Source organism: Acinetobacter sp. YH12027, assembly GCF_013420085.1.
Classification (GTDB): domain Bacteria; phylum Pseudomonadota; class Gammaproteobacteria; order Pseudomonadales; family Moraxellaceae; genus Acinetobacter; species Acinetobacter amyesii.
Genome location: NZ_VOYW01000015.1, coordinates 57,672 through 99,539, shown reverse-complemented (window position 1 = coordinate 99,539; position 41,868 = coordinate 57,672). Strand labels below are relative to the sequence as shown.

At 41.1% G+C, this 41,868-nt stretch carries 36 protein-coding genes, 1 other RNA gene and 1 pseudogene (1 of these 38 cut by a window edge); 14 read left to right on the top strand and 24 right to left on the bottom strand.

Going from position 1 to position 41,868, the window contains the following annotated elements; translation table 11 throughout:
* Together tnpB and FTT94_RS07505 are read left to right on the top strand one after the other, a co-directional pair.
* Nucleotides 1-219, top strand: a 219-nt coding sequence (tnpB, locus tag FTT94_RS07510; protein ID WP_180107447.1) for an IS66 family insertion sequence element accessory protein TnpB, incomplete at its 5' end; no start/stop codon positions are given.
* Nucleotides 220-293: 74 nt separating this feature from the next.
* On the top strand, nucleotides 294-1,898 hold the full coding sequence (locus FTT94_RS07505) for an IS66 family transposase (protein WP_180170517.1): 1,605 nt from the start codon (nucleotides 294-296) through the stop codon (nucleotides 1,896-1,898).
* Between the two features lie 237 nt (nucleotides 1,899-2,135).
* Here FTT94_RS07505 and FTT94_RS07500 read toward each other — a convergent pair whose 3' ends face one another.
* The 6 genes from FTT94_RS07500 to FTT94_RS07475 form a co-directional block, all read right to left on the bottom strand.
* Entirely contained in the window at nucleotides 2,136-2,309 is a 174-nt protein-coding gene (locus FTT94_RS07500) for a PA1571 family protein (RefSeq protein WP_168379036.1), read from the bottom strand.
* A gap of 142 nt (nucleotides 2,310-2,451) precedes the next feature.
* Nucleotides 2,452-3,906: a ribonuclease G gene (gene rng, locus FTT94_RS07495; RefSeq protein ID WP_111885603.1), complete on the bottom strand. Its 1,455-nt coding sequence runs from the start codon at nucleotides 3,904-3,906 to the stop codon at nucleotides 2,452-2,454.
* Nucleotides 3,907-3,948: 42 nt separating this feature from the next.
* The gene (locus FTT94_RS07490) at nucleotides 3,949-4,515 is read right to left on the bottom strand and encodes a Maf-like protein (protein WP_180040412.1); all 567 of its coding nucleotides are present in this window, start codon (nucleotides 4,513-4,515) and stop codon (nucleotides 3,949-3,951) included.
* Nucleotides 4,503-4,994, bottom strand: a complete 492-nt coding sequence (gene mreD, locus FTT94_RS07485; RefSeq protein ID WP_180040414.1) for a rod shape-determining protein MreD — start codon at nucleotides 4,992-4,994, stop codon at nucleotides 4,503-4,505. The genes FTT94_RS07490 and mreD overlap by 13 nt, the downstream gene beginning before the upstream one ends.
* A complete protein-coding gene (mreC, locus tag FTT94_RS07480) occupies nucleotides 4,981-5,838 on the bottom strand; it encodes a rod shape-determining protein MreC (protein WP_180022294.1) in 858 nt (285 codons plus the stop codon). The genes mreD and mreC overlap by 14 nt, the downstream gene beginning before the upstream one ends.
* A 16-nt stretch (nucleotides 5,839-5,854) precedes the next feature.
* The gene (locus tag FTT94_RS07475) at nucleotides 5,855-6,901 is read right to left on the bottom strand and encodes a rod shape-determining protein (RefSeq protein ID WP_180004320.1); all 1,047 of its coding nucleotides are present in this window, start codon (nucleotides 6,899-6,901) and stop codon (nucleotides 5,855-5,857) included.
* A gap of 133 nt (nucleotides 6,902-7,034) precedes the next feature.
* Here FTT94_RS07475 and gatC point away from each other — a divergent pair, with 133 nt between their 5' ends.
* Genes gatC through gatB form a run of 3 tightly spaced genes read left to right on the top strand, consistent with a single transcriptional unit; the run spans nucleotide 7,035 to nucleotide 10,354 of the window.
* On the top strand, nucleotides 7,035-7,349 hold the full coding sequence (gene gatC, locus FTT94_RS07470; protein ID WP_078189985.1) for an Asp-tRNA(Asn)/Glu-tRNA(Gln) amidotransferase subunit GatC: 315 nt from the start codon (nucleotides 7,035-7,037) through the stop codon (nucleotides 7,347-7,349).
* A gap of 51 nt (nucleotides 7,350-7,400) precedes the next feature.
* The gene (gatA, locus tag FTT94_RS07465) at nucleotides 7,401-8,879 is read left to right on the top strand and encodes an Asp-tRNA(Asn)/Glu-tRNA(Gln) amidotransferase subunit GatA (RefSeq protein ID WP_180170516.1); all 1,479 of its coding nucleotides are present in this window, start codon (nucleotides 7,401-7,403) and stop codon (nucleotides 8,877-8,879) included.
* Nucleotides 8,879-10,354 carry an Asp-tRNA(Asn)/Glu-tRNA(Gln) amidotransferase subunit GatB gene (gatB, locus tag FTT94_RS07460; protein WP_180170515.1) on the top strand — a complete coding sequence of 492 codons (1,476 nt, stop codon included), beginning with the start codon at nucleotides 8,879-8,881 and terminating at the stop codon, nucleotides 10,352-10,354. Before gatA ends, gatB begins: the two co-directional genes overlap by 1 nt.
* Nucleotides 10,355-10,538: 184 nt before the next feature.
* On the opposite strand, the pseudogene FTT94_RS07455 reads toward gatB, so the two are convergent.
* A pseudogene (locus FTT94_RS07455) lies at nucleotides 10,539-11,368 on the bottom strand (IS5 family transposase).
* 397 nt (nucleotides 11,369-11,765) lie between these two features.
* Between FTT94_RS07455 and FTT94_RS07450 the strand changes: the two are divergent.
* On the top strand, nucleotides 11,766-11,987 hold the full coding sequence (locus tag FTT94_RS07450; protein WP_180010076.1) for a hypothetical protein: 222 nt from the start codon (nucleotides 11,766-11,768) through the stop codon (nucleotides 11,985-11,987).
* Between the two features lie 14 nt (nucleotides 11,988-12,001).
* On the opposite strand, the gene FTT94_RS07445 is transcribed toward FTT94_RS07450, so the two are convergent.
* Nucleotides 12,002-12,523: a hypothetical protein gene (locus FTT94_RS07445; RefSeq protein ID WP_180010075.1), complete on the bottom strand. Its 522-nt coding sequence runs from the start codon at nucleotides 12,521-12,523 to the stop codon at nucleotides 12,002-12,004.
* Between the two features lie 230 nt (nucleotides 12,524-12,753).
* Here FTT94_RS07445 and FTT94_RS07440 point away from each other — a divergent pair, with 230 nt between their 5' ends.
* The gene (locus FTT94_RS07440) at nucleotides 12,754-13,332 is read left to right on the top strand and encodes a DJ-1/PfpI family protein (RefSeq protein WP_180065307.1); all 579 of its coding nucleotides are present in this window, start codon (nucleotides 12,754-12,756) and stop codon (nucleotides 13,330-13,332) included.
* A gap of 108 nt (nucleotides 13,333-13,440) precedes the next feature.
* Here the strand turns inward: FTT94_RS07440 and FTT94_RS07435 are convergent, their stop codons facing one another.
* The 4 genes from FTT94_RS07435 to sbmA form a co-directional block, all read right to left on the bottom strand.
* Nucleotides 13,441-13,887: a hypothetical protein gene (locus FTT94_RS07435; RefSeq protein ID WP_257222277.1), complete on the bottom strand. Its 447-nt coding sequence runs from the start codon at nucleotides 13,885-13,887 to the stop codon at nucleotides 13,441-13,443.
* Between the two features lie 147 nt (nucleotides 13,888-14,034).
* Entirely contained in the window at nucleotides 14,035-14,880 is an 846-nt protein-coding gene (locus FTT94_RS07430) for a hypothetical protein (protein ID WP_180170514.1), read from the bottom strand.
* 95 nt (nucleotides 14,881-14,975) lie between these two features.
* Nucleotides 14,976-15,953, bottom strand: a complete 978-nt coding sequence (locus FTT94_RS07425; protein ID WP_233944460.1) for a hypothetical protein — start codon at nucleotides 15,951-15,953, stop codon at nucleotides 14,976-14,978.
* 465 nt (nucleotides 15,954-16,418) lie between these two features.
* Nucleotides 16,419-17,615: a peptide antibiotic transporter SbmA gene (sbmA, locus tag FTT94_RS07420; protein WP_180170513.1), complete on the bottom strand. Its 1,197-nt coding sequence runs from the start codon at nucleotides 17,613-17,615 to the stop codon at nucleotides 16,419-16,421.
* Between the two features lie 459 nt (nucleotides 17,616-18,074).
* On the opposite strand from sbmA, the gene FTT94_RS07415 reads away from it, so the two are divergent.
* A complete protein-coding gene (locus tag FTT94_RS07415) occupies nucleotides 18,075-18,269 on the top strand; it encodes a hypothetical protein (RefSeq protein WP_180004283.1) in 195 nt (64 codons plus the stop codon).
* 151 nt (nucleotides 18,270-18,420) lie between these two features.
* Here the strand turns inward: FTT94_RS07415 and FTT94_RS07410 are convergent, their stop codons facing one another.
* The 4 genes from FTT94_RS07410 to ssrA form a co-directional block, all read right to left on the bottom strand.
* On the bottom strand, nucleotides 18,421-21,384 hold the full coding sequence (locus FTT94_RS07410) for a type I restriction endonuclease subunit R (protein ID WP_180170512.1): 2,964 nt from the start codon (nucleotides 21,382-21,384) through the stop codon (nucleotides 18,421-18,423).
* Between the two features lie 214 nt (nucleotides 21,385-21,598).
* Entirely contained in the window at nucleotides 21,599-22,750 is a 1,152-nt protein-coding gene (locus FTT94_RS07405; RefSeq protein WP_180170511.1) for a restriction endonuclease subunit S, read from the bottom strand.
* Nucleotides 22,750-24,318 (bottom strand): type I restriction-modification system subunit M, encoded by a 1,569-nt coding sequence (locus FTT94_RS07400; protein ID WP_180170510.1) that lies wholly within the window; start codon nucleotides 24,316-24,318, stop codon nucleotides 22,750-22,752. The genes FTT94_RS07405 and FTT94_RS07400 overlap by 1 nt, the downstream gene beginning before the upstream one ends.
* 71 nt (nucleotides 24,319-24,389) lie before the next feature.
* Nucleotides 24,390-24,749, bottom strand: a transfer-messenger RNA (tmRNA) gene (gene ssrA, locus FTT94_RS07395).
* Between the two features lie 128 nt (nucleotides 24,750-24,877).
* On the opposite strand from ssrA, the gene glpK reads away from it, so the two are divergent.
* Nucleotides 24,878-26,362 (top strand): glycerol kinase GlpK, encoded by a 1,485-nt coding sequence (gene glpK / locus FTT94_RS07390; protein WP_180170509.1) that lies wholly within the window; start codon nucleotides 24,878-24,880, stop codon nucleotides 26,360-26,362.
* Nucleotides 26,363-26,434: 72 nt separating this feature from the next.
* Here the strand turns inward: glpK and FTT94_RS07385 are convergent, their stop codons facing one another.
* The 3 genes from FTT94_RS07385 to FTT94_RS07375 all read right to left on the bottom strand — a co-directional run bounded on the left by FTT94_RS07385 (nucleotide 26,435) and on the right by FTT94_RS07375 (nucleotide 29,879).
* Complete coding sequence (locus FTT94_RS07385) at nucleotides 26,435-27,961, bottom strand: DHA2 family efflux MFS transporter permease subunit (RefSeq protein ID WP_180026568.1); 1,527 nt, start codon at nucleotides 27,959-27,961, stop codon at nucleotides 26,435-26,437.
* A 6-nt stretch (nucleotides 27,962-27,967) separates the two neighbouring features.
* Entirely contained in the window at nucleotides 27,968-29,119 is a 1,152-nt protein-coding gene (locus tag FTT94_RS07380) for an efflux RND transporter periplasmic adaptor subunit (RefSeq protein ID WP_180170508.1), read from the bottom strand.
* 262 nt (nucleotides 29,120-29,381) lie between these two features.
* Complete coding sequence (locus FTT94_RS07375; RefSeq protein WP_180004269.1) at nucleotides 29,382-29,879, bottom strand: thioesterase family protein; 498 nt, start codon at nucleotides 29,877-29,879, stop codon at nucleotides 29,382-29,384.
* A gap of 107 nt (nucleotides 29,880-29,986) precedes the next feature.
* Between FTT94_RS07375 and hemB the strand changes: the two genes are divergently transcribed.
* A complete protein-coding gene (hemB, locus tag FTT94_RS07370; RefSeq protein ID WP_180170507.1) occupies nucleotides 29,987-31,000 on the top strand; it encodes a porphobilinogen synthase in 1,014 nt (337 codons plus the stop codon).
* A gap of 137 nt (nucleotides 31,001-31,137) precedes the next feature.
* A complete protein-coding gene (thiO, locus tag FTT94_RS07365; RefSeq protein ID WP_180170506.1) occupies nucleotides 31,138-32,262 on the top strand; it encodes a glycine oxidase ThiO in 1,125 nt (374 codons plus the stop codon).
* Between the two features lie 21 nt (nucleotides 32,263-32,283).
* On the opposite strand, the gene FTT94_RS07360 is transcribed toward thiO, so the two are convergent.
* From FTT94_RS07360 to FTT94_RS07350, 3 genes are all read right to left on the bottom strand, one after another.
* Nucleotides 32,284-33,219, bottom strand: a complete 936-nt coding sequence (locus FTT94_RS07360; protein WP_168379055.1) for a TIGR01777 family oxidoreductase — start codon at nucleotides 33,217-33,219, stop codon at nucleotides 32,284-32,286.
* A gap of 66 nt (nucleotides 33,220-33,285) precedes the next feature.
* Nucleotides 33,286-33,735 carry an ABZJ_00895 family protein gene (locus FTT94_RS07355; RefSeq protein WP_168379056.1) on the bottom strand — a complete coding sequence of 150 codons (450 nt, stop codon included), beginning with the start codon at nucleotides 33,733-33,735 and terminating at the stop codon, nucleotides 33,286-33,288.
* A 394-nt stretch (nucleotides 33,736-34,129) separates the two neighbouring features.
* Nucleotides 34,130-35,074, bottom strand: a complete 945-nt coding sequence (locus FTT94_RS07350; RefSeq protein ID WP_180170505.1) for a GGDEF domain-containing protein — start codon at nucleotides 35,072-35,074, stop codon at nucleotides 34,130-34,132.
* A gap of 169 nt (nucleotides 35,075-35,243) precedes the next feature.
* Here FTT94_RS07350 and FTT94_RS07345 point away from each other — a divergent pair, with 169 nt between their 5' ends.
* The 3 genes from FTT94_RS07345 to FTT94_RS07335 all read left to right on the top strand — a co-directional run bounded on the left by FTT94_RS07345 (nucleotide 35,244) and on the right by FTT94_RS07335 (nucleotide 40,611).
* The gene (locus FTT94_RS07345) at nucleotides 35,244-35,621 is read left to right on the top strand and encodes a VOC family protein (protein WP_180008234.1); all 378 of its coding nucleotides are present in this window, start codon (nucleotides 35,244-35,246) and stop codon (nucleotides 35,619-35,621) included.
* Nucleotides 35,622-35,754: 133 nt separating this feature from the next.
* Nucleotides 35,755-37,008: an exonuclease SbcCD subunit D C-terminal domain-containing protein gene (locus tag FTT94_RS07340; RefSeq protein ID WP_373686021.1), complete on the top strand. Its 1,254-nt coding sequence runs from the start codon at nucleotides 35,755-35,757 to the stop codon at nucleotides 37,006-37,008.
* A 9-nt stretch (nucleotides 37,009-37,017) separates the two neighbouring features.
* A complete protein-coding gene (locus tag FTT94_RS07335) occupies nucleotides 37,018-40,611 on the top strand; it encodes an AAA family ATPase (RefSeq protein ID WP_180026561.1) in 3,594 nt (1,197 codons plus the stop codon).
* A gap of 48 nt (nucleotides 40,612-40,659) precedes the next feature.
* On the opposite strand, the gene FTT94_RS07330 is transcribed toward FTT94_RS07335, so the two are convergent.
* Nucleotides 40,660-41,460, bottom strand: a complete 801-nt coding sequence (locus FTT94_RS07330; RefSeq protein ID WP_078193098.1) for a thioesterase family protein — start codon at nucleotides 41,458-41,460, stop codon at nucleotides 40,660-40,662.
* Nucleotides 41,461-41,653: 193 nt separating this feature from the next.
* Nucleotides 41,654-41,868: the 3' portion of a YggS family pyridoxal phosphate-dependent enzyme gene (locus FTT94_RS07325; RefSeq protein WP_180026560.1), read on the bottom strand. It continues 472 nt past the right edge of the window; the window shows 215 of its 687 coding nt (coding positions 473-687); its start codon lies beyond the right edge, outside the window; the stop codon is at nucleotides 41,654-41,656.

The window sequence follows — 41,868 nt, the reverse complement described above, 5'->3', positions numbered from 1 at the left end:
TACCTGTTCTGTAATAAACGTGGCCATCGCATGAAAGTGCTGGTACATGATGGACTGGGCATCTGGCTGTGTGCCCGGCGGCTGGAACAGGGAAAATTCCACTGGGCTAAAGTTCACCAGGGTGAAAATGTAGCTCTCAGTCCAGAACAGTTACAGGCACTCATTCAGGGTTTACCTTGGCAACGCATTGGACGACAGCAGGTGGTGACGATGCTCTAAACTAGGCTGGTCCATTCTGCTATTCTCCAAACGTTCTATTTCCTCTGCGTCATGACCTCAGGCATACTGCGGTCATGAAAATGATGCCTGATTTAAGCCAACTGACCCATGAACAACTGCTGGAATTTACCCAGCAGTTGGCAATGCAGCATCAGTCTCTGGCACAATCAAATCAAGAATTAGAAAAATCAAACCAGCAATTGGATGCCAAAGTTCAACATCTTTCCATTCTCACGCAAAAATACGAGCATGAGCTCGCACTATTTAAACAGCACAAATTTGGCAGTAAAAACGAACATCTCACCGCAAAACAAATCCATCTATGGGACGAAGCGGTCGAAGAAGATATCGCAGCCGTTGATCTGGAATTAGAACGATTAAATGCAGATAAAACCGATGCAGCGACACAGAAAGCCACAGTCAACAAACCTAAACGTCGACTGCTGCCAGATCATCTACACACCATCCGTATTGAGCATGAACCTGCATCAACCCAATGCGCTTGTGGCTGCCAACTCCGTCGTATCGGCGAAGATATCAGTGAAAAACTGCATTTCAGACCGGCACAGTTCTATAAGGAACAGCATGTGCGTGGTAAATGGGTCTGTGATCAGTGTGACACCCTGACTCAGCAAGCGATGCCCGCCTATGTGATTGATAAAGGCATTGCTTCACCTGAACTGCTCAGCCATGTTTTGGTATCGAAATATGCCGATCATTTGCCGCTGTACCGTCAACGTCTGATCTATCAGCGGGCTGGCATTGATCTGTCCAGATCCACTTTATCTGACTGGATAGGTCGCTGCGGTGTAGAACTCGAACCTCTGGCCAATGCCTTAAAACAGGTGGTACTACAACAGCAGGTGCTGCATGCAGATGAAACACCGGTCACCATCATGCGGATGGGTGATGATGAGAAAAAACCGAAAAAAGGTTATGTCTGGGCCTATGCCACCACACAATACAATCCAGTTCAGGCAGTGATCTATGACTTTCAAGATAGTCGTTCAGGCGAGCATGCTGCAGAGTTCTTGAAAGGCTGGCAGGGCTATCTAGTCTGTGATGATTACAGTGGTTATAAAGCACGCTTTAAATCAGGCCAGGTCATAGAGGTGGGCTGCATGGCCCATGCACGTCGTAAATTCCATGAACTGCATGTGACCGGGAAAAGTCAGGTCGCTGAACAGGCATTGGTGCTGATTCAGAAACTGTATGCGATAGAAGCAGAACTCAGGAAAAAGACCGATAGTACAGCAGAACACCGCCGCGAATACCGACAACAGCACAGCCAACCGGTGATGCAACAACTGTATGAATGGCTCAACCAACATTATCTGACGGTGCCATCGAGTTCTCCAACCGCCAAGGCCATCAATTACAGTCTGAAGCGTTGGCCAGCCTTAAGCCGCTATCTGGATGATGGCAATCTACCGATTTGCAATAACTGGGTGGAAAACCAGATGCGCCCCTGGGCGTTGGGACGTAAGAACTGGTTATTTGCAGGTTCGCTGCGCAGCGGTCAGCGAGCAGCCAATATTATGACATTAATCCAGTCAGCAAAGCTGAATGGGCTGGATCCCTATGCCTATTTAAGTGATGTGCTGAAAAGGTTGCCGACACATAAAGTGACTCAGATTGAAGAATTGCTACCACACCGCTGGAAACCTAAATCGAATTAAAAAATAGGCATGGGGTTCAGCGGACGCTTACCTTTGATTGATTTTTTGGAGCAATTTATGTGTATAAGCTAAAATTTAGGTGAACAAATCCGTTGCTATTGTTTAATTATGACTTGTAGATACGAACTGATAATTAAGTTTATTTTCCATTCTTTATAAAATTTTAGCGCATTAAATATTTTAGAATTGCGCGTTAGCACTTTAACCCTCTGGATTACATTATTTATATTTCAATATTTAAGCTTTAATTGCTCGGCACTGTTTAAGTAACTGATGACAAGCAGAACGAATCATAGACGCTGTAATTTGAACCTCATTACCACGCTCATCCACGATATAACCTGAATGGATCGCTTTTGCTTCAACAACAGTTTTAAGACCACTTTTCATTACTGTTTTACTAACACCCATAGTACACCTCTTTTTGCTAAGCCATTTTCAAGTCCAATGCAGGAAAATGGCTTTGGCTATTTGATGTGTCTAGTATTCAAAATAACAGTTCAAAAGTAAAATCTCAGTTGTAACAAGTGTTTAACGATATTCTGTTACAATTTCAGCTCAGAATGATATCGTATTGCTCTTGCGTATATAAATTTTCCACTTGGAACTTGATCACACGGCTAATAAAGTGCTCTAAATCAGCTACCGCAGGTGCTTCAGCAGTTAACAATCGGTCAATCACCGACGGATGTGCCACCACGGTAAAACCACTTTGTGACTCATAAGCACGTGCATATCTCAAGATTTCACGGAAAATTTCATAGCAAACTGTTTCAGCCGTTTTCACATAACCACGCCCCTGACAGGTCGGGCAAGAATCACAAAGGAGATGCTCTAAAGATTCACGGGTGCGTTTCCGAGTCATTTCCACCAAACCCAGCTCAGACACTTGAGTGATCTTGGTTTTAGCATGATCGCGCTCAAGCATTTTCTCAAACTGGCTCATCACTTCTTCACGATGATGTGCTTCTTGCATATCAATGAAGTCAATAATGATAATCCCGCCCAAGTTACGTAGTCGGAGCTGACGTGCAATGACCTGTGTGGCTTCCATATTGGTTTTAAACACAGTGTCTTCAAGCGAACGACCACCAACGTAGGAGCCAGTATTGACATCAATCGTGGTCATCGCTTCAGTTTGATCGATCATCAGGTAGCCGCCAGACTTAAGTGCTACACGTGTCTGTAAGGCTTTCTGAATATCCTCTTCGACATTGTACAAGTCAAAAATTGGACGCTCACCTGGATAATGCAGTAAGCGATTTTGCATACTCGGTACAAATTCTTGGACAAACTCTTGCAATTTGCCATGTACTTCGCGTGAGTCGACCTGAATTTTAGACGTTTCTTCGTTGGCTAAATCACGGATGACGCGTTGTGGTAAAGGTAGCTCTTCAAAAATCAAAGATGGTACGACAATACTGCGTTGTTTACGTTGTATGTATTCCCACAGTTTTGCTAAATAGGCCATGTCCTGCGCAATTTCACATTCAGGAATACCTTCGGCAGCAGTACGAACGATGACTGAACCCGGTAAGTTGTGTTCCTTTTGAATGCGTTCAATCATGCTACGCAAGCGATCACGTTCTTCTTCAGACTCAATGCGCTGTGAAACACCGGTATGACTGCCATATGGCATTAAAACAAGGTAACGAGAAGGAATAGAAAGATCAGTTGATAGTCGTGCACCTTTGGTACCCAACATATCTTTCATGACTTGTACGGTGAGTACTTGCCCTGGTTGTAACAGCTCAAAAACATTCGGGGTTGGTTGATTGCGCTGCCAGACCATATCATTGATATGTAAAAAAGCCGTTCTCGACAATCCAATATCAATAAAAGCAGCCTGCATACCCGGAAGCACGCGAACAACTTTCCCTTTATAAATATTGCCCACTAACCCACGCTTCACGGTGCGTTCAACAAATAATTCATTGACCGTACCGTTTTGAATCAACGCCACACGACATTCCATCGGTGTGACGTTAATCAACAACTCGTCAGACATATCAAAACTCAAAACATTATAAAAATTCTTGTGTTGCAGCAGTTAATTTAATGCCTTAACTGTCTGTAATAACTGTACGGTTTCATGCAAAGGCAGCCCAACAACATTGCTGTAGCTCCCTTCAATACAAGGAATATAGCGCGCAGCAATTCCTTGAATAGCATAGGCTCCCGCCTTGCCGATTGGTTCACCTGTTGCCCAATAGCTTTCCATGTCAGCTAGACTTAGCGTTTGAAATTCAACCTGTGTACGCACTACTATACTGTATATTTGATCTTTTGTACTGACACAAACACCTGAAAACACATCATGTTTTCGTCCAGAGATCATTTCCCACATAGAAAAAGCATGTGCTTTCGACGCTGGTTTTCCTAAAATGTGCTCATCAACGCCTAAACTGGTATCGGCGGCAATAACGATAGCATCAGGGAATTGTTGTTGTACTGCGCAAGCTTTGGCACGTGCTAAACGCTCTACATAATCCGCTACAGGTTCTCCTTCCAACACGGACTCATCAATATCTGGACTGAAAATGTCAAATTCCAGACCCAATTGTTGCAAAAGTTCGCGTCGTCGAGGAGAACTCGAAGCTAAAATTATATGCGCCATTTTCTCAGGAAGTAATAAATGATTGGCCAAATGAGTAAGCTAGTAACAATTGGCTGCCAATGGCGAGCAAATGAAAACTGTGCCCCACCCATCACTTGAACAATCCACACAAACAGTAAATGCGCGAAAATTGCCATTGCAGCAATAATCCATAAATTACCAAATGTGAGGATACGACGTTCACGGGTTAAAAAGCGTGTCACAAATGCAATGACCACAAAACTCAGTGCGTTCATGCCAAAAGGCGCATCAGTTAATAAGTCGGTAAATAGACCTGTGGCAAATGCAAACCAAACACCGCACCATGTCGGCTGACAGAGTACCCAAAATAGCATGATCATCATCATGAATAATGGGCGCCAACCCGATAGGTCATAAGAAAGCGGATACACCATCAGCACGGATGCCAAAATGATGGAAAAGATAATCGGAAATAATGGGTCGCGCTCTGTATGACGACTAAGCTTAGCGAGTGACATGCGGTTGCTCCATCGCTAAAGAATCGGAAAATAGCACAACCACATGATGACCACCTGCCAATTGGGCAGCAGGATTGATATCAATTTGGGCAAATTCACCGCTATTGTGACGACTGACTTTCGACACTGTACCCACCAAATAACCCGCTGGGAAATGTGCCCCTAGACCTGAGCTATAGACTTTTTCACCGACTTTGATATTCGCACTGGTTGGCACGTATTCCATCTTAAGTCGACCTAAGTCACCTGTACCCGTAACGATTGCGCGCATACCAGTATGTTCCAGACGCACAGATAAAGAGTGCTCTTTGTCTGAGAGCAACATGACACGGCTACTATGCGGGTAAACATTGATAATTTGCCCCATAATGCCCTTGTCATCGAGTACAGTTTGTCCCACTTTAAGCTGACTGCTGGCTCCACGGTTAATCACAATAATATGACGTAAGGGATCAGCATCAGTACCAATGACTTCGGCAATCTCCATACGACCATCAATGATGAGTGGTGTATCGAGTAGTCCACGTAGTCGAGTATTTTCAGCAGAAAGTTCAGAAAGTTTCTGTAAACGGACTTGAGCCTGAATTAACTCTGCTTGCATCGCGGTATTTTCACGACGTAATTGAGCTTCAGACTTGGTTTGTTGATTCAGCCATTCTCGCGATAACACTGGATAGCTTGCAAGGGCATAAATTGGATTATATGCCGCATACAAGACGTCTCTGGCCGGTTGAATTACATGTGGCATGCGCCAATCAAAGAAAAGCACCACCAAGCATGTAATCACCGCAATGATAAATGAGCGAAAAGATGGCGGTTGTCTTGAAAACAGTTGCGTTTGCACCCGCCGAGTCCTTTTCTTAGCCTACAAATAACATGTCATGATTAGGGTTATCGAAGAATTCGAGAACCTTACCGCCACCACGTGTAACACATGATAGTGGATCTTCTGCAACCACCACAGGAAGACCTGTCTCTTTTGCAAGAAGCTTATCAAGATTGCGAAGTAATGCACCACCACCAGTCAACACAATACCGCGTTCTGCGATGTCTGAAGACAACTCAGGTGGAGTTTGCTCTAGTGCAGATTTAACCGCAGCCACAATGTTTTGCAGTGGATCAGAAATCGCTTGAGTCACTTCATCAGAAGTTACGGTAATCGCACGAGGTACACCTTCAGCCAAGTTACGACCACGGACTTCGATTTCCAAAGGTTTTGCACCTTCTTCTGGAAGCGCCATACCAACTTCTTTTTTGATGTTTTCTGCAGTGGTTTCACCAATCACACAACCATGTGCTTTACGCACGTAGTTAATGATTTGTTCATCAAATACATCACCACCGATACGTAGTGAGTCTGCATAGACACAACCTTGAAGTGAAATGATCGCGATTTCAGTTGTACCACCACCAACATCGACAACCATCGAACCACAAGCTTGCTCAACAGGCATACCTGCACCAATTGCAGCAGCCATTGGCTCTTCAATTAAGCGAACTTCACGTGCACCTGCATTGTATACAGCTTCACGGATTGCACGGCGTTCCACCAACGTCGATTTACATGGCACACACACCACGACACGTGGTGCAGGTTGGAATAAACGCTTTTCATACCCTTTGGTAATAAAACGATTCAACATGGTTTCAGTGACTTCAAAGTCTGCAATCACCCCATCTTTCATCGGACGGATGGCAGAAATATTGGCTGGTGTACGGCCCAACATTTGTTTTGCATCAAGACCGACCGCAGCAACGATTTTTTCTGAGCCACTATGACGGATCGCCACAACCGTCGGCTCATTTAAAATGATGCCTCGTCCTGGCGCATAAATAAGTGTATTTGCAGTGCCTAAATCAATGGCAAGATCCGGCGAAAACAAGCCAATTAGTCGTTTTAGAATCACGGGGACGTTCTCAGTTAAACTTTTATATGGACGCAAGGTGGCAACTTTAACTAAATGTGATGATTTGAACAAGTCAATCGCTTATTATAAGCCACGATATTTTGAATTTTTTTAATACTGATTAGGTAATGTTATGTCTACATCGGATGCACAGCATTCTGCAGATCTAAATGCACAAACAGTTTCAGCGATTGCCCATCTGGCTCGATTGTCGCTAGATGAAGCGCAATCTGCTGACTATGCTCAAAGTTTAAATAAAATTTTAGGCATGATGGAAACCCTGAAAGGCATCGATACTGACGGTGTTGAACCACTAAAAAGTCCATTCGACAATCCACAGCCGTTACGTGAAGACGTGGTATCTGAGACCAATCATCGCGAAGCATATCAAGCAGTTGCTCCTGCCGTACAGGATGGCTTGTACCTTGTTCCGCGTGTGATTGAATAATTTTTATTCAGATCAACATTTTTTCAAATTAAACGTAAAGAAATATTTCTCATGACAGATTTACATCACTTATCAATTCGTGAATTGTCTGAAGGTTTGGCTGGCGCTAAATTTTCTTCACGCGAATTGACTGAACACTATTTAAAACGCATTGAAAAAATCGATGCTCAAGTCAAGTCATACGTGACCGTGACAGCTGAACAAGCACTTGCGCAAGCAGATGCGGCTGATGCTGCAATTAAAGCGGGCAATGCAACTGCGTTGACTGGTGTACCAATTGCACATAAAGATATTTTCTGTACCCAAGGCATTAAAACCACTGCTGGTTCTAAAATGCTGGACAATTTTATCTCTCCTTACGACGCGACCGTTGTAGCGAAAGGTAAAGCTGCGGGCCTTGTCACTTTAGGTAAAGTGAACATGGATGAATTCGCCATGGGTTCAACCTCTGAAAATTCATTTTATGGCGCAACGGCTAACCCTTGGAACTTAAATCATGTTCCAGGTGGTTCTTCAGGCGGTTCTGCTGCTGCGGTAGCGGCTGATCTTGCGCCGTTCGCAACAGGTACAGATACAGGCGGTTCAATCCGTCAACCTGCATCTTTCTGTGGTTTGACTGGCCTTAAACCGACTTACGGTCGTGTTTCACGTTTCGGTATGATCGCGTATGCATCATCTTTAGACCAAGGCGGCCCAATGGCACGTTCGGCTGAAGACTGTGCTTACCTCATGAACGTGATGGCAGGTCATGATGCGAAAGATTCAACTTCTGTTGAAAAAGACGTAGATAACTACGTAGCAAACTTAAACGGCACTTCTGTAAAAGGTTTACGCATTGGTATTCCTAAGCAGTACTTTAATGTTGCTGGTTTAGATGCAAACGTCAAAGCACGCGTTGAAGAATCACTGAAAAAGTTAGAAGAAATGGGCGCAACATTGGTTGAGATTGATCTCACCATGACGGATGCTTATGTTCCAACTTACTACCTGATTGCTCCTGCTGAAGCATCTTCAAACTTACAGCGTTTTGATGGTGTACGTTATGGTTACCGCTGTGAAAATCCTGTGGACTTAATGGACTTGTACAAACGTTCACGTTCTGAAGGTTTTGGTAAAGAAGTTCAGCAACGTATCTTGATTGGTACATACGCGCTTTCTGCGGGTTACTACGATGCTTATTATGTGAAAGCACAAAAAGTACGCCGTTTAATCCAACAAGATTTCTTAAAAGCATTTGAATCTGTAGACGTGATTGCTGCTCCTGCTGCACCAACGACTGCGTACAAGATTGGTGCAAACTTATCTCCTGTAGAAATGTACTTGGGTGACATTTACACCATCGCGGTGAACTTGGCAGGTCTTCCTGCGATTAACGCGCCTGTTGGTTTTGACAAAGACAACTTGCCTGTTGGCTTACAGCTGATTGGTAACTACTGGTCAGAATCTCAATTGTTGTCTGTTGTGCATCAGTACCAACAAGCAACCGATTGGCATACACAACGCGCTGCAATTGCTGAGGAGAATGCATAATGTCTAAAAACGCTGCTAAACCAAAATCTAACCTGATTGATGGTTGGGAAGTCGTTATTGGTATTGAGATTCACACTCAGCTTGCGACCAATACCAAAATTTTCTCAGGTTCATCTACCACATTTGGTCAAGACCCAAATACACAAGCGAGCCTTGTAGATTTGGCAATGCCGGGCGTATTGCCAGTATTGAACAAAGAAGTGGTTGATCTTGCGATCCGCTTTGGTTTGGGTATTGATGCTTACATCGACCAAGCATCTGTGTTTGCACGTAAAAACTACTTCTACCCTGACTCTCCAAAAGGCTACCAAATCAGCCAAATGGATAACCCGATTGTGGGCTTGGGTCATATCGACATCCAACTTGAAGATGGCACGGTTAAACGCATTGGAGTAACACGTGCGCACCTTGAGGAAGATGCTGGTAAATCAATCCATGACCAATTTGAAGGCATGTCAGGCATCGACTTAAACCGTGCAGGTACACCTTTACTTGAGATCGTATCTGAACCTGATATGCGTTCTGTAGAAGAAGCTGTTGCCTACATTAAAGCGATTCACACTCTGGTACGTTGGTTAGGCATTTCTGACGGCAACATGGCTGAAGGTTCATTCCGTGCCGACTGTAACGTGTCTTTACGCCGTCCGGGTCAACCATTCGGTACACGTTGTGAATTGAAAAACCTGAACTCATTCCGTTTCATTGAACAAGCGATCAATGTTGAAATTGAACGTCAAATGGAAATTCTAGAATGGGATGGCACCATTGACCAAGAAACGCGTTTGTTCGACCCTGTGAAGATGGAAACCCGGTCAATGCGTTCTAAAGAAGAAGCGAACGATTACCGCTACTTCCCTGATCCAGACTTATTGCCTGTGGTGATTCCAGATGCGCAAATCGAAGCGATTAAAGCGCAAATGCCTGAGCTTCCTGCGGCTCGTCGTGCACGTTTCGTGACTGACTTTGGTGTGACTGAATATGACGCTCACGTGCTTACATTGAGTCGTGAAATGTCAGAATTTTACGAAGAAGTTGTCGCTGCTGCTGGCGGCGCTGCTCAAGGTAAGATTGCGGCAAACTGGGTGATGGGTGAATTCTCAGGTGCTTTAAACAAAGCTGGCCTAGACCTTGCGGATTCCCCTGTTTCTGCGGAAAAACTGGGTGGCATGATCGCGCGTATTGTTGATAACACCATTAGCGGTAAGATCGCGAAACAAGTGTTTGGCTTTATGTGGGAAGAAGGAAAAACTGCAGACGAAATTATTGCGGAAAAAGGCTTGAAACAGGAAACTGATACAGGCGCGATTGAAGCAATTATTAAAGAAGTACTTGCTGCCAATGAGAAGATGGTTGAAGAGTATAAATCTGGTAAAGAGAAAGCCTTTAACGGTCTAGTTGGTCAAGTGATGAAAGCATCACGTGGTAAAGCGAACCCTGCACAAGTGAATGAATTGATGAAGAAATTGATTGGTTGATTTACAGCATAGTTAATTAAATCTGTGTTATAAAAACCTCGCAAATTGCGGGGTTTTTTATTACAAGTAGGCACTTATGAAATCTATTCAACAAATTGAAGTATTAAATTTATATGGTTTTCTAAATCACACGGCTTTGTTGCACAAAGATTTGAAATGCAAAGCGCACCTAATTGAGCTAAATTTAAGGCGTAACTTGGGTAAGTGGTCGACCTAATTCCGTAAATCTGTTAAGGACTGCTACACGTGCATGGATCTCATTCACTTGGCTATCAAAACTCCTTGCACTGAGTTTATCTCCTAATAATTTGATGCAATGCATCTTAGTTTCAACCAAACTTCGCCGATGATAGCCTGACCATTTTTTCCATAGTGTCCTGCCTAAACGTTTAATTGTTCGAAGTAATTCATTTCGCTCTAGCGAGCTACTCTTTGTATCTTTCCATGGTTTCGCATTTTTTCTAGGTGGAATCACCGCATGCGCTTGCCGATCTGCAATGACCTGACGGCATTGCTTGGTGTCATAAGCTCCATCGGTATAAACAGAGTTAATCTGCTCATCTTGTGGAATCTGATTAAGTAAATCACCAAGCACCTGTGAATCACTGACATTATTGGTTGTAAGCTGAACTGCTCGTATTTGTAGGGTTTTAGCATCTATACCAATATGAAGTTTACGCCATTGGCGACGATATGAAACTTCATGCCTGTAGAGTCCATGAGTAGATGCAGCCCATCGCTACTTTTTTGGTAGCTGATTACAATATCAATATGCTTTTGTCTTCTACAAAGCGTGGTGTAATCTGGAGCTATCCAATTTAATCCGCAAAGTTTAATCAGACTTTGCACAAAGCCAGTGACCATACGTAAAGATAGACGGAATAAGGATTTAATCATTAAGCAGCATTGGATAGCTGCGTCGGAGTAGGTTTGATTTCGCCCTTGTTTGCCTTTTGATGGCGCATACCATTGCGTAGCAGGATCAAACCAAAGGGCAATATTTCCGCGACTCATGAGTGCTCGGTTATATGCGGGCCAATTGGTTGTGCGGTAGATTTTGTGTGTAGGCTTCTTCATTTGAAAATTATATCGCTGAAAAAGCCTTTACAGATAGGTTTGTGCAACAAAGCCTGTCATATCTGTTTATCTACTACTTCCAATAACTTTTGGCTTAGATTTATTTAGCTTCCCAAGTAACTGGAAATAAGATCATTTAAACCGTAAAAGTCTCCCTTTAAAAAAGGGAGACTTTGCCATCTGATCAATTTAATATGCGAGGTTCCCTCCCCTGAGCAAGTTTTAAAGCATTGCTTCATAGGGGAGAAGTACCTCTAAAAACAAAGTGCAAGTGATCGTTGAAAAAGGATTATTATTTATGCTATAAAATCAAAAACATCAAAGAAAAACAAAAATGACGCCTGAACTTTTACTCTTTATCATTCAGATCGCCATTGGCATATTTGCGCTGATCATCATCATTTTGCTATTGATTCCAAAATGCCGTAAGTGGCTCTCTGAAATGCAACCAGAACCTCGCAGAAAACAGCGAGGACTAGGATTTGCTAATGGAATAGAAGTTATTTTCTATCCCATTTATTGGCTGATTAAAATCATCGCTGCCATCTTCAGATAAGCCCGACAGATACCTTATTTCCCTCTGATCGAACCCAACTTATTCCAGATATCCGGTGTCAAAAACGTGGTGATTAGCTTATTCAAATCCACATAACGCAGCACACCTTTCAGCTGATTATTCACTTCCGGATTTTTTAAAATTTCCTCACCTGTACTACGACCTAAAGCCTGAAAGCTATTACCCACCGCTTCCAAACCTTCTGCCTGAATCACTGCCTTAGTTTGTGCCGAACATTGCTCAACCAAGATGCGCTGTAATACCGATGCCAGATTCTTATCCAGACTTTCCTTCTGCTGAGCAGACACATTACTAAATGCTTTCAGGTCTGGATGTGCAGCCAAAGCCACAAAGGTCCATTGCATTACAGCAGTTTTATCGGCAATTGTGGTGGACTTCTCCAAACAGTCACTCAACTGATCGACCGTTGGTCCTGCATTTGCCATTTGCACTGTTCCCAACAAGGCAGTTACCATCAGCGTAGAACGAACAATTTTAGAAAATCTGTGGCGTACAGGGGAAACACAGCGTGACATAAGCAAACTCCATTAACAGTCTGTTCTTTGTACCACAAAGCATGACAGTTCATCTGTTATTACATTGCAAAATCAACCTGATTTTTAACCTGTTTCTTGTTGCCTGATCTTGGACCTATCTAGCTACGACTAAAGTGAACAATAAGCGTCTTAAATCCACAATCTGCCTGTGCTATGGTGAATAAAAACAAATTTCTCATATAAATCATAGAGAATTAGAGGGTAACAACATGTCTAAACAAATTCTGATGCTGGTTGGCGACTATGCCGAAGACTATGAAACCATGGTGCCATTCCAGTTTTTAACTGGTCTGGGCTATACCGTACATGCAGTCTGTCCAGACAAAAAAGCTGGTGACACAGTGGCAACTGCTATACACGACTTTGAAGGTGACCAGACCTATAGCGAAAAACGCGGCCATAACTTTGCCATTAACTATGACTTTAGTACGGTAAATACCGAAGACTATGTTGGTCTGGTGATCCCAGGTGGTCGTGCACCGGAATACCTGCGCATGAATAATCGTGTAATCGAAATCGTACGTGAATTTGACAGTGTGAAAAAACCAATTGCAGCCGTGTGTCATGGCGCACAGATCCTTGCAGCAGCAGATGTACTCAAAGGCCGCACCTGTTCCGCTTACCCGGCTTGTGCCGCTGAAGTCAAATTGGCAGGCGGACAGTATGCCGATATTGCAGTCACGGATGCAGTGACCGACGGTCATTTAGTTACTGCTCCTGCTTGGCCTGCTCACCCTGCGTGGATGGCGCAATTTGTTAAAGCATTAGGCGCGACGATTACCATTTAATGCTTGAGTCACGAAACTAAAACGCATTGGATCATCATCCATTTAGGGTGAATCCATAAAAAATGCTCCTTGTATAAAAGGAGCATTTTTTATTTACTCAAAATAAAATTAACGAACCACACCTAACTTATTCCAAATTTCTGGGGTTAAAAATTTAGTCACCAATTTATTCAAATCGACATAACGCAGTACGCCTTGTAATTGTTGTTTAATTTCAGGCGTCTTTAATATTTCATCCCCTGTGATACTACCAAGCTCTTGAAAACTTTCGCCTACAGCCTGTAGACCGTCGGCTTTAATTACGGCCTGCGTTTGCGTAGAACATTGCTCAACCAAGATTCGTTGCATGACCTGCGCCAAATTTTTATCGAGTTGCGTTTTTTGCGCATCACTGACATTACTGTACTGTTTTAAATCTGGATGTGCTGCCAATGCAGAAAAGGTCCATTGTAAAACCGCCTTTTTATCCGCCGCAGTAGTCGATTTCACTAAACATTGACTGAGCTGATCGACCGTCGGACTCGCCAAACTCACCTGAGTCGTTCCGAGCATCATGAGCGTCAATAAAGCCAAACCTGTTGGTCGTGAAAAACGTAGATGTAATTTTTTAGATAAACCGTAAGCCATAGACCAAACTCCCAAAACTTGAGTCACCTTTGTATCATGAAGTGCTGTATTTGCTGTTTGGTCTATGTAACTCAACTATTCATTTTTGCTAGTCGGTGCATAGATGAGAGGATGAATCGTTGGCCTTCTATTCCAATACCAGTAAAAATGTCCATGGGTATCGAGCAAACTATGGGTGGTCAATGTCGATTTATTGCTATCCCCTCGCCAACATGCAAGTGCTGCATTACGGTTATTATGTAGGTCAATAAACTCAGGATTCGAATATTTGGGTTTCGCAGGAATATATAAAGCATCTCCGGGATTAACCCATAAATCTGCCAAGTAAATCTTGCCTAGATTTGGAAAATAGCGCCCTACTGAGATGACCAGTGGCAGTTGATCTTGATCGGTCGAGCAAAAAATATGCGGAAAGTCATGATGTTCTAAATCAGTAGCCACATAAGGAAATAAGGTTTTTCCACTACAGTCAGGCTTACCGCCATCTAGATAGGCAAAACAATGACCTGCCATCATGCCGTATTCATAATGAATCTCTGACAGTCGTTTTTGATTTGAATGAATCTGAATCGCTTCACCTGCCTGAACTAAGGTGATACCAAAAGCTGCCGCGGTTTCTTTGCTTGCCACCAATGGCATAAACTCGAAGTGTTGCCCTTCAAATTCAAGCTCCGTTTGCTCCCCACAATTGGTAATTTTAGTCGAAATTTCAGAAGGAACCGCGTAGGCATTTCCCATCGTCATTTGCGTATTGGTAGTTGACTCGGTAATTAAATGAATCCCTGACCCAAGTGATGCTAAATATGTTGGATGCCCACGATCATTCAAAAAGAAGGGTGTTTGCTCGATATTGACTGTAATCTCTGTTAATTCTCGGTCAAATAATGGTGCATTAAAATAAGTTTCATTTACTGAACTCATGGTTTTTCCTTATTATTTTTTAAAATTTTATCTGAGTACATCATTGGATCAGGATAAAAGCTTATTTCCCCAAATGGCTTTTATCCTGTTGAAGTTTATTTCATACGATTCAACATATTTTTTGCCCCTGCGTGGTTATAGTTGGTCGCTAAGTTTTGTAGGATGCCTTTTGCTCTTGCATTGGCGTTTGGATAACTTTTGCTATATGCAGGCACTGAGGTTAAGCATTTTGCAACGAGCATACCTGATTCAGCATAGGCTCTATTGGCATTTGCACCATTTAATTTGCCATAGCTATAAGCGCGCTGTGCATTATTACAAGCGGTGACTTGGTTTTTTCCGGCATTCAGATCGCGTCGTGCATTCACATATAAGCGCATTTGTATCTGCTGAGATGTTTCAGCAACTGGTTTCACTATAGGTTTGTTTTCAGGCTCTTTGGCTTTGGTTTCTTTTTTAGTCTCTACTTCTTTTTTTGCTTCATCTTTCGCATTGCTTTTTGTTGTCGTTGCTTTTGCTTTTGCTTTGCTTGGTGTGGCTTTTTTAGCTACAGTTTCTTCTTGTTTATTATAGTTTTTGCGACGTTCTTCGGGTCCAATAATTGCTGTATACAAACTCACTAAGCGGGTTTCAGAACGGTCATTTGATTTACGCTCTGAAACGGGTTCAATTGCAACCATCCAGCGTTGTCCATCTGCCTGACTACACTGAAATACGCCTGTGCCCTGTTTTATACTGCTATAGGTCGCTAATAATTTACGACTCCATGCATTTTTGACTTGGTTCAAATTACTTTTATTCAGTTGAATAAATTTGCCATTTTTGGCTTGGCAGTAACTACTCATATTTTGCTTGGGTATCAGTGATTCTGCTTCAACATTTTTCTTTTGTGGTCCCCAATCATAGACGTATTCTTTCGCCTTCCCATTTGAACTATTTAGCCCTTTTTGATTGATCACATCTTGTGGTGTTGCATAATGATTAAATGAATTTGGGTTTAAACTCTGCATGGTTGTACAACCATGTAATGCAAATCCAATACTCCCCACCCATAACATTGCCTTTAAATTCACAGCAAAAATCTCAAAAATTTCACCCTTAAAAAATAGCGTAATTTAGTGCCTTTCACAATTTTATAATCTTGATTTTATTTATTATTTTTATAAATTTAATCACTAAAATCGTACACGTTTGAGATGTGTGCATATGTTGTTAATTTTAATTTGATGAATTTCACATTTTATTTAAGTGTATTTGTTTATCCTTGGTGAACGGTCATCATCGTTCCCTTTTAGGTTATTTCGCAAGCATTTATGTATCGCTATGTGCTTATCAAATCTGCCATCAGAACAAGCCTCTATTATTAATAATAATATAAAGCTGGGCCTATCCATGATTCGAGCGACAATATGGAATCGAGTAAAAAAACAGCTCATCTAAAAATATTAATCTATTGATTTTATTGAAATATATTAACTTAAAATTAAAGTCATAAAAAAACCTGCATTTTATTACAGGTTTTTTTTAAATTTATAAACTCAATTGTTAATTTTTTCTTCAAATACTTTTAAACGTTTGTAAATAGAAATCAGTTCAATAATGGTTGTCCACGAGGAAATCAGGTATTGGAAAGAATCACGTACACGCCCAAAGACATTTAAAATTTGCATTAATATACCGAGCGTAATTGTTCCCGCAGCAATACTTGGAAACAAAATAAAATATCCATAAATATTATCCAGTTGCATGTACCAAATACGAACCAGATTGAAATAAGCGTAGTGGAAATACAGTCTAAAATAATTAAAACGAACTTTAGTAAATAATTCTTTTAATGTGAAAGGGTCTGCTCGATCTGCATAATCTTCACCATAAACTAATTCTTTACGATATGCTGCTTCGACTTTTTGATTATTAAACTCCAAACCCGGTAGTTTATAACCCACTAACATTAAAATAACTGTCCCTAATACTGCCCAAAGGACTGCCGCCCAAACCAATGCATAGGCGATTTCCCCCACGACAGGTAATTTCTTTACATGTGTTGATAAAGTTAACAGCACAGGTAGAAATGCAATTAAGGTCATTACCGATTCAACTAAGCTAACCCCAAGTCCTTCTGTGGTTCTCGCAAAACGCATCGTGTCTTCTTGAATACGCTGTGAGGCACCTTCGATGGTTCTCAGTTTTTTCCAATGCGCAGTATAAAAGTCATTCATCGCGGTACGCCAACGAAAAACATAATGACTGACGAAAAATAAGTTCAATACCGCCAGTGTGACATACACCATGGCCACATAGAGAAAAGTCAGCGTCTCTGAATATAGCGTCGCCACTTCGCCCCCACCACCTGAAAGCATCTTCTGGATCAGATCATAGAATGGGTTATACCAAGCATTGATTACGACATTACATTCCACACTAAACCAAACATTAAACAAGATAAATGCGGTTCCCCACACAGACCATCGTTGCCAAGGATTATCTGATTTAATCTTCCAAAAGGCTGCAAAAAGCGCCGTTGCTACTAAAAACCAAGCATAGAACCATAAAAATTTGGGGCTCCAAAATCGGCTAATACCAATAGGCAGCTCTGCTTGATGATAATTTGCAGGTAAACCGAACATCGTACCCCAACTATTGCCACCGCTATACCACAAGGCAATATTGATCACGAACCATAGAAGGAATGATCCAAAAAACCATTTTGGATTTGGAAAAAAAGATTTAAACATTGGTCCTACATTTCCCTGAATCTTTGTTTTTAGTTTGAGTTGCTGATGATAAGTTTTATTTCATTAATTTTCTTGTTCAGATTGAAGATTTAACGCTGTTTAATCTGAAATTTAACAATCAAATACAAGACGACACATCATTCTGTTAGCTTAAGCATGAAAACTGAAGTTCACCTTAAATTCATTATTAATCATGCCCTTTTGATGATCTGGTCATTGTTTGTGGAACAAAAGACGCATCTTAGGACATATAATTACAGTTAAAAAGATTGTCATATTTTAAAATTATTTTTGATATCAATAGATTAAAAAACCATAATTTATTTAACCATTATTTAAACTTAAGTTATGGAATTCTCTAAAATATTTTCTGCGATGTAGCTCACGTCATTTACAAAACATGTTTCTTCACCAATAATATGCTAAGTTCAATTAACAACCTATGCTTGGGGAAGTAAAATGGAAAGTGCAATTGTTGAATTACTCAAACCAATTACATTAAATAAAGAAAATTGCAGTCCTTTGGTTTTTGAAACTGGTACCGTTCTAAAAGTGATTATGCAAACGCCAGAAGGCCTTTTGGTAAGTAATGATGACAAATTTAACTTTGTGATTTCATTGAAAGATAAGAATGAAGTTTGGCGCGAAATTTAATTTTCGCCTCACTTTGTGATTTGTTTTTAAATCATATTTATTCTAAGAAATTTAATCATACAATTATTGAATAAACAGGATAAGGTTCTTAAATTCCATAAAAAAAGAATCCTCCTTTTAAGCAAATATTTTTCATAACTTAGCTTAACGTTTAAATCCGTAAATCATATTTTTCTAAAATCGCATTGGTTTTCTGATGCAATCCCTCAAAATAGACTTTACTCACCAGTGCTGAAGGCTTGTTTTTTGGCAATGGACGAATTTCATGTGCGTGCGGAAAACGTTCAGTAAAATCAAATCGTTGAACCACTTTTTTAAATTCATCAATCACAAGATTTTCATCTTTACAAAAGACATCATAGGCTTGCTGTTTTTCTGCATCCCAAAACTGCTTAAATGCATCTTGAACACTTTGGCCATTCAGCATTCGTGGTATTTGTTCATCAATAAATTTCTGAATCAAATCCATTTTTTTATACATTTTTCGGTCATTACTGAGTAAAGATTGGAGTTGTTGCTGCTGTTTCGCTCTTTGAATCGAGGACGGTGGCGCAGCAGCAATCATATTTAATAATGTATAAATATAATCCTGATTTACATAATCACTAATAATAAAATCTAAAGCAAAATTCACGTCACGTAGCACTGAATCTTTTTCAACTGCTGTACCTTTATTTATTCTGTCATATAAATCTTTATATTTAGATTTATAGTCCTCAAGTTCTTGCGGCACTATAACTGCTTTATCAACATCAAAGTCTGTATACATTTTCAGTTGTGAATGTAGACGAATCACATCACGAAAAGCTTGAATAAACTGCAACTGCTGACTTTCGAGTTTTAGATCATCTACTGACTGACACTCAGGTGTTATTTTTCTTAATTCACTAACACACTTATTAAATTCTGCTAATTGTTGATCCAATGGTGGCACAATCACTTGTTCAAAATTTTGGTCGTCTGCAAAAGTAGAAAGAGCTTTATCTGTTGCCTGCTTTAAATTTCTAAAACACACGACATTACCAAAAGCTTTAGTTGGTTTGTAAATACGGTTTGTACGCGAAAAAGCCTGAATTAATCCGTGATATTTTAAGTTCTTGTCGACATAAATCGTATTAAGTGGCAATGAGTCAAACCCTGTCAGGAACATATTCACCACCAACAGCAAGTCAATTGGTGGCCCTTTAAGCTCCCCAACTTCTTTAGGTGGTTTAGGTACTTTGAAGTACTTAACTCGATCACCTAGATTTTTATAATATTCATAAAATCCTTCGTCGCAGTTATAGCTAGTCAGATGGCGTGTATTGAATTCTGCAATGATCCGTTCAAGTTGTGCTTTACGCCCCATATCAACTTGACTCGGCTGTTCTAGTTCTTCTTCAGAAATCGTACCTGTTGTGGAGTCATTAGCGTCGTTTGTCGTGTCCTGCGCTCCAAAAGAAAAAATCGTACCAATCACTAAAGGGGTATAAATTTCTTCCTTCTTGTCCGCTTCTGCAACCAACTCTGCTTGGACTTTGGCAAATATTGCATAATATTGAAGCAGGACATCTACTGAGCTGACACAAAACATTGAACAAAATTCGCGTTTTGCCGTTTTTTTGTCATGATTTTTTAAAATATAACGTACAATTTTTTCTAAGCGCTCAGGGTTGTCATACAGTTCTTTAGTATCGATGCCTTGTATTTTTTCATCACCTGCATTCACCTGATGAGCGGTAAATTGTCCTACGTAATCAATTTGAAATGGTAAAACATTTTTATCTGCTATCGCATCGACAATCACATATTTATGCAGTCGTTTAGGGAATAGATATTCTGTGGTGTATTTCACGCCACCAATGCTTTGACAGTTCACAGGAAAAATAGGCGTGCCTGTAAAACCGAACATTTGCGCCTGTTTAAAGAAGCGTTTGATATTTTGGTGAGTATCACCAAATTGACTGCGGTGGCATTCATCAAAAATAAATACGACTTTTTTATCTGCCAAATCAGCGATCAATTCTCTGAATTTAGGGAGTGTAATTGCGTTATTCAGCTTTTGAATGGTCGTCACGACCAATTTATCTGTGAGTATATTGCTTTCATTTTTTCGTGAGTTCAGCCGTTTACCGATGAGCTGTTCGACCAATGTTTTGGTGTTGGTCGTTTGGTCTACGCAGTCGGGAACAAAGGCATTGAACTCTTTAGTGGTTTGATTATCGAGGTCTTTGCGGTCCACAACAAAAATTACTTTTTCTATTTCTGGCAACTGACGCATGATTTCACTGGCTTTAAATGCCGTGAGTGTTTTACCCGAACCCGTTGTATGCCAAATATAGGCATGATCGGTTGAGGTTTTCACATGCTGAATCATGTTTTCAACTGCATAGACTTGATAAGGTCGTAGCACCATTAAGCATTCATTTGTTTGATGCTGAACGATGTATTTACTGATCATTTTCGTAATATGTGCGGCGTTTAAAAATGCTTCGGTAAATTTACTCAAATCATTAATTGCTTTGTTGTTTTCATCTGCCCATGGAAATGTGAAATCAAACAATGGTGTGCCATGTGAATAATATAAGCAATTTACGCTGTTACTAATGACAAATAGCTGGATGTATCCAAACAGACCTTGTCCTGATGTATAGGCATTTTTGCTGTAGTTTTGCACTTGGTTAAACGCCTGTGCGATTTCTACGCCACTGCGTTTAAGTTCAACTTGTACTAATGGAAAGCCGTTGATCAATAGCGTGACATCAAAACGGCTGGTTTCTGTACCGCTCTCACCGTATTGGACCGTCACTTGGTTGGTCACTTGAAAAATGTTTTTTGCCGCATCATCACTTAAAAAGCGCAGTGTTTGGGTCGTACCATCATCATGTTTAAGCTGATATGAACCACGCAATAGTTTGGCTTTGCCGAAAATCGTATGTTCGCTGCTCAGGTAATTCCACACCTGTTCCCATTGCTCATGTGTGAGTGGTGCAGTCAGTGCGTTAAATTTTTCTATTTGATTTTTTAAGTTTGCGAGTAAGGCTGTTTCGTTTCTATACTGAACACGTTCGTACCCTAAAGTTGTTAAGTGCTCTATAAATTGGTTTTCGAGTTCAAGTTCTTTTTGGGTCGACATTTATAATACTGCTCAGTTTTTAACTATTGGTATGTATATCTTTTGATTCTAATAGATTTATTATATTTTTCAATCTTTTAAATTCATCAAACAAACATCTAAACTGATGATACAGATCACTGTTTTTTCTTTTAGGAATCTTTCAGTACTTTCTTAAATAAAAAAATTCCCGCATTTGAATAAATGCAGGAATTTTATGAAGCAATATAAACAATCAGACAAACATTTGCTGTAACAAGCCTTTTTTCCATTGTTTAGTTTGTGCAATTTGCTGCGCTACAACTTCAATTTTTTGGTCAATAGCTGAGAGGAAATTGGCGATTTTAGTTTGTTCTTCAAAAGTAGGGATTTGGAATGGCATTTCATTTAATGTAGACAATACTATATATGGAGTATTTCCTTCTTTCTTTTCACTATTTATCCTAATTTTCAAATATTTATCTAAATAATATTTTACATATTGAATATTATGTTCCCAGCCATCTAAAACATATGTCCGTTGATATGCATTAAATTTTCCTTTGTAATAGTGAATATAACCAACGTGAGCACCATTTCCTGAAATAAGTAATGCTTCGGTATCAAATGCAAAGTTATCAATATAAAAATAATTTTTAGCGCAAGTATAGAATCTATATTTACCATTTGCATTCATTGCATTTGCATCAAGTTTCCCCGTGGTAATGTGACAGTTTTGTCCTAATAAAGATTGTTTCCACTCTCCAAACTCGCTTCCATCCTCAGCTTTAAAACGTATCTGCTGACTAAACAGCTTTTGCATCATGCCCTGTTTATATTGGCTCAGTAGTTCATGCTTTTGGGTCAGTAAATTAATTTTTTCATCCACAGCGGAAAGAAAAGAAGCGATTTTAGTTTGTTCTTCTTTGGATGGAACAATTAACTCTAAAGGCTTTAAGACCTGAAGATTAATATTTTTTTGAGCATTTTGAGTTGCTTGAGAATCTAAATTGTCTTTTTGAAGGTCAATAATATTCTTTAAGAAAATTGTGTTTGCTTTTTCTCGTTTTGGTTGAATGGCAACAACACTATCAGGACAAGCAACTGGATATTTGGTAATTGTAGTATCACCAATATTTGCGGCAATCGTAATTAAAATCGTATCAGCAGGAAATACCTTACTTACTCGAATACCATCTGTATTCAAAGTTTGACTATATCCTTTCAAATAAACATCAGAGCCTGTTACATCCCCTGTTTGTACAAATGGCATCTCGCCACCAAAATACCTTGGATCATTCCTCGGGCGTACAGAAAATTTACCACGCTCTACTTCTGCTAAATTTTCTAACGTGGCTGCTAGCCAATTTCCATCAAACTCTTTAAAGCGTAACTTTGGCGAAGCCATTACTTTACCTCCGCAAACGGAGAATCAATGCCTAACTCTTTACAAAAACCTGCAATCACTACATCAGTCTTTTGACTTTCAACTTCTAAGGCTTGAAGCTGTTTCGCTATTGCATCTAAATCAATTTCTTCTTCTGCTTCAAAAGTATCGACATAACGAGGAATATTCAAATTGAAATCATTGTCAGCAACTTCTTGCAGACTCGCTACGTATGCATATTTTTCAATATTCTGACGATTTTCAAATGCACCAACGATATTATCTAAATGCTCAGGTAAGAGCTTGTTTTGATTCTTTTGCTTATCGAACTCGTTGCTCGCATCAATAAATAAAATATTGTCGCTATGCTCACGGTTTTTCTTCAACACCAACACACAAGTCGGAATAGTCGTGCCATAGAAAATATTGGCAGGCAAACCAATAATCGTATCAATCACATTTAACTTTTCAATTAGATGCTTACGAATATGCCCTTCACTCGAACCACGGAACAAAACCCCATGCGGTAGTACAATCGCCAAAGTCCCATTTTCATCTAACTGATAAAGCATGTGCTGTAAAAACGCCATATCGGCCTTAGAACTTGGGGCTAACTTACCAAAATCACGGAAACGCGGATCGCTTAAGTATGACTCACTCGCAGACCACTTTGCCGAAAATGGTGGATTCGCTACAATCGCATCAAATTTCAGTTCCATATGCTGTGGACGTTTTAAAGTATCTTCCTGCTTAATTTCAAACTTTGAGTAATGCACATCATGCAAAATCATGTTCATGCGCGCCAAGTTATAGGTCGTACGATTCATTTCTTGACCATAAATCGCATCCACATCACCGACTTCACGCTTTACACGTAGCAATAAAGATCCTGAACCACAAGTCGGGTCATATACACTGCGTAGACGTTCTTTACCTAAGGTGACAAGTTTTGCAAGCAAAGTCGAAACCATTTGCGGTGTATAAAACTCACCTGCTTTTTTACCAGCACCTGAAGCAAATTCACCAATGAGAAACTCATAAGCATCGCCTAAAATATCAGACTCAGTATTCGATAGATCAAAATTAATATCGTCCAAATGTACGATCACACGGCTAATCAGCTCATTGCGGTCATCAGGCGTATTTCCTAACTTGGTCGAACTTAAATCCATGTCTTCAAACAAATGCGAAAAATCATCTGCCGCATCTGTACGCAGCGTACTTTGCTCAATTGCCTTAAGGGTTTTAATTACATCATCCAAAATGTATTTTTTTGCTCGAGCCAATGTTGCCATACTATGGAACAATTCTTGTGGCGCTAAGAAATAACCCATACTGGCAAGACATTCTTCACGAACAGCACTCAAATATGCTTGATTAATTTCAGTATCTTCGACCAATTCTGTAAACTTAATTTGATCCGGCGCCAAAATTTCGTTGGCATTATTTTGAATTTTTTCAGACAAATATTTATAGAAGATCAAGCCCAAAATGTAATCACGGAATTCATCTGCCCCCATTTTACCGCGCAAAGTATTGGCAATATTCCAGAGTTGTTTTTGCAGTTCTTGAAGCTGGACTTGAGTCATTGTTGTACCAAAAAATGTTTTTAATTAATCATAAAAAAAGCCGAACCCGAAGGTTCGACTTTTTTGAATTTTGGTGGAGATGGCGGGAGTTGAACCCGCGTCCGCCAGCACTACGCTCGAGAATACTACATGCTTAGATATCGTCTATTAATTTAGCTCTTTGTGACCCGACGAACAGGGTACAAATCGCGATCCTTTAAGATTTAGTATAAGACCCCAAGGCTTGATCTTATACGGACTTGTGTGCGTTCGCTTCAGTCGGGACCCCTAACCACAAGTATTCAGGGATGCGGACAAGCTGCCCTTAGGCAGCTAGAGCGTAAGTTTCGTCGTTTGCGACTAAAATATGCAAATTTGATTTACGAGAGAAAATGCGCTCTCGACATGCATCTATGAGTTTCATCACCAGCGTCGAAGCCAGAAACATCCCCAAAGTAGCGTCATCATAGCATAACTGCAAAAAATTGCGATGCAATTTCGAAACAATTACACATTGATCTGCGCTTAATTACATAATTGCGTTAATATTTTATTTTTCAAGACCGCAAAAGAAAAATATATGAGCTATTTATTGGCACTCGATCAAGGAACGACTTCAAGTCGTGCGATCATTTTTAACGAACATGGACAAGTTCAAGCTACAGCTCAACGGGAAACCCATATTCAAACCCCACATTCGGGTTGGGTGGAGCAAGATGCTCAGGAAATTTGGAGTACCCAAATTGCCGTCGTACAACAAGCGCTCGCCTCTGCTCGCATCCTCGCCAAAGACATCAAAGCCATTGGCCTGACCAATCAACGTGAGACCACTGTGGTTTGGGATAAACGCACAGGTCAACCACTTGCTCCTGCAATTGTTTGGCAAGACCGCCGTGCAACCGAGTGGTGTGGGCAACTAACTCAACAAAACCTCAATGACCTCATTCACAAAAAGACCGGTTTACGTATCGACCCCTATTTTAGTGCTGGGAAATTGGTCTGGTTATTAGAACACACCCAAGGTCTACGTGAACTCGCAGAGCAAGGTCATGTGGCTTTCGGCACGATTGACAGTTGGTTGGTGTGGAACCTGACGCAAGGTGCAGAACATGTGATTGAAGCCAGCAATGCCTCAAGAACCATGCTAATGAACTTGCAGCAACAAACTTGGGATGAAGAACTCTTAGAATTATTTGATATTCCTCTGTCGGTCCTTCCTAAAATCATTAGTTCAGATGAATATATTGCAGATACCGCGACAGGTTTACTTGGCGCAAACATTCCCATTACCGGCATTTTAGGTGATCAGCAATCTGCGCTATTTGGACAGTCATGCTTTGAAGCAGGAACAGCAAAAAACACCTATGGTACAGGCTGTTTCATGCTCTTTAACACTGGCACCGAAGTTCAATATAGCCATAATAAATTACTCTCAACCCTTGCATGGCAAGCTCAAGGTCAAACCCATTATGCACTAGAAGGCAGTGTGTTTATGGCTGGCGCAATCGTGCAATGGCTAAGAGACGGTTTAGGGATTATTCAAAAAAGCAGTGATGTTGAAAAACTCGCGTGCCAAGTGGAGCATACCGATGGCGTGGTTCTGGTTCCTGCCTTTACTGGGCTAGGCGCTCCGCATTGGGACAGTGATGCCCGTGCCCTCCTCTGCGGCATGTCACGTGGTACCAATAAATCCCACATAGCTCGTGCTGCCTTAGAGGCCATTGCCTTTCAAGTGTCGGATGTATTGACCGCCATGCAGTCAGACCTGTCTAGTCCACTTAAAGAACTCCGTGTCGATGGTGGTGCCAGTAGCAATGATATGCTGATGCAATTTCAGGCCGATATTTTAAATGTGCCTGTACTGCGTCCTAAACTTTTAGAATCAACAGCATGGGGCGCTGCCGCAATGGCCGGACTCAAAGCGGGTGTGTTTTCAAATCTTGATGAAATTGCTGCATCATGGCAATTAGAACGTGCTTTTGAACCAAAAATGAATGCAGATCAACGTGAATTTCATTTGGCTCAGTGGCAATCTGCACTTAAACGGGCGCGCTCGGACCTTTAATTTTTTTCAATCAACACCGTATGCAATAAAAAAAACCGCTCATTTGAGCGGTTTTTTTATACTTGATAATATTTAATGTGCATGACCACCACCCACACCTGCTTTAGGTCGCGGACAGAGCCAAATGATCAGTGCAGCGAATATAAAGACACCCGTCAAGACTAAAAACACATGATTGGCTGAAAGCGTTAAGGCTTCTTTATCCACCAAACTGGAGATATATCCCAAAGCAGCTTCTGAACTCATTCCATGATTCACCAAGGTGTTTTGTACCTCAGTAACATGTAAATTACTGACCATTTCACTGCGTGCGACTTTGGTGTGATCATCCCAAATGGTTACTGCAATCGACGCTCCAATTGCCCCTGCCATGGTTCTTAAGAAGTTCATCAATCCTGCTGCAGATGCCATGTCTTGTGGCAGTACCGATGCCAAGGCCATATTGGACAAAGGAATAAAGAAAAATGGAACGGCAAAACCTTGTAATATTTGCGGTAAAGCCAAAGCCATAAAGTCTGCATCCGTGGTCCAAAAGGCGCGCATAAGAGTTACACCGCCCAAGATACTTAAACCAAAACTCGCTAAAGCACGTTGATCGTATTTGGTTGCAAGCTTCGCAACAATTGGCGACATGGTCAGACTACCGACGCCCATCGTTGCAGTGAGATAGCCTGCCCACGTTGCGGTATAGCCCAAGTTGATCTGTAACCACTGCGGAATCAGGACAATACTCCCGAAGAAGGCACCAAAACCAAAGGCCAAAGCCAAGACCGAAATGGTAAAGCTTCGGTACTTAAACAGCAGTATATTCACCACAGGATGCCGCTCAGTCAGCTCCCAAATCGTAAAAACGATCAACCCGACAAATGCCGTCAGTGCCAGTACCACGATAAATGGATGATTAAACCAATCTCGTTCATGACCCAAGTCCAACATCAATTGCAAGGCACCGATCCACAACACCAACAGCAGTAAACCACCGCGGTCAATTTTCAATTTCTGTGTTGGAGTTTCAGCCGTTTTCAGTAAGCGCATCGCTGCGATTGCACAACCGATCCCGACAGGAATATTGATAAAGAAAATCCAATGCCAAGATAAATTATCACTGATCGTACCACCCAAAATTGGACCTAAAATGGGGCCAACGACGGTAGTCATTGCCCACATGCCCATGGCTTGGGATTGCTTTTCAGGAGGGAAAATACGCATTAACAACGTTTGGCTCAGTGGCATAATCGGGCCACCAAACAAACCTTGCCCAATTCGGCAAAACACCAACATTTCCAAACTGGTCGATAAACCACACAGTATCGAAAATACCGTAAAGCCAAACAGGCTGATCACAAAAACCCGTACAGAACCAAAGCGTCCAGCGAGCCAACCGGTTAATGGCACACAAATCGCTTCTGCCACAGCATAAGAGGTAATGACCCATGTCCCTTGGGATGCCGATACTGCAAGGCTACCGGTAATATGCGGCACGGATACATTGGCAATGGTCATGTCGAGCACAACCATAAAGTTCGCCAATGCCAAGACCAAGGCAGCGAGAATCAGACGACCACCTTTCAGGTCAGTCATTTGCATTTGCTGATTCATAGGCAATTACTTCGATTTCAAGTCAATCGTCGCTTCCATAGACAGCCCCACACGTAGTGGGTGTTCTGCCAACTCTTTTGGATCCAAACGAATCCTCACAGGTAAACGCTGAACCACTTTAATCCAGTTTCCTGTGGCATTTTGTGCTGGAATCAAGGCAAATGCTGAACCTGTGCCACCAGAAAAACCAGTGACTATGCCATTAAATTTAACTTTGTCACCATACAGATCAGATGTCAGTTCAACTTTTTGACCCGCTTGCACCCCTGCCAATTGGCTTTCTTTAAAGTTGGCATCGACATATAACTGAGAGACAGGCACCACCATCATTAATGACGTTCCCGGTGCAATGCGTTGCCCAACTTGAATATTGCGACGTGTCACTACACCATCAAAGGGTGCTTTAATTTGTGTACGTTCTAAGTCCAACTGAGCTTGTTGTAGACGTGCTTGCGCAACTAAAACATCTGGGGTTGAGTTTTCATTGCTGTCTTGAATTAATGCATCATTCGCAGCTTTATTACTTTGCGCCGCTTTTTGACTAGATTTGGCTTGAGCGAGCCCTGCTTGGGCCACATCAAAACTGGCTTTAGCGGTATTCACAGCACTTTGTGCTGTGCTTAATTCTTCTTTAGAAATCGCACCCGAAGCAGCCAATTGTTGACGACGTTGTAATTCATCTTGTGCTTTATTCAGATCGGCTTGTGCCTTGGCGACTTGTGCGCTTGCACTATGAATCGCATCATCACTGACAAAGATTTGTGAGTTTAAAGAGCTACTATTCGCCGCTGTTTGTTTGTATTGGCGTTTTGCTTTAAGTAATTCAGCCTGAGCTTGAGCTAAGGCAATTTCAGCATCACGAGCATCAATACGAATAAGCACATCGCCTTTTTTCACTTGCTGCGTATCACTCACCAAAACCTCTGCCACTTGCCCCGTGACCATCGAGGTAATCGACGCTGTTTCTGCACCGACATAGGCATTATCGGTACTGACGGAATGATTTAGAAATATTGACCAAATCAAATACATCACCAAAGCAATCACGATCAATACAGCCACTATACCAAGGCCTTTTTTTCTGCGTGCTTTTAATTCCTGATCGGTGGGCTGCTCTGTAGATGGGGTTTCTGGCAGGTTACTAACGGTATCTGTCATAGATTTGTCCTAAATCTAGCAGACTTGGTCATGGCATCATGAGCTTTGCAAAGCATGTCAACTTTGCTGTCAGATAATGGTGTCGTGAGAAAGTCTATCTTCTTCAATTTTCCGGCATTTTAAAGCTAAAAAATCATATCCTGAGAATAGAAAATGTAACTCGTCAGTCTTTTTTTCGTCGGCAACAGGATAAAATCATGCCCTGCTGCCAATACTGGACTTTATTTTTTCATCATTTTGAATGTGTTAACTTAAAAATGGCTTAATAAGCATACGATGCAATCGCCGTTGCAATCGCTTTACCTTCATCATTAACCATGGTCATACGCATAGTGCAACCCTTACGGCCTAAACGTAAGGTTTCAGCTCGTGCAACGAAATACTGTCCACGTCCTGGCGCCAAATAATCCACACGCATATCGACGGTCGCTAAGCGAGATACCTTTTTACTCGTTTCTGCTAGATCTTCAGCTGTGGCCTTTTTATACAATTCTGCCATTGCAGAGATACCACCGATACTGTCGAGTAAAGTTGCCGCAACACCACCATGTAAAATTTGGAATGCGACATTTCCTATTAGATTACTGGCCATGTCCACACGTGCTTCAATCTGACCATCGATCACCGTCATTTTCATTGCATTGTGTACAAAAAATGGGGAGCTGTTAAATGCTTGAGCAATGTTATTTAATAAAGTATCGATTTCAATCTTCGAGTTTAGGTCAATATTACCGGTCCAACTCTTATTTACATCTGTCATAGCCTACTCGAATCGCTGTCATTGAATAAAAAAATAATACGGGGTGCGCCAAACCCTCATTATGCGTCTACAATAGTCAAAGTTTAATACTGATCAATGAGATTGTTATGACCTATACGTTCAATCGTCCAGCTTTTCCTGCTACCCGCATGCGTCGCATTCGTAAAAATGACCAGCTTCGTGCCATGGTGCGTGAAACTCAACTGACGACTGATCATCTCATTTATCCAGTATTTGTGTTGCCAGGCCAGCAACAAACTCAAGACATTCCAAGCATGCCAAACGTACAGCGTCTATCTGCTGACTTGTTACTAAGAAAGGCAGAACGTTTACTCGAATTGGGTGTTTCAAAATTAGCTTTGTTCCCAGTTACACCACAGGAAGATAAAAGCTTAACGGCTGAAGCAGCTTGGCATGAAGATGGCTTAGTCCAAAGCACCATCCGCTTATTAAAAAAAGAACTACCAGAAATGGTTCTCATCACTGATGGTGCTCTCGACCCATACACCACACATGGTCAAGACGGTATCATTGATGATACCGGCTATGTACTGAATGATGAAACCGTTGAATGCTTAATTAAACAAGCGCTCAGCCATGCCGAAGCGGGTGCAGATGTGGTTGCACCAAGTGACATGATGGATGGTCGTATCGGTGCAATTCGCCAAGCCCTTGAAGCCAATGGCCATATCTATACCAACATCATGGCTTATTCTGCAAAATATGCGTCTAGCTTTTACGGGCCATTCCGTGATGCGGTAGGTTCTTCAAGCAACCTCAAAGGTGGCAATAAATATAACTATCAAATGGACATCGGTAACCGTGCTGAAGCTTTACATGAAATAGCACTCGATATTCAAGAAGGCGCCGACATGGTGATTGTAAAACCGGGTATGCCGTATTTAGATATCGTCCGTGAAGTCAAAGATAACTTCGGTGTTCCAACCTTTGTCTATCAAGTGAGTGGCGAATACGCCATGTTGGCAGGTGCCATTCAAAATGGTTGGTTGTCTGCTAGCGTGATTATCGAATCGCTGATGAGTTGCCGCCGTGCAGGTGCAGATGGGATCTGGACTTATTTTGCTGAAGATGCAGCACTCATGTTGAAAGACATGAAATAACCCGCAAAGCCTTCCTGAAATAGTAACGTTCAGGAAGGCTTTTTTATCTCTGTAAAATTCAAAAAACAGTCATGGAAGAAAAACTTCGGCGTTGCTGAAGTTAAGATCAAACTTATACATTCATCGGTTAAAAGAACATGAATATTGCCATTATTGGGGCGGGTGTAAGTGGTTTACTCACCGCATTGGAATTGGTCGAACGTGGTTGTACGGTGACAATTTTCGACCAACAACGCACAGGTTCTGCTGCATCATGGGCCGGTGGTGGCATCCTCTCCCCGATGTATCCTTGGCGATATCCCAATGAAGTCAATGCGCTCGCACGTTATGGCAAGCAGAGCTACCAAAAATGGAATGAAAAATTAAAACCTATGACTGGGATTGATTTTGAAATTCATGAAACTGGCATGTTGATTTTTGATGAAGATGATTTTGAAATCGGTTTAGATTATGCCCGTTTGCACCAAGACCCAATGCAACAGGCGGAATATTTACAATCCGAGCAAATTGAGCAGATTAATCCTCACATTTCAGCACGCTTTGCACATGGCATTTATTTTTCGCAATTAGCCAACATCCGTAATCCGCGACTTTTGCAGTCATTAACGGCTTATTTACAGCAGCATCCTAAAGTTCAGATTTATGAACATTGCCCTATCCACCAATTAAACCGTTCGGACAATCGTATCCAGTCCATCACCACCGCAGATGGCAAACAACATACAGCTGATCAATTCGTTATTGCCACGGGCGCTTGGTCAGCCGCATGGAGTGAACAACTAGACATTGAGATACCCGTACAACCCGTGCAGGGACAAATGCTTCTCTTTAAAACCCCGCAAAATTGGTTGCCGACCATGTGCATGAATAAAGTCATGTACTTGATTCCACGCCAAGACGGTCATGTGGTTTGCGGCTCAAGTATGCGCCAATGTGGCTTTGATACTCAGACAACAAATACAACCTTGCAGCATATTCAAAAATCCTGCTTTGACATGGTACCAGAGCTTGCCAACTTTCCGATTGTGAAATCTTGGGCTGGCCTGCGCCCATCTTCGCCTGAAGGGATTCCATATATTGGGCAGATGCCAAATTTCGACAATCTTTGGGCAAATTTTGGGCATTTTAGAAATGGTTTATGTATGGGACCTGCTTCAGCTCAGTTATTGGCTGAACTGATGACTGGGGAAACGCCTTCATTCAATGCAGACAACTATAGTCCAACTCGCCTGTTTCAAGATGCATTGTTAAGCGTCGAATAATGGTCAATAGGTCAAATTCAACTAAGCCAATAAATCCTGCAAGGCTTCTTTTAACGTCGGAAATTTAAACTCAAAGCCTTGCTGTAATAAAGCAGCTGGCTGAACCAGTTGACCATTTAAAATTAATTGCGATTGCTCACCCAATAAAATTTTAAAAACAATTGCAGGCACATTGAGCCACGGCTTTTTCGCTAATTGACGTGCTGCAATCTGCGCAAATTGAGCCTGTGTCGATTTTTCAGGCGCAACTAAATTAAAAATATGCGGATCGATTGGCGTGGGTTCAAGCAATGCATGTTTTTTCTCTGCTTGTTTCATTAAAAACAGCATACTTCGGATCACATCTTGTATATGTATCCACACAAAAGGCTGCCGACCGGAACCTATTTTGTTGACCAAATTGAGCTGAATCGGTCGCAGCATTTGCGGTAAGATTCCGCCACCTTCAGCCAAGACCACACCTAGTCGTGTGATAATGGTATTTTGTTCAGGAAATTGGCGTGTGACTTGCTCCCAACTTTGGCATAGCTCTGACATAAAAATGGCTTGTGGTGCAGCATTTTCATCGCACACTTTTGTCCATTGTTCTTCAATATCAATACCATAATAGCCAACAGCCGAACCTGAAATAATGCATTTCGGAAAAATTTTACGTTTACGTAAATATTGATACAGCGCTTCTGTGGTTTTGACCCGACTTTCTAATAATTGCTGTTTACGCGTCTCTGTCCAGCGACCTTTGCCGATACTTTCACCTGCAAGATTAATCACATAATCAATTCTGTCATGAGGAATTTGATCGAGCTGCTGTACCCAAGTTAAATGTGGTGATTTAGAAATACGCCCAGCCTTACGACTGAGCCCAATCACTTTATAATCCGCAGCTAAAAGTGCCTTGATGAGATGTGTGCCAATAAAACCGCTGCCACCCGTCAGCAGTACTGTGGGCTGATGCATAATTTGTTCTTATCTATATGAAATAATACTGTTATCTATAGAACAAGATCACCAGATGATCAAGCTTTATGCGCCAAACTTTTGAGAAGCCATCCGCTGTGCTTGCGGACCATAAAACCAATAGGTGATTAAATACAAAGGGATAGCCATCAGTAATAACATGATCACCATTAAACTCATAAACTGAGGATGTTGAACATAGAGCATTAAATTTTGCCAAATTTCAGGATCTTTTCTTGAAAAAATTGCGATACCCAAAAGTACAAAACCAAAATTATATAACCAAAAAATCAGGCTAAAACCTAGGGTAAATTTTTTACGTTCTGCCTGTGTCGGTGCTCTCTGATTTTTATTTAAAAACCGAAATAACACCACGATCATGGCAATCAGATAGGGTACGACCGTTAAAATACCACCCACACCCTGTGGCAATAATGCTGCGATCACACCGCAAATACAGGTCATGATTAAACAAATGAAAAAAAACAAGAAAAAATAACGTGTTAAAGACACCATGACCCTAACCCAAGAAGAAGTTGACACCTAGTATAAAAAAAAATGCATTTTTTTTCATTTTCATGTCAACCAATCTGTAATCAGCTACGTTATATAGGGTACAAGGTCTGTAGCAACCGATGATTTGGACGGCATCCACAATGTTTCGGTGACCTTTTTAAAAGCAATAAGTTTCATTTTGAATTTAAGTATGAACAGCAGCCATCACTTAAATTTGAAATCGATTTTTTGACCGACGATTTCATCATCACTCGAATCGTCGGTCTTTTATTTTGTGCCTTATGTATTCAGCATTTAATTTTTATATTCTACACCCAAAAAAATCAGCCGATAAAATATCGACTGACTAAAAACTTGCTGCAACTTTAAAATAAGTCACAACAGCAAAGCCATGTTATGCAGCACAATAGCGATTACGCCCCTGTCTTTTCGCTACATAGAGGTTTTTATCGACCTGATCCAAAAATTGCATTCGATTATCTAGATCTGATGGAATAATGGTTTTTACCCCCATGCTGAGTGTGACGAGTTCAGACACCGCTGAAGCTTTATGCGGTAATCGTGCAGCACGCACGGCCTCCATAATTCTATCGGCCATCACTGCTGCTGCTGCCTCATTGGTTTCTGGTAAAATCCAAGCAAATTCCTCACCACCAAAACGCGCGACTAAATCACGAGGTCGTGTACAACAAGATTCCAAACTTTTCGCAATTTGACGCAGACAGGTATCCCCAATCACATGACCATTCAAGTCGTTGTATTGTTTAAAATAATCCAAATCGATCAGAATTAAACTCAGTGGCTTTTGTGTGCGTATCGCGTTCAACCATTCGCGTTGATAAAAGTCATCAAACAAACGTCGATTTGCAATACCAGTTAAGCCATCTTTATATGAATATTCTTCGAGCTGACGTTGCAATTTTTGTAGTTGTTCCTCTTGTTTTTTCCGCTCGGAAATATCAAACATAAAGCCGACAAGACAATCTACATCACCATTTGGTTTACGCACGACATGAACAACATCACGTATCCAAAGATATGAACCATCTTCTTTAAGTGCACGATAATCTGCTTCATGATCTATACCAGCCATAGACTGTGAAACACAATAATTCAGTACATAATTACGGTCTTCCTCGTGCATACGTGATGCCCAATCATCTACCGTTTTCCAACTACTTTGTTTCCAACCGAGTAACTTTTCAATTTGCGGTCCAATATAGCTGAATGTTTTACTGTCCCAATCAATACACCAAGGAATGGCTAATGTAGACTCTAATAAAGTCTTATACACCATACTATTTGCAAGTTTTTCTTCATCAAAAGGATTATTTGGCATGTTGCATCTCCTGCTACCCCAAATGCAGGTAATACACCTACTGTACAACAATTGATCTATATATAGGATTAGAACAACATTTTATATTCCTAGTTCTTGGTATTTTTTAGCCTAATTTCAAATCTCTGCTATTTGAAATGTGCAATCCATCAAACAAAGAGTAATAACAATGAACCAGCTCTGCTATTTTGAAATTCAAAGCTCCGATCCAAAGCGTGAAGTGGCCTTTTATTCTGCGGTTTTCGGTTGGTCATTTATCCCAGTTGAAGGGCTACCGATTCAATACTTCCGTATTGAAACTCAAGGCATTCATGGTGGCCTCTTAGAGCGCCCTGCTCAGACTCCACCAACGCACTGCGGCACCAATGCATTTACCTGTAGTTTTGAAGTTGAAGATTTCGACCATATCGCTGAGAAAATTTTGGCGCAGGGTGGTCAAATTGCCATGGAAAAATTTGCGATTCCTGGTCAATGTTGGCAAGGCTATTTCTTAGACCCAGACCACAATACCTTTGGCCTCGTACAAGTCGATCCAAATGCACAGTAACAGCTTAGATTGATGACCTTGTAACTGTCGAGAACGACTTAGTTTGACGTATGAATGATTAATCACCCTCGAAAATGTGAACATCTGTGATACTTTAGACCCCAATCAATTTTTTTGATTTTTGGGGGCTTGCATGACTGTTCGTTTTTTTCATACTTCTGATTGGCATTTAGGACAATTCTTCTATAACCACTCACGTGACTACGAACACGAACAGTTTCTTCATTGGTTACTCGAACAAATAGAACAAAAGCAGCCGCATGCCCTGCTGATAGCTGGCGATATTTTTGATGTCATCAACCCAGCTTCCAAAGCGCAAAAACAGCTCTATCAATTTTTAGCCGATGCGCATGTGCGTGCCCCGCACATGCAAACCCTGATGATCGCAGGCAATCATGACTCAGGTTACCGTATTGAACAAGTTGAGCCATTATTAGAAAAATACCATGCCAAAGCTGTTGGCGTGGTCCATAAAAATACTGAAGGTCAGCTCGATTTAGACCGATTACTCGTGCCTATTTATGATGAACACAAAAATATTGTGGCATGGTGTCTAACCTTACCTTTTTTACGGGCTGCCGAGATCACCGGATTCAATGATCAAACCACCAATAGCCAAAACGCTATTACCTATGTGCATCAGCAATTAATTGCGGAAGCCAAAGCACGTAAAACTTCAGATCAAGCCTTAATTTTAATGTCACATGCCCACATGCAAGGCGGTGAAACGTCGGACTCAGAGCGCCCGATTATTATTGGCAATGAAGAAGCGCTTTCGACTGCCCTATTTGATGATGTAATTGACTATGTCGCACTTGGGCATTTGCATAAACCGCAAAAAGTTGGACAAGCCCATATCCGTTATAGCGGCTCACCGATTCCCCTGTCATTTAGTGAAATTAATTATAAGCACCAAGTGCTTGAGATCAGTATTGATCCAACTCAAACAGATGAATCACGCTTTCAAATGGGGTCCTTAGCAATTCCGCGCAGTGTGCAATTGCATCGCATCAAAGGCACAATTCCAGAAGTTTTGGCACAATTATCTGCTTTGGCGAGCGGTGAAATTGAAGATATTGATCAGCGTGAATATGTCGAAATTGAATACCATACCGACACCCCGCCTGCACCTAATTTAAGACAGCAGTTTGAAGAGGCTTTAGCACCGAACCGTTATCGGTTGGTGCGCATCAGCCGCCGTTATTTAAACTCAGATCAAAATAATCAGCAACAAGCCGCAATCAACCTTGATCCACCTACGCCTGAAAAATTATTCCAAAACCTTTGGGAAAAACAAGGCTATGGTGCTGATGACACCGTAATGAAAGATTTTTTAAGTTTGGTCGATGAAGCACAAAAATCACTTGAAGATAATGTGAACGCTTAAGGAATTGCCATGAAAATTTTATCTATACGTATTAAAAACTTGGCATCTTTAGCGGGTGAACATTTTATTGATTTTGAATCTGAGCCTTTAGCCAGTGCAGGCTTAGTAGCAATTATTGGCAAAACTGGTGCAGGTAAATCAACCATTTTAGATGCCATGTGTTTGGCGCTGTTTAATCGTGTGCCACGTTTAAAAGACAGCGATGGTAAACTGATCGATATCGATGGTTCAGAGTTGCCAACCAACTCACCGCAAACCGTATTACGCCGTGGCACAGGTCAAGGCTTTGCCGAGCTCAGCTTTGTTGCCCAAGACCAAAAAGTCTATTCAGCGCGTTGGGAAATTAAACGTGCCCGTGAAAACCCAAATGGCAAATTGCAAAGCGTACAGCGTTCACTGAAATGCTTAACGGATGGCAGTGTCGTTGCAGATAAAACTAAAGCGGTTGAGAGCCAAATTTTACGCATTACTCAACTCAGTTTTGAGCAATTTACTCGTGCTGTTTTACTGGCTCAGTCAGAAGTGACCGCTTTTTTAAAAGCGCGTGATAATGAACGTGGCGAGCTATTGGAATATCTGACCAATTCCAGTATTTTCGGAAAAATTGGTCAATTGGCCTTTGAAAAAACTAAACAAATTGCCAATCAGCGTAAAGAGCTGGAAAATGTTTTAGGACATATTGAAATATTGTCTGATGAAGATCTAATAACAACCACGAATCAATTCAATACGGTTTCTACAGAATATAAAAAGCTGGAAATAGAAAAATCAGCGTTCGAAAAAAATCAACAATGGTATGAACAAAAGCAAAAATACGAAACTGATGTGCAAGCACGTCAGCAACAACTACAAAATCAGCAACAACAACTTGATGCACTTGCGCCTGAAAAGCTACAACTGCAACAACTTGAACGCTTTTCATCTATACGCCCAAGTGTAATTCAACAAAAAAATATCAAGCTTGAAATTGCACAATTACAGCCGCAATTGACACATGCACAACAGCATTTTTCAGAGATTGAACAACAATTCAATGCTGAAAAAACCATCTTTGAAAAAATAGATACAGAACAAAAACAACAGCATCAATTTGAGATTCAACATCAAGACAAAATTAAACTGGTGCGTGACCGGATTGCTGAACGTCTTGTATTGGTAGATCAATTACGCAAAGCGCAAGGTGATTTTAAAGAGATTGAAAACCAACTTGTTCCGCATATCAACAATGAAAAACAGATGAAGGAACAGCTTGAGCAACTGCAAACCAATATTGCTCAACACACGGCACAGCTAGAAAGTTCAAATCACTTTGCCTCACTCGATGATGCACTTTCAGCGCATATCACACAGACTCAACGATTTATTCAAAGTTATGCACAATTTGAAAAAAATTATGGCAATGTGCAACAAGCCAATACACAATTACAGACACAACAAAAACAACTTGAAAAATTAACGCAAACATTTGGGCAAGAAGATGCGCTCAATCAGAAAATTTCATCACTACGTTACGAACGTGACCAGCTTTTACAAAAATTAAATCAGCTCAATGTTGTTCAGCAACAATGGCAAAGCTTCCAAAATATTGATGCTGAAAACAACAATCTCATGACGGTGAAACGTACACTAGCTCAGCAAATTAAACAAAGTCATACGCAGCTAAAAACGGCCGAACTTACCTATCAAACGCAGAAAAATGAGCGTGAAAAACTGCAACACATGTTGCAACAACAGCGCTTACTGAATACGGAAAATATTGAAAAATTGCGTGCAGATTTGGTCGATGGCGAAGCGTGTTTAGTCTGTGGAAGTACCCATCATCCTTATTCAGAAAAAGAAGCTTTTTCTGATGAATTACTGAAACTACAAACGCAACAAGAACAACAAGCACTTGCATTGGAAAAAGTGGCTTTCGAAGCTTGGCAAAAATTACAAACCACCTCCACTCAGCAAACCGCGTTAATGGATGCCAATGCGCAACAGCTAGCGACCTTAAAAATACAACTTGATCAGGCAAAAAATGCGCTTCAACAACAATTAAATATTCTAAATATTTCTTTTGATTTTTCACATCAGCATGAAGCCTTGGCGCAACTGATTCAGACAAGAATCAATGAATCACAACAAGCGCAAAAACAAACTGAAGATGCCTTAATTTCACATGAAAATGCTCAAAAACAAAGTCATGCACTCATAACTTCAATTCAACAAACCACACAGCACTTATCCAGTGTGCAACAAGCTGAAATCAATATTCAGCATATTCTCATTGTGTTGAATGACGTAGAAAAAAAATTATGGGAACAGTCGACTTTAAGCGCGGCTGAACAGATTTATCACACACTACAACAACGTCAAAATTACTTAAAGCAACGCCACGAGTTAAATACTCAATATAATCAAACTTCACAACAGCTTGAGCACTATCAGCAACAAATTAAATTTAGTCAGGAAAAAATTCAAACGGCTCAAAATCTAATTGAAAATTTAACAATTGAGGGCAAAAAAAATAGTGATATTGCGATTCAAACTATTTTTGAGATGACCCAAACACAAGTTGAAAAACCACATGATTGGTTAAATGATTTTGACCAAAACAGACAACTGTTACAGACGAGATTCAATCAGGCTCGTCAAACATTCGATCAAGTACGTCAAGCCTTTGAAACCAGTCAAAGTCGCTTAAAAGAATACCTCACCCAGCAAACACAATTAGTCACTCAAATGAGGCATGTTGAAAATACGCTTCAACAATGGATGAGCCAAAATTCAGAATTTAGTGAAACGCTGTTAGCGCAACTTAGTGCAATTTCATATGAACAAGAACAGCAGCTTAAACAGCGTGTTTTAAATGCAGAACGTGCCTATTCAGATGCTCAAGCAGGTATTCAGGCTATTCAAGAAACGTTGAAACAGCATTTAAAAACACAGCCTGAAATACAAATTTTACAAATCGAGCGTGTCATTGCACTAAATCTTAAAGCCCTTGCAGAACAGCAAGAACTTAGAGATCAACTTAAAAGTAAGTTAGATGTTCATTTTTCTAACCTCAGCAAACAAAAACAATTTGCCGATCAGATTCAACAGATCCAATCTGAAGAACATCGTTGGAATAAAATTTCGAGCTTAATGGGCGATGCAACGGGCAAGAAGTTCCGTGATTTGGCGCAGCAATATAACCTTGATATTTTAATCGAGTATGCTAACCAGCAATTGGCGATACTTTCACAGCGCTATACCTTAAAGCGCCTTGAAAATTCCTTAAGTCTAGCCATTATCGATCATGACATGGATGGCGAAACTCGCTCTGTCTCTTCGCTTTCAGGTGGTGAGTCGTTCTTAACAGCACTCGCTTTATCCTTAGCCATTGCAAGCATGGCATCAGGAACAACGAAAATCGAAAGCCTATTTATTGACGAAGGATTTGGCACGCTAGATGCCTCAAGTCTACACATGGTCATGAATGCTCTGGATCAGCTACAAAACCAAGGGCGTAAAGTCGTGCTAATTTCTCACATTCAAGAAATGCACGAACGAATCCCTGTGCAAATTCAAGTCAATCCTGTCGGAGCAGGTGCAAGCACCATCCAAATCGTATCTTAAAAAAAGCCTGCTTAAAGCAGGCTTTATAATTTTTGATTCTCTAGATCATTACGTCCCGAGTGGACGTAGCGTTAAAATCTGTTCACTACGCCCAAATGGGCCATGGACATCATGCAATACAGAACTACTCAAACCAACACCATCCGCTCCATACTGCTGCACGGTTTCCAGACCTAACCACTGTCCCTGTGGTAAACGGTGCAAATGGATTTGTAGATCCAGATTTGGAAAGCCCCAGCCAAATGGCCAATCCTGACGCGGAACAATACCATTGGCGGTATCAACCATGCCCATTAAACGGACAAAATCAGCAGTCGGCTCACCTTCAACCATGTCATGCTGTGTTCTCAGCCACACAATGCCTTGACCTGCACGGCGCCCATGGCTTCTTGCTTCAATCGACTGAATATATCCCCCCGGCCACTGACGGATACCGTCCCAAATCGGCGCAGTTTCTGGCCCAGTCACATCAGCATCCTCCAAACCTTTCACGGACTGGCTATTTTGCGTCATCATGCGCCAAGTGCGTGCCACAATGCAGGTTTTGCCCTGAGCCCGCATTTCAGATTCAATCAGTTCAATGGTTTTTCCCGGACGAATCACTTGCGTGATTATTTCAAACTCGCCAGCAGGAATTAAGCCCAAAATATCGAGGCTAATGCGCCCGATACGCATATCATGACGTGGTGAAAAACGGTCTAATTCAGCACAAATAATGCCTGTAGCTGGTGCCATGTGTTGCTCATGTGCATTCCATGCACCTTGTGCTAAATTGGTCGAATGGTAATGTGCCGTGACACAGCCTTGCGCATCTACGTCGCGTTGAATCAACTGATAATATGCCGTCATGAACTTCCCTATTTGTCCAAGTGTGAATTACTTCAATATCAAAAACATCCTGATTATTTTGTACTCAACTTTAATGGAAAGTTCAAATTAAAAGGCTCACTTTGAACCCATAGGTTTCATCTATTGTGAAAATTTATCTGCTGTGCTTACACTTTATAAGCCTAGTTTTTGAAAGCAGGCTGAATCTTCTGTCCTATTTTGAATAATCACGTGCGCCAAACAATGCTGTCCCCACGCGAACCATCGTTGAACCCGCAGCAATCGCATCAGTCATATCGCCTGACATCCCCATACTTAATGTATCCCAATCTTCAGGTTTCGCATGCTGTGCTTTGACGTGTTCAAAGAGCATTTTGGCATCAGCAAACGCTTGCGGATTGTTTGGAGCAGGAATTACCATCAGTCCAC

Excerpts from the sequence above, each read along its gene's own strand:
- FTT94_RS07505 (WP_180170517.1), top strand. The coding sequence starts at position 294 with ATGAAAATGATGCCTGATTTAAGCCAACTGACCCATGAACAACTGCTG.
- FTT94_RS07500 (WP_168379036.1), bottom strand. The coding sequence starts at position 2,309 with ATGGGTGTTAGTAAAACAGTAATGAAAAGTGGTCTTAAAACTGTTGTT.
- rng (WP_111885603.1), bottom strand. The coding sequence starts at position 3,906 with ATGTCTGACGAGTTGTTGATTAACGTCACACCGATGGAATGTCGTGTG.
- FTT94_RS07490 (WP_180040412.1), bottom strand. The coding sequence starts at position 4,515 with ATGGCGCATATAATTTTAGCTTCGAGTTCTCCTCGACGACGCGAACTT.
- mreD (WP_180040414.1), bottom strand. The coding sequence starts at position 4,994 with ATGTCACTCGCTAAGCTTAGTCGTCATACAGAGCGCGACCCATTATTT.
- gatC (WP_078189985.1), top strand. The coding sequence starts at position 7,035 with ATGTCTACATCGGATGCACAGCATTCTGCAGATCTAAATGCACAAACA.
- gatA (WP_180170516.1), top strand. The coding sequence starts at position 7,401 with ATGACAGATTTACATCACTTATCAATTCGTGAATTGTCTGAAGGTTTG.
- gatB (WP_180170515.1), top strand. The coding sequence starts at position 8,879 with ATGTCTAAAAACGCTGCTAAACCAAAATCTAACCTGATTGATGGTTGG.
- FTT94_RS07450 (WP_180010076.1), top strand. The coding sequence starts at position 11,766 with ATGACGCCTGAACTTTTACTCTTTATCATTCAGATCGCCATTGGCATA.
- FTT94_RS07445 (WP_180010075.1), bottom strand. The coding sequence starts at position 12,523 with ATGTCACGCTGTGTTTCCCCTGTACGCCACAGATTTTCTAAAATTGTT.
- FTT94_RS07440 (WP_180065307.1), top strand. The coding sequence starts at position 12,754 with ATGTCTAAACAAATTCTGATGCTGGTTGGCGACTATGCCGAAGACTAT.
- FTT94_RS07435 (WP_257222277.1), bottom strand. The coding sequence starts at position 13,887 with ATGATGCTCGGAACGACTCAGGTGAGTTTGGCGAGTCCGACGGTCGAT.
- FTT94_RS07430 (WP_180170514.1), bottom strand. The coding sequence starts at position 14,880 with ATGAGTTCAGTAAATGAAACTTATTTTAATGCACCATTATTTGACCGA.
- sbmA (WP_180170513.1), bottom strand. The coding sequence starts at position 17,615 with ATGTTTAAATCTTTTTTTCCAAATCCAAAATGGTTTTTTGGATCATTC.
- FTT94_RS07415 (WP_180004283.1), top strand. The coding sequence starts at position 18,075 with ATGGAAAGTGCAATTGTTGAATTACTCAAACCAATTACATTAAATAAA.
- FTT94_RS07410 (WP_180170512.1), bottom strand. The coding sequence starts at position 21,384 with ATGTCGACCCAAAAAGAACTTGAACTCGAAAACCAATTTATAGAGCAC.
- FTT94_RS07405 (WP_180170511.1), bottom strand. The coding sequence starts at position 22,750 with ATGGCTTCGCCAAAGTTACGCTTTAAAGAGTTTGATGGAAATTGGCTA.
- FTT94_RS07400 (WP_180170510.1), bottom strand. The coding sequence starts at position 24,318 with ATGACTCAAGTCCAGCTTCAAGAACTGCAAAAACAACTCTGGAATATT.
- glpK (WP_180170509.1), top strand. The coding sequence starts at position 24,878 with ATGAGCTATTTATTGGCACTCGATCAAGGAACGACTTCAAGTCGTGCG.
- FTT94_RS07385 (WP_180026568.1), bottom strand. The coding sequence starts at position 27,961 with ATGAATCAGCAAATGCAAATGACTGACCTGAAAGGTGGTCGTCTGATT.
- FTT94_RS07380 (WP_180170508.1), bottom strand. The coding sequence starts at position 29,119 with ATGACAGATACCGTTAGTAACCTGCCAGAAACCCCATCTACAGAGCAG.
- FTT94_RS07375 (WP_180004269.1), bottom strand. The coding sequence starts at position 29,879 with ATGACAGATGTAAATAAGAGTTGGACCGGTAATATTGACCTAAACTCG.
- hemB (WP_180170507.1), top strand. The coding sequence starts at position 29,987 with ATGACCTATACGTTCAATCGTCCAGCTTTTCCTGCTACCCGCATGCGT.
- thiO (WP_180170506.1), top strand. The coding sequence starts at position 31,138 with ATGAATATTGCCATTATTGGGGCGGGTGTAAGTGGTTTACTCACCGCA.
- FTT94_RS07360 (WP_168379055.1), bottom strand. The coding sequence starts at position 33,219 with ATGCATCAGCCCACAGTACTGCTGACGGGTGGCAGCGGTTTTATTGGC.
- FTT94_RS07355 (WP_168379056.1), bottom strand. The coding sequence starts at position 33,735 with ATGGTGTCTTTAACACGTTATTTTTTCTTGTTTTTTTTCATTTGTTTA.
- FTT94_RS07350 (WP_180170505.1), bottom strand. The coding sequence starts at position 35,074 with ATGCCAAATAATCCTTTTGATGAAGAAAAACTTGCAAATAGTATGGTG.
- FTT94_RS07345 (WP_180008234.1), top strand. The coding sequence starts at position 35,244 with ATGAACCAGCTCTGCTATTTTGAAATTCAAAGCTCCGATCCAAAGCGT.
- FTT94_RS07340 (WP_373686021.1), top strand. The coding sequence starts at position 35,755 with ATGACTGTTCGTTTTTTTCATACTTCTGATTGGCATTTAGGACAATTC.
- FTT94_RS07335 (WP_180026561.1), top strand. The coding sequence starts at position 37,018 with ATGAAAATTTTATCTATACGTATTAAAAACTTGGCATCTTTAGCGGGT.
- FTT94_RS07330 (WP_078193098.1), bottom strand. The coding sequence starts at position 41,460 with ATGACGGCATATTATCAGTTGATTCAACGCGACGTAGATGCGCAAGGC.